This window comes from Pseudomonas silensiensis (assembly GCF_050434865.1).
Taxonomy (GTDB): domain Bacteria; phylum Pseudomonadota; class Gammaproteobacteria; order Pseudomonadales; family Pseudomonadaceae; genus Aquipseudomonas; species Aquipseudomonas fluorescens_W.
In genome coordinates, this window is the sequence record NZ_JBNDJH010000038.1 from 1 (window position 1) to 49,695 (window position 49,695).

54 protein-coding genes are annotated in these 49,695 nt (G+C 57.7%); 11 read left to right on the plus strand and 43 right to left on the minus strand.

The window, feature by feature from the left end:
* Window positions 1–119: 119 nt before the first annotated feature.
* Window positions 120–899 (minus strand): ferredoxin-NADP reductase, encoded by a 780-nt coding sequence (gene fpr, locus QF010_RS32430; RefSeq protein ID WP_003443014.1) that lies wholly within the window; start codon window positions 897–899, stop codon window positions 120–122.
* Window positions 900–1,049: 150 nt separating this feature from the next.
* On the opposite strand from fpr, the gene QF010_RS32435 reads away from it, so the two are divergent.
* On the plus strand, window positions 1,050–1,976 hold the full coding sequence (locus QF010_RS32435) for a LysR family transcriptional regulator (protein WP_008153977.1): 927 nt from the start codon (window positions 1,050–1,052) through the stop codon (window positions 1,974–1,976).
* On the opposite strand, the gene QF010_RS32440 is transcribed toward QF010_RS32435, so the two are convergent.
* The 3 genes from QF010_RS32440 to QF010_RS32450 form a co-directional block, all read right to left on the minus strand.
* Window positions 1,973–2,335, minus strand: a complete 363-nt coding sequence (locus tag QF010_RS32440) for a diacylglycerol kinase (RefSeq protein ID WP_033053925.1) — start codon at window positions 2,333–2,335, stop codon at window positions 1,973–1,975. The genes QF010_RS32435 and QF010_RS32440 overlap by 4 nt on opposite strands.
* 79 nt (window positions 2,336–2,414) lie before the next feature.
* Complete coding sequence (gene erdR, locus QF010_RS32445; protein ID WP_033053926.1) at window positions 2,415–3,062, minus strand: response regulator transcription factor ErdR; 648 nt, start codon at window positions 3,060–3,062, stop codon at window positions 2,415–2,417.
* A 263-nt stretch (window positions 3,063–3,325) separates the two neighbouring features.
* Window positions 3,326–4,060, minus strand: a complete 735-nt coding sequence (locus tag QF010_RS32450) for a tRNA-uridine aminocarboxypropyltransferase (RefSeq protein ID WP_429512015.1) — start codon at window positions 4,058–4,060, stop codon at window positions 3,326–3,328.
* 189 nt (window positions 4,061–4,249) lie between these two features.
* On the opposite strand from QF010_RS32450, the gene QF010_RS32455 reads away from it, so the two are divergent.
* Window positions 4,250–4,675 carry a PA3611 family quorum-sensing-regulated virulence factor gene (locus QF010_RS32455; protein ID WP_033053929.1) on the plus strand — a complete coding sequence of 142 codons (426 nt, stop codon included), beginning with the start codon at window positions 4,250–4,252 and terminating at the stop codon, window positions 4,673–4,675.
* Here QF010_RS32455 and QF010_RS32460 read toward each other — a convergent pair whose 3' ends face one another.
* The gene (locus QF010_RS32460; protein ID WP_033053930.1) at window positions 4,676–4,870 is read right to left on the minus strand and encodes a hypothetical protein; all 195 of its coding nucleotides are present in this window, start codon (window positions 4,868–4,870) and stop codon (window positions 4,676–4,678) included.
* A gap of 364 nt (window positions 4,871–5,234) precedes the next feature.
* On the opposite strand from QF010_RS32460, the gene QF010_RS32465 reads away from it, so the two are divergent.
* Window positions 5,235–6,353, plus strand: a complete 1,119-nt coding sequence (locus QF010_RS32465) for an LOG family protein (RefSeq protein WP_033053931.1) — start codon at window positions 5,235–5,237, stop codon at window positions 6,351–6,353.
* 42 nt (window positions 6,354–6,395) lie between these two features.
* Here QF010_RS32465 and recX read toward each other — a convergent pair whose 3' ends face one another.
* The 22 genes from recX to QF010_RS32575 all read right to left on the minus strand — a co-directional run bounded on the left by recX (window position 6,396) and on the right by QF010_RS32575 (window position 23,435).
* Window positions 6,396–6,863, minus strand: a complete 468-nt coding sequence (gene recX / locus QF010_RS32470) for a recombination regulator RecX (RefSeq protein WP_429534708.1) — start codon at window positions 6,861–6,863, stop codon at window positions 6,396–6,398.
* Window positions 6,864–6,871: 8 nt separating this feature from the next.
* Window positions 6,872–7,924 (minus strand): recombinase RecA, encoded by a 1,053-nt coding sequence (gene recA / locus QF010_RS32475; protein WP_007907270.1) that lies wholly within the window; start codon window positions 7,922–7,924, stop codon window positions 6,872–6,874.
* A gap of 83 nt (window positions 7,925–8,007) precedes the next feature.
* Window positions 8,008–8,508: a CinA family protein gene (locus QF010_RS32480; RefSeq protein WP_033053937.1), complete on the minus strand. Its 501-nt coding sequence runs from the start codon at window positions 8,506–8,508 to the stop codon at window positions 8,008–8,010.
* Window positions 8,509–8,588: 80 nt separating this feature from the next.
* On the minus strand, window positions 8,589–9,125 hold the full coding sequence (locus QF010_RS32485) for a lysis system i-spanin subunit Rz (protein ID WP_429534709.1): 537 nt from the start codon (window positions 9,123–9,125) through the stop codon (window positions 8,589–8,591).
* Window positions 9,107–9,670, minus strand: a complete 564-nt coding sequence (locus QF010_RS32490; protein WP_429534710.1) for a glycoside hydrolase family 19 protein — start codon at window positions 9,668–9,670, stop codon at window positions 9,107–9,109. The genes QF010_RS32485 and QF010_RS32490 overlap by 19 nt, the downstream gene beginning before the upstream one ends.
* A 46-nt stretch (window positions 9,671–9,716) precedes the next feature.
* On the minus strand, window positions 9,717–10,733 hold the full coding sequence (locus QF010_RS32495) for a phage late control D family protein (RefSeq protein ID WP_429534711.1): 1,017 nt from the start codon (window positions 10,731–10,733) through the stop codon (window positions 9,717–9,719).
* A 9-nt stretch (window positions 10,734–10,742) separates the two neighbouring features.
* A complete protein-coding gene (locus QF010_RS32500) occupies window positions 10,743–10,955 on the minus strand; it encodes a tail protein X (protein ID WP_429534712.1) in 213 nt (70 codons plus the stop codon).
* The gene (locus QF010_RS32505; RefSeq protein WP_429534713.1) at window positions 10,948–11,331 is read right to left on the minus strand and encodes a phage tail protein; all 384 of its coding nucleotides are present in this window, start codon (window positions 11,329–11,331) and stop codon (window positions 10,948–10,950) included. Before QF010_RS32505 ends, QF010_RS32500 begins: the two co-directional genes overlap by 8 nt.
* Complete coding sequence (locus tag QF010_RS32510; protein WP_429534714.1) at window positions 11,331–13,490, minus strand: phage tail tape measure protein; 2,160 nt, start codon at window positions 13,488–13,490, stop codon at window positions 11,331–11,333. Before QF010_RS32510 ends, QF010_RS32505 begins: the two co-directional genes overlap by 1 nt.
* Before the next feature lie 128 nt (window positions 13,491–13,618).
* A complete protein-coding gene (locus QF010_RS32515; RefSeq protein WP_429534715.1) occupies window positions 13,619–14,191 on the minus strand; it encodes a phage tail assembly protein in 573 nt (190 codons plus the stop codon).
* A gap of 171 nt (window positions 14,192–14,362) precedes the next feature.
* Complete coding sequence (locus tag QF010_RS32520; protein ID WP_429534716.1) at window positions 14,363–14,869, minus strand: phage major tail tube protein; 507 nt, start codon at window positions 14,867–14,869, stop codon at window positions 14,363–14,365.
* The gene (locus QF010_RS32525) at window positions 14,869–16,035 is read right to left on the minus strand and encodes a phage tail sheath protein (RefSeq protein WP_429534717.1); all 1,167 of its coding nucleotides are present in this window, start codon (window positions 16,033–16,035) and stop codon (window positions 14,869–14,871) included. The genes QF010_RS32520 and QF010_RS32525 overlap by 1 nt, the downstream gene beginning before the upstream one ends.
* A gap of 1 nt (window position 16,036) precedes the next feature.
* Window positions 16,037–16,246 carry a hypothetical protein gene (locus tag QF010_RS32530; RefSeq protein WP_429534718.1) on the minus strand — a complete coding sequence of 70 codons (210 nt, stop codon included), beginning with the start codon at window positions 16,244–16,246 and terminating at the stop codon, window positions 16,037–16,039.
* 99 nt (window positions 16,247–16,345) lie between these two features.
* On the minus strand, window positions 16,346–16,768 hold the full coding sequence (locus QF010_RS32535) for a phage tail assembly chaperone (protein WP_429534719.1): 423 nt from the start codon (window positions 16,766–16,768) through the stop codon (window positions 16,346–16,348).
* A gap of 2 nt (window positions 16,769–16,770) precedes the next feature.
* Window positions 16,771–18,699: a phage tail-collar fiber domain-containing protein gene (locus tag QF010_RS32540; RefSeq protein WP_429534720.1), complete on the minus strand. Its 1,929-nt coding sequence runs from the start codon at window positions 18,697–18,699 to the stop codon at window positions 16,771–16,773.
* Window positions 18,700–19,335 (minus strand): phage tail protein I, encoded by a 636-nt coding sequence (locus QF010_RS32545; protein WP_429534721.1) that lies wholly within the window; start codon window positions 19,333–19,335, stop codon window positions 18,700–18,702.
* Window positions 19,332–20,327, minus strand: a complete 996-nt coding sequence (locus tag QF010_RS32550; protein WP_429534722.1) for a baseplate J/gp47 family protein — start codon at window positions 20,325–20,327, stop codon at window positions 19,332–19,334. Before QF010_RS32550 ends, QF010_RS32545 begins: the two co-directional genes overlap by 4 nt.
* On the minus strand, window positions 20,324–20,656 hold the full coding sequence (locus QF010_RS32555) for a phage baseplate protein (RefSeq protein WP_429534723.1): 333 nt from the start codon (window positions 20,654–20,656) through the stop codon (window positions 20,324–20,326). The genes QF010_RS32550 and QF010_RS32555 overlap by 4 nt, the downstream gene beginning before the upstream one ends.
* A gap of 10 nt (window positions 20,657–20,666) precedes the next feature.
* The gene (locus tag QF010_RS32560) at window positions 20,667–21,278 is read right to left on the minus strand and encodes a phage baseplate assembly protein V (RefSeq protein ID WP_429534724.1); all 612 of its coding nucleotides are present in this window, start codon (window positions 21,276–21,278) and stop codon (window positions 20,667–20,669) included.
* Window positions 21,279–21,281: 3 nt separating this feature from the next.
* Window positions 21,282–21,794: a hypothetical protein gene (locus tag QF010_RS32565; protein ID WP_429534725.1), complete on the minus strand. Its 513-nt coding sequence runs from the start codon at window positions 21,792–21,794 to the stop codon at window positions 21,282–21,284.
* 47 nt (window positions 21,795–21,841) lie between these two features.
* Window positions 21,842–22,192: a phage holin family protein gene (locus QF010_RS32570; RefSeq protein ID WP_429534726.1), complete on the minus strand. Its 351-nt coding sequence runs from the start codon at window positions 22,190–22,192 to the stop codon at window positions 21,842–21,844.
* Between the two features lie 508 nt (window positions 22,193–22,700).
* Window positions 22,701–23,435, minus strand: coding sequence for a LexA family transcriptional regulator (locus QF010_RS32575; RefSeq protein WP_033053938.1), 735 nt, complete (start codon window positions 23,433–23,435; stop codon window positions 22,701–22,703).
* A gap of 252 nt (window positions 23,436–23,687) precedes the next feature.
* Here QF010_RS32575 and QF010_RS32580 point away from each other — a divergent pair, with 252 nt between their 5' ends.
* The 4 genes from QF010_RS32580 to rffA are packed head-to-tail and all read left to right on the plus strand — an operon-like array spanning window position 23,688 to window position 26,945.
* Complete coding sequence (locus tag QF010_RS32580; RefSeq protein ID WP_429534727.1) at window positions 23,688–24,374, plus strand: WbqC family protein; 687 nt, start codon at window positions 23,688–23,690, stop codon at window positions 24,372–24,374.
* A complete protein-coding gene (locus QF010_RS32585) occupies window positions 24,371–25,294 on the plus strand; it encodes a glycosyltransferase family 2 protein (RefSeq protein WP_429534728.1) in 924 nt (307 codons plus the stop codon). The genes QF010_RS32580 and QF010_RS32585 overlap by 4 nt, the downstream gene beginning before the upstream one ends.
* A gap of 51 nt (window positions 25,295–25,345) precedes the next feature.
* Window positions 25,346–25,756 (plus strand): GtrA family protein, encoded by a 411-nt coding sequence (locus QF010_RS32590; RefSeq protein ID WP_429534729.1) that lies wholly within the window; start codon window positions 25,346–25,348, stop codon window positions 25,754–25,756.
* Window positions 25,757–25,805: 49 nt separating this feature from the next.
* Window positions 25,806–26,945 carry a dTDP-4-amino-4,6-dideoxygalactose transaminase gene (gene rffA / locus QF010_RS32595; protein ID WP_429534730.1) on the plus strand — a complete coding sequence of 380 codons (1,140 nt, stop codon included), beginning with the start codon at window positions 25,806–25,808 and terminating at the stop codon, window positions 26,943–26,945.
* Between the two features lie 56 nt (window positions 26,946–27,001).
* On the opposite strand, the gene QF010_RS32600 is transcribed toward rffA, so the two are convergent.
* Window positions 27,002–28,648 (minus strand): hypothetical protein, encoded by a 1,647-nt coding sequence (locus QF010_RS32600; RefSeq protein WP_429534731.1) that lies wholly within the window; start codon window positions 28,646–28,648, stop codon window positions 27,002–27,004.
* Window positions 28,649–28,798: 150 nt separating this feature from the next.
* Window positions 28,799–29,377, minus strand: a complete 579-nt coding sequence (locus QF010_RS32605) for a PglD-related sugar-binding protein (RefSeq protein WP_429534732.1) — start codon at window positions 29,375–29,377, stop codon at window positions 28,799–28,801.
* A gap of 487 nt (window positions 29,378–29,864) precedes the next feature.
* Between QF010_RS32605 and QF010_RS32610 the strand changes: the two genes are divergently transcribed.
* The 3 genes from QF010_RS32610 (at window position 29,865) to fdxA (ending at window position 34,145) form a co-directional block, all read left to right on the plus strand.
* Window positions 29,865–30,884, plus strand: coding sequence for an acyltransferase family protein (locus QF010_RS32610; RefSeq protein ID WP_429534733.1), 1,020 nt, complete (start codon window positions 29,865–29,867; stop codon window positions 30,882–30,884).
* A 227-nt stretch (window positions 30,885–31,111) separates the two neighbouring features.
* Complete coding sequence (gene mutS, locus QF010_RS32615) at window positions 31,112–33,679, plus strand: DNA mismatch repair protein MutS (RefSeq protein ID WP_429534737.1); 2,568 nt, start codon at window positions 31,112–31,114, stop codon at window positions 33,677–33,679.
* A gap of 142 nt (window positions 33,680–33,821) precedes the next feature.
* On the plus strand, window positions 33,822–34,145 hold the full coding sequence (gene fdxA, locus QF010_RS32620) for a ferredoxin FdxA (RefSeq protein ID WP_003222178.1): 324 nt from the start codon (window positions 33,822–33,824) through the stop codon (window positions 34,143–34,145).
* A gap of 484 nt (window positions 34,146–34,629) precedes the next feature.
* Here fdxA and rpoS read toward each other — a convergent pair whose 3' ends face one another.
* The 8 genes from rpoS to QF010_RS32660 all read right to left on the minus strand — a co-directional run bounded on the left by rpoS (window position 34,630) and on the right by QF010_RS32660 (window position 41,764).
* Window positions 34,630–35,637 carry an RNA polymerase sigma factor RpoS gene (gene rpoS, locus QF010_RS32625; protein ID WP_033059902.1) on the minus strand — a complete coding sequence of 336 codons (1,008 nt, stop codon included), beginning with the start codon at window positions 35,635–35,637 and terminating at the stop codon, window positions 34,630–34,632.
* 105 nt (window positions 35,638–35,742) lie between these two features.
* Window positions 35,743–36,600 (minus strand): peptidoglycan DD-metalloendopeptidase family protein, encoded by an 858-nt coding sequence (locus QF010_RS32630; protein WP_033059904.1) that lies wholly within the window; start codon window positions 36,598–36,600, stop codon window positions 35,743–35,745.
* Window positions 36,601–36,811: 211 nt separating this feature from the next.
* Window positions 36,812–37,447, minus strand: coding sequence for a protein-L-isoaspartate(D-aspartate) O-methyltransferase (locus QF010_RS32635; protein WP_177327881.1), 636 nt, complete (start codon window positions 37,445–37,447; stop codon window positions 36,812–36,814).
* 41 nt (window positions 37,448–37,488) lie between these two features.
* Window positions 37,489–38,238, minus strand: a complete 750-nt coding sequence (gene surE / locus QF010_RS32640; protein ID WP_033059906.1) for a 5'/3'-nucleotidase SurE — start codon at window positions 38,236–38,238, stop codon at window positions 37,489–37,491.
* Entirely contained in the window at window positions 38,226–39,284 is a 1,059-nt protein-coding gene (truD, locus tag QF010_RS32645) for a tRNA pseudouridine(13) synthase TruD (RefSeq protein WP_033059908.1), read from the minus strand. Before truD ends, surE begins: the two co-directional genes overlap by 13 nt.
* On the minus strand, window positions 39,281–39,754 hold the full coding sequence (gene ispF / locus QF010_RS32650) for a 2-C-methyl-D-erythritol 2,4-cyclodiphosphate synthase (protein WP_010462780.1): 474 nt from the start codon (window positions 39,752–39,754) through the stop codon (window positions 39,281–39,283). The genes truD and ispF overlap by 4 nt, the downstream gene beginning before the upstream one ends.
* Before the next feature lie 43 nt (window positions 39,755–39,797).
* On the minus strand, window positions 39,798–40,643 hold the full coding sequence (fghA, locus tag QF010_RS32655) for an S-formylglutathione hydrolase (RefSeq protein ID WP_429534734.1): 846 nt from the start codon (window positions 40,641–40,643) through the stop codon (window positions 39,798–39,800).
* An 8-nt stretch (window positions 40,644–40,651) separates the two neighbouring features.
* Window positions 40,652–41,764, minus strand: coding sequence for an S-(hydroxymethyl)glutathione dehydrogenase/class III alcohol dehydrogenase (locus QF010_RS32660; RefSeq protein ID WP_033059912.1), 1,113 nt, complete (start codon window positions 41,762–41,764; stop codon window positions 40,652–40,654).
* 107 nt (window positions 41,765–41,871) lie between these two features.
* On the opposite strand from QF010_RS32660, the gene QF010_RS32665 reads away from it, so the two are divergent.
* Window positions 41,872–42,768 carry a LysR family transcriptional regulator gene (locus QF010_RS32665; RefSeq protein ID WP_033059914.1) on the plus strand — a complete coding sequence of 299 codons (897 nt, stop codon included), beginning with the start codon at window positions 41,872–41,874 and terminating at the stop codon, window positions 42,766–42,768.
* Between the two features lie 121 nt (window positions 42,769–42,889).
* Here QF010_RS32665 and ispD read toward each other — a convergent pair whose 3' ends face one another.
* From ispD to tilS, 6 genes are all read right to left on the minus strand, one after another.
* The gene (gene ispD, locus QF010_RS32670; RefSeq protein WP_429534735.1) at window positions 42,890–43,597 is read right to left on the minus strand and encodes a 2-C-methyl-D-erythritol 4-phosphate cytidylyltransferase; all 708 of its coding nucleotides are present in this window, start codon (window positions 43,595–43,597) and stop codon (window positions 42,890–42,892) included.
* Entirely contained in the window at window positions 43,594–43,872 is a 279-nt protein-coding gene (ftsB, locus tag QF010_RS32675; RefSeq protein WP_008028992.1) for a cell division protein FtsB, read from the minus strand. Before ftsB ends, ispD begins: the two co-directional genes overlap by 4 nt.
* 172 nt (window positions 43,873–44,044) lie before the next feature.
* The gene (gene eno / locus QF010_RS32680) at window positions 44,045–45,334 is read right to left on the minus strand and encodes a phosphopyruvate hydratase (RefSeq protein ID WP_033059918.1); all 1,290 of its coding nucleotides are present in this window, start codon (window positions 45,332–45,334) and stop codon (window positions 44,045–44,047) included.
* 156 nt (window positions 45,335–45,490) lie between these two features.
* Window positions 45,491–46,336: a 3-deoxy-8-phosphooctulonate synthase gene (kdsA, locus tag QF010_RS32685; RefSeq protein ID WP_033059920.1), complete on the minus strand. Its 846-nt coding sequence runs from the start codon at window positions 46,334–46,336 to the stop codon at window positions 45,491–45,493.
* A 5-nt stretch (window positions 46,337–46,341) separates the two neighbouring features.
* Complete coding sequence (pyrG, locus tag QF010_RS32690) at window positions 46,342–47,973, minus strand: CTP synthase (protein ID WP_429534736.1); 1,632 nt, start codon at window positions 47,971–47,973, stop codon at window positions 46,342–46,344.
* A 274-nt stretch (window positions 47,974–48,247) separates the two neighbouring features.
* A complete protein-coding gene (tilS, locus tag QF010_RS32695; protein ID WP_033059925.1) occupies window positions 48,248–49,576 on the minus strand; it encodes a tRNA lysidine(34) synthetase TilS in 1,329 nt (442 codons plus the stop codon).
* Window positions 49,577–49,695 lie beyond the last annotated feature (119 nt).

Sequence of the window (49,695 nt, forward strand, 5' to 3'; positions counted from 1 at the left end):
TGTCGGGTGGCATTCGCCCTGATGAAAAATCAGAGCGAATACTTGTCAGCCTGAGAATTCAGGGTTGCGGGGCAACATAGAATCTCCCACAGGGAAAGCAAAGCCGTTAGGTGATTTGCTTACTTCTCGACGAACGCTCGTTCGATCAGGTAATCACCCGGCTCACGCATCCGCGGCGACACTTTCAGGCCGAAGCTGTTCAACACTTCGCTGGTCTCGTCGAGCATGCTCGGGCTGCCGCACAGCATCGCGCGGTCGTCCTGCGGGTTGATTGGCGGCAGACCGATGTCGCTGAACAGCTTGCCGCTGCGCATCAGGTCGGTCAGGCGACCTTCGTTCTCGAACGGCTCACGGGTCACGGTCGGGTAGTAGATCAACTTGTCACGCAGGGCCTCGCCGAAGAACTCGTTCTGCGGCAAGTGCTCGGTGATGAACTCGCGGTAAGCGACTTCGTTGACGTACCGTACGCCGTGGCACAGGATCACTTTTTCGAAACGCTCGTAGGTTTCCGGGTCCTGGATGACGCTCATGAACGGCGCCAGACCGGTACCGGTGCTGAGCAGGTACAAATGTTTGCCAGGCTTCAAGTCATCCAGCACCAGCGTGCCGGTAGGCTTCTTGCTGATGATGATCTCGTCGCCTTCCTTCAGATGCTGCAGCTGGGAAGTCAGCGGGCCATCAGGCACCTTGATGCTGAAGAACTCGAGATGCTCTTCCCAGTTCGGGCTGGCAATCGAGTAAGCGCGCATGAGCGGCCGGCCGTTGGGCTGTTGCAGGCCGATCATCACGAACTGACCGTTCTCGAAGCGCAGGCCCGGGTCGCGGGTGCACTTGAAGCTGAACAGAGTGTCGTTCCAGTGATGAACACTGAGGACACGCTCGTGGTTCATGTTGCTCATGTACGTGGGACTCCTGGAGATTTTGTCTGCGCGTGCTCTGCGCCTGCTCTGCAAAAAATGAGCTGCTGTGCGCAATTGCATCGCATTCTAATGGCAGCGACAATATCTGTTAACTGGATTATTAAGATAAGGGTTATCGGTTATATCGATATGCGATTTACTCTCCGTCAACTTCAAGTATTCGTCGCCGTCGCCCAGCAGGAAAGCGTATCCCGTGCTGCGGGTCTGCTCAACCTCTCGCAATCGGCGGCGAGCACCTCGATCACCGAGCTAGAGCGTCAGTCCAGCTGCCAGCTGTTCGACCGCGCCGGCAAACGGCTGAGCCTCAACGCCCTCGGCAAACAGCTGCTGCCGCAAGCGGTGGCGCTGCTCGACCAGTCCAAGGAAATCGAAGACTTGCTCAATGGCAAGTCGGGATTCGGCTCTCTGGCGGTCGGCGCGACCCTGACCATCGGCAATTACCTGGCCACCTTGCTGATCGGCAGCTTCATGCAGCGCCATCCGGAAAGCCAGGTGAAGCTGCACGTGCAGAACACTGCCAACATTGTGCAGCAAGTCGCCCACTATGAAATTGATCTGGGTCTAATCGAAGGCGACTGCAGTCATCCGGACATCGAAGTGCAGAGCTGGGTCGAGGATGAATTGGTGGTGTTCTGCGCGCCCCAGCATCCACTGGCCAAGCGCGGCACGGCGACCATGGAAGAGTTGACTCATGAGGCCTGGATTCTGCGTGAACAGGGTTCTGGCACGCGACTGACCTTTGACCAGGCCATGCGTCACCATCGCAGCTCGCTGAATATCCGACTGGAACTGGAACACACCGAAGCGATCAAGCGTGCGGTGGAGTCCGGGTTGGGGATTGGCTGCATTTCTCGCCTGGCACTGCGCGATGCCTTCCGCCGCGGCAGCCTGGTGCCCGTGGAGACGCCGGATCTGGATCTGGCGCGGCAGTTCTATTTCATCTGGCACAAACAGAAATATCAGACGTCGGCGATGCGTGAATTCCTCGACCTGTGCCGCGCTTTCACCGCAGGGGTTCAGCGCAGCGACGAGATCGTTCTGCCCACCATTGCTTAGAGCAGGATGATCGCCCAGACCAGCGCGATCATGCTCAAGGCTACGAACTGAGCGGCGCTGCCCATGTCCTTGGCGTTCTTGGACAACGGATGCAACTCAAGGGAGATGCGGTCGATGGCCGCTTCCACTGCCGAATTGAGCAGTTCGACAATCAACGCCAACAGGCAGACGGCAATCAGCAACGCCTGCTCGACGCGGCTGACGTTCAGGAAGAACGACAGCGGAATCAAAATGACGTTGAGCAACACCAGTTGCCGAAAAGCCGCTTCGCCGGTGAAGGCTGCGCGCAGACCGTCCAGCGAATAACCGGAGGCGTTGAGGATGCGTTTTAGGCCGGTTTGGCCTTTGAAAGGTGACATAAAGTGGGCAACTGACCAAAAAAGAAGTGGGAAAGCTAGATTAAGCAAAGTCAAAAAAGCGTGAACGCGCCGCGCCTGATTAGTTCGAAATTGACTCAAGTTGTTGCAGAAGCAAGGCTGCCTGGGTCCGGGTCCGCACATTCAGCTTGCGAAAAATCGCCGTCACATGCGCTTTGATCGTCGCTTCGGAAACGCTCAGCTCGTAGGCAATCTGCTTATTCAACAAGCCTTCACAGACCATGGTCAGCACACGAAACTGCTGAGGCGTCAGGCTCGCAAGGCCTTCGCTGGCGGCCTTGGCTTCGGCGGAAACGCTGACTGCCTCGAACGCCTGGGGCGGCCAGAACACATCACCGTCGAGCACCGCGCGTACAGCTTTCTGGATGACGCTCAGATCACTGGACTTGGGGATGAAACCGCTGGCGCCGAATTCACGGGACTTGACCATGATCGAGGCTTCTTCCTGGGCCGACACCATGACCACCGGAATCTGCGGATACTGACCGCGCAACAGCACCAGCCCTGAAAAGCCGTAGGCCCCCGGCATATTCAGGTCCAGCAGCACCAGATCCCAGTCGGACTTCTCGTCCAGACGGGTTTCCAGCTCGGCAATGCTTGCCACTTCCACCAGACGGACTTCCGGGCCCAGGCCCAGGGTCAACGCTTGATGCAGGGCGCTACGAAAAAGAGGGTGGTCATCGGCAATCAGGATTTCGTATGTGGCCATTTTTCAAATGATCCTGTTTTTTATGGGACGCCCGATGCATTCAGGCTTCGCCAAAACAACTCGAGGTACAGCCACGGAGCTGCACCAACAGGGCACGTTCAACGCCAATCACGTGGCAATCCACGTAAAGAATACGGCGTATCAAACTTGGCCGCGCCCCAATCGGCGCCAAGCATGCCCAGCGAAGTCGGGGTGGTCAAGGTGCATGGCCGGTACAGTTCTTTGCAGTATGGGCGACAATCAACGCGTGACAGGGGCGCCGTTTACACAAAAGGCATCAGCTCGGCGTGTGCCGGTGTTGCAACATTCATTTCAAGCTGATGTTTGGCATCAAGGTAATGTTGGCTGAACACGTCGAAATAGGCGTCCAGTGCCGACGCTGCCTCGGTATCACCGGCCAGATCGAGACACAACGCCGCCACTTCGGCTGTGCATAAATGCTCGCTGCGGGTCGATCGGCGCAACCGATACCGCGACAACTTCTCGGGCAACAGGCTCAGGATCGGAAGCCGATCAAAGTAGGGACTTTTGCGGAAAATCTTCCGGGCTTCTGTCCAGGTGGCATCCAGCAAAATGAACAGGGGACGCTTCGAACTATCGGCATCGACGCTGTTTGTGACACGCTCGGGTTCGACATACTCACCCGGAAACACCAGATAGGGCTGCCATTGCGGGTCGGCCAGCAGCGCCAGCAGTTGCTCATCAACTTCCGTACGCGACCAGATGAACGCATGGTTGTCGCGCACCACATCGGCGATCAGCCAACCGGTGTTGCTCGGTTTGAACACTTCCTTGTTGGTCATGATCAGGCACACGCCAGAACGGGCCTCGACTTGCGGGCGCCAGGCGCACAGGCAGTGGCTCTCGATCACGCGGCAGGCTCGGCAACGCGGTGCCCTCCAGCCGCGGGCCTGAATCGGCTTGATGCCCTCTTCCTCTCGCTCATCGCGCAAGCGGGCTACTGCGTTTGCAGCAAAGCGTGGGGGTGCAGGGTTCATCGCAGGCAACGCCGGCAGGGGAAGAAAATCGACACGAAAAACACTCGGCAGGGCAGAAAGTGGCGGCAGTTTATCAGAGCAGCCGGCGCAAGCCTGTACCGTCCAGGCCTCGTCCCCTATAATTCGCCGCCACTGAACGCACAGTCATGTGACGGGTCGAACCACCAGTCACTGAACCAGGAGAGTTTCATGCTGCGCCTTATCGTTCCCACCGCTGCCATTTTGCTGGCGTCGTCCTTCAGCGCTCAGGCTGCATCCTTGAGTGAGCAGAATCTCAACCGAGAGCTGCGAAACGTCGCCACACAAAGCAGTGTTGGTACTCCACGGGCGATCAACGAAGACATTCTTGATCAGGGCTACACCGTCGAAGGCAACACGCTGATCAACCATCTAAGCGTACAAAGCAGCCACGCCAACAAGATGCGTGCCGACCCCAAAGCCGTGTATTTCCAGCTTGGCGCTTCCGTATGCAACAACCCATCGTTCCGCAAACTGATGGCCAAGGGCGCGGTCATGCGTTACGACTTCACTGAGGTGAAGACCAACCGCTCGGTCGGCTCCGCCAGCTATCAGGAATCGGATTGCCCGAAAGCGGCTCCGACCAAGAAGAAGTAATCATTGGGAATTGGCGCGCCGCTGTTCATCCTCGGCGCGCAGTTCTGCCAACAACGCCTGCAAATAACGTGAACGTCGTTCGGCGCCCTCCAGACGTCGGCAACACTCCTCTTCGAGACTCAAATGATTGGTCTCGGCCGATGACTTCAGTAATCGATACAGTTGCGTATCGATCTCCAGAATGACTCTGGCCATCGCTTCCCGCCTCCCTGCACCTCGCCCTTGCTTGAGCGATAAAATCCTTGAACCGCTTGTACCGTGCGCCCTGCCTTTGACGCAAAGATGTTGTCGTGCCTGTCATATTAGTAAATCAGACTGTCGGACACTCGCCTGGCGTTCAGACGAGCGGTGAAAGCACCTTGCAAATCGCCAATAAGCGGTTGCCAGGAAAGACTTTGCGGCGCAATGATCAAGTCAGCGGAAACCTCCGCGAGGGTCTAGATTCATAGTGTTCACGTTCAATTTTAAGGGCAGGAAAGGGCTGCCCATTGCACGTCTTGTCGTGCGAATGTTTCCTTCATCCAAGGGAAAAACAGAGCCTGTATGGAAGGAGAAGTTGATGCCTTACCAACCGAATGACCTCCTGAGCCGTCATTTTGAAGAAAGCGGCCACGACCTCATCAGCAAGGTCGAAGAGCAACTCAACCTTGTTTCACCCAACAGCCCGAACATCCCGATCTACCGCGACATGATCCTGACCGTGCTGCGCATGGCCCAGGAAGATCACAACCGCTGGAATGCCAAGATCACCCTGCAAGCCCTACGCGAACTGGAACACGCTTTTCGTGTTCTGGAGCAATTCAGGGGGCGCCGAAAGGTCACCGTTTTTGGCTCGGCCCGAACGCCGATAGAACATCCGCTGTACGGTCTGGCCCGAGAGCTCGGCGCCGCGCTGGCGCGCTCAGACCTGATGGTCATTACCGGTGCCGGTGGCGGCATCATGGCAGCGGCTCACGAAGGTGCCGGCCTGGCACACAGCCTGGGATTCAATATCACCCTGCCCTTCGAGCAGCATGCCAATCCCACCGTGAATGGCACTACCAACCTGTTGCCCTTCCACTTCTTCTTCACCCGCAAGCTGTTCTTCGTCAAGGAAGCCGATGCGCTGGTCCTGTGCCCTGGCGGTTTCGGTACCCTGGATGAAGCGCTGGAAGTGCTGACACTGATCCAGACTGGCAAAAGCCCGCTGGTGCCCGTGATATTGCTGGACGCTCCCGGCGGCAAGTTCTGGCAAGGCGCATTGGACTTCATTCACCATCAACTGGAGGAAAATCGCTACATCCTGCCGACCGATATGAAACTCGTCAGCCTGGTCTATAGCGCGGAAGAGGCTGTGGAGCAGATCAACCAGTTCTACAGCAACTTCCACTCCAGTCGCTGGCTCAAGCATCAATTCGTGATCCGCATGAATCACAAGCTCAGCGACCAGGCGCTCGAACATATGCAAGAGGCATTTGCCGACCTGTGTCTGAGTGATCATTTCCATCAACATGCTTACAGCGGAGAGGAACACGACGAACCGCAGTTCAGCCACCTGGCTCGACTCGCCTTCACCTTCAACGCCCGTGATCATGGACGCTTGCGGGAACTGGTGGACTACATCAACTTGCCGGAAAACTGGGCGCAACCCCAACCCCAGGCGCAACAGCGCTCGCGGGAACCGTCCAAGGTTACGTAAGCAAAAAAAACGGCCCGCTATCGAAATAGCGAGCCGTTTCAGTCAATCGTCCATCCCTCGGCCGCTGAACAAGCGGCTGATCATTTCCATGGAATATCCCCGATAACTCAGGAACCTGCCTTGTTTGGCACGTTCCCGGGCGTCTATCGGTAAATGTCCGGAAAACTTTCGCCGCCAGGTGTCTTCCAGTTGTTCCTGCCAGTTGATACCGCTCTCGCGCAAAGCAAGTTCGATGTCGGCACGTTGCAGGCCGCGCTGGCTCAACTCTTCACGAATACGCAAAGGGCCATAACCGGAACGGGCACGGTAGGAAACAAAGCTGTCGAGGTAGCGGGATTCGGACAGCAGGCCTTCTTCCGTCAAACGGTCGAGTGCCGTGTCGATCATTTCTGGGAGGGCGCCGCGTTGACGCAGTTTACGCGTCAACTCGACTCGACCGTGCTCGCGTCGCGCGAGCAGGTCCATTGCGGTTCGCCGCACCGCGACGAGTGTATCGAGTACGGCGGTCATCGGATCAATCAGATATCTGCGTCAGCCAGGTCATCAGCAGTCTCTTTGACTGGCGATGCTTTGACGTCCGGCGCTGGAGTCAGCAACTTGTCACGCAGTTGCTTCTCGAGCTTGGCGGCGATTTCCGGATTGTCTGCCAGGAACTTGGCCGAGTTGGCCTTGCCCTGACCGATCTTGGTGCCTTCATAGGCATACCAGGCGCCGGACTTTTCAACAAAACCGTGCAGCACGCCCAGGTCGATCATCTCGCCATTGAGGTAGATGCCTTTGCCGTAAAGAATCTGGAACTCGGCCTGACGGAACGGCGAAGCCACTTTGTTCTTCACAACCTTGACGCGGGTTTCGCTACCGACAACCTCGTCACCTTCTTTCACCGCGCCAGTACGGCGGATGTCCAGACGAACCGAAGCGTAGAACTTCAGCGCGTTACCACCGGTGGTGGTTTCCGGGCTGCCGAACATCACGCCGATTTTCATACGGATCTGGTTGATGAAGATAACCAGGCAGTTGGCGTTCTTGATGTTACCGGTGATTTTACGCAGCGCCTGGGACATCAGACGGGCTTGCAGGCCCACGTGCATGTCACCCATTTCGCCTTCGATTTCAGCCTTTGGAACCAGAGCCGCCACGGAGTCGACGATGATCACGTCAACCGCATTGGAACGCACCAGCATGTCGGTGATTTCCAGGGCTTGCTCGCCGGTGTCCGGCTGCGAAACCAGCAGGTCGTCGACGTTGACGCCCAGTTTGCCGGCATACTCAGGGTCAAGGGCGTGTTCAGCATCGACGAATGCGCAGGTCGCGCCGGCTTTTTGAGCCTGGGCGATCACCGACAGTGTCAGCGTGGTTTTACCGGAGGATTCAGGACCGTAGATTTCAACGATACGACCTTTTGGCAGACCGCCAATGCCGAGCGCGATGTCCAGACCCAGAGAGCCAGTGGAGATAGCCGGGATCGCCTGACGGTCCTGATCGCCCATACGCATTACGGCACCCTTGCCGAATTGACGTTCGATCTGACCCAGGGCCGCAGCCAAGGCTTTCTTCTTGTTGTCGTCCATTAAAGTCCTCACGTAATCAATAAGGCCTGACGGCCAACACCTGTATAAGTAGCCAGTATTATTCCACAGCGTTTCAGGATCGCCTACCCCTGATTTGAGATTTCTCCAGCGGCATGGCGCAGCAGCCCCTCTAGCGCGGCCTTCACCGTTTGTCGGCGGACCTCTTCACGGTTGCCGGGAAAGTACTGCACCTCGCTGAACACCTGTTCACCAACGCCCCAGGCCAGCCACACCGTGCCCACCGGCTTGCTCGGCGAACCGCCATCCGGCCCCGCCACACCGCTGACCGCCACGGCAAATCGCGCCCGGCTTTTTTCCTGCGCGCCCCGAACCATGGCCTCGACCACCTCGCGACTGACCGCCCCCACCGTCGAAAACAACTCGACCGGGACATTCAACTGCTCGGTTTTCTGGCGATTTGAATAGGTGACATAACCCGCCTCGAACCATGCCGAACTCCCCGGAATCCGGGTGATCGCCTCGCTGATCCCGCCGCCGGTACAGGACTCGGCGGCGGCGACGTGAGCATTGAGAACCTGCAAGCGCCTGCCCAGTTCAGCGGCCAGTTGGGTGATTTCTTTCACGGTCATCTCCTGAGGATGCGGAATGAGAACTACCGTACACGAGCGTAACGCGCTTGCAAGGCACAGAATCGATCAAAATGTTAGCGAGCGAGGGCTCTGATATAAGCCTGACAGGCCTGCAAGGCAATCAGTCCGCGGTCCCCGTCGTCGGTGATGGCGATAATTCGCTGAGCATGCGCCGGGTCAAGTCGGGCGCGCGCGGCTCCATGACCCACGCGGCTGGCTCCGGAGGCGGTTGGCACTCCACAGACAGAGGCAGTGTCATGGGCATCGAGGAGGACTGACAGGCGCACATCAGCAGTGGCAAGACGATCGCGCAGGCGACCTTGATCACGTTGGGCATCGCTAAGCACTCGGTAATGGGTTTGTTCGCTGGTCGAAAGACGCTGCTCCAGTGCCAGGCGCTTGTCCTGCTCGGTCTGTTGCTGCGTTGCGGCTGCCAGAGCCAGCTGATTCAGTGCCTCGGCGTGCTGCTTGGCCTGTTCCGCCAGTTGCCCGCCATAACGCCAATCCTGAAACTGCCAGGCCAGCGCCGCTGAACCACCGGCCAACACAGCCAGAAACACAACAATGCCAATGACGCGGTAAGACATCGGGATCAAACCGAAGGCTGGCATAACACCGCCCTCGCCCGTGCCCAGAGTTGCAAACGATCTTGCAGCCCGTTCAGACCGCCGTTGATGCGGCGGGTGATGCTGTTGAACTGGTCGCGGTCGGCCAGTTCGTTGAAGCCATTTTGCTCCCAGAACCAGGCGGCTGACTCGGCGGCCCATTGCGGCTTTTCCAGCAGTTCAGGCAAAAACAACAAGCGATCATCGCCGAACAGTCCGAGACTGCACTGACGGTAATTGTCGCGACCGGTGATCTGAATCAGGCCTCGGCCACGGTATTTTTGACCGTCTCCGTCGGGTTCTGGAGTATTGCCCAAACGGGCGGCCAAGGCGCCGGTGTCGTATTTGCTCAGGTATTGGGTGCTGCCCAGTTCACGTACGTACTGCAACTGTCCCGATTCGTGACCGACTTGCGCAAGGAAAGCGGCGATGCGTTTTGGGGTGTTGATGCTGAAACGAAGCATGGCGGTGTTGAGAGCGGAAATGAAAACGTCCGCTTGGGAGCGGGCGTTGGGGAAAATGTTCAGTAACTGTTGATCTGTGACGCGCATCACTCGCTCCTGTGGTTAATGGATGACCTCCCAAAAATCAATGGTGTCAGGCCTTCGCGTCCAGGCAGGTCGCGTCAATCGTGCATCGATAGCTTTTTTCTCGGTCGCCGGTGGCGGTGACCTTGTCGATCGACCAACGACCGCGCATGAAATCCGGCCAGGTGGGGTCCAGCAGCACGACTCCTTCGGCGGACAATCCCGGATTGCCAGGGCATGCGATTGTCACCTTGAGTGCTTCGCGCATCATCCGGCGAACCTCACCTTCGCCGGCGGCCCGGGCATCGCCTGCGCTCTGAAAGCGCTGGCGAAGGTTCTTGAACGGCGCGATACCGCTCTCCTCCACACGCACACTGCCGGCCGCCGCGTCCCACCAACTGGTCTTGCAACCCTGGTATTTCGCTCGCGCAGTTTCATCCAGGATGGCGGAGATAAAGGCGTGATCGCCTGGGCGATTGTTCGTCGTCACCGACAGCTTTATGGTCGGCAGGATTTTGCCCGATAACGATTTCGCCTGACCGCGCCGCGCCAGCACGTACAGCTCGTTGATCGGCTTGGCGACGGCGTCATGAAGGTAGGCCAGTCGCGTCAGAAACCCCATGTCTGTTTCGTTGGACTGGTCGATGTGCTCGATTTTTATCAGCGACAGGTCCGGGGCCACACGAGGGGAAAATCCGTGCCTGGACGTCAACTGGCGAAACAGCGCACCCAAGGTCGTCGGGCCATGGCTGACCGATCGGCGCTGCTTGAATCCGGTCTGATCAGCCGCACTGAACGGCGCTGCCGTCGCCACCAGCGTCAGACGCAGGGGAAACAGGGTCGGCGTGCGCCGGGTAATGACGAACTCGCCTTTATCCACCAGCCCCGACTCCAGATAACCGACCCGCAGACCGATTTTTCCGCCAAGGCTGGGCAACCCTTCAAGCCCATCCAGACTGATCGTGAGCGTCAGTTGATCGGACTCGATCCCTGCCGCGTCGATGTGCGTCCAACTGAGCAATCGTTCGTTGAGCAGCGCAGCGTTCGCGCCGTAAATTTCCATCGTAGGGGTGAAACCCAGTGACATGTTGCCTCCTTAATCCCAGGCCGAAACCGGTGTGGGTGCGACAGGTTTCGAATCCACTTCCGGCAGCACAACCCACACGCCCGCCGGCAATATCGGCCCCCATTCGGCAAGCTCCGGATTAAGACGCCAGAGCGCTTCCTCGGCAGCATCGTCACAACGCTCAAGCTCGCGGTACAGCAACAGATTCACCGAATCACCGGCAATACTTCGAGCCCTACGCATTGGCGAACTCCGTCAATTCGACCACCCAGCCGACCACCATCGCGGTGCCGTCATCAATGACCTCACTCTGGGTCTCCGATACCTTGTTGATCTGCCACAGCCCCCAGTTGCGGCCAATGCCATCAACCAAAGGCAAAGGGATGCGCAGCGCCTGCAAGGCACGCAACTCATCGAGCCGATCCATGGCGGTCGCGTACATCGACTTGCCCGTTATCGTCAGCCCTTGCAGGCCTTGGCCGATCTGACTGGATTTGGGTTTGCTGGTGAGGATGTCGATGCTCTTCCAGCCGCCGTCCGAGGTGCGCACCAGGCTGTGGTAAGCGAATTTTCTGGACAGGCCGAAAATGAAACTGCCGAGTGCCATTTGCTGACGCATCATGTACCTCCGTCGGTCAGGGCCGCATCACTTCGCATGGCGAGTGAGTTGGGCATTGTCATAAGTCCTAATTGGCCCGTGATCTGTTGCACAACCAGGTTCGCCAATTGACTGGCGCTGGCCTGATCCTGGCCGTTGATGTAGATGTTCGCGTTAACCGTGTTCTGTTGATTACTCGTCTGGGCGTTGGTCAGGTCTTTGCTGACCTGATCTGGAGCGGCGAGCTTGTCGGCGGGTTTAGCGAGTTTCTCACCCAGCCATTCCCCTCCCCAACTGCCCGCCACACCACCCAGCAAACCACCAATCACGCCACCAACTGCGGTCCCCAGAATAGGCACCACGCTGCCAATCATGGCGCCGGCAGCAGCGCCCGCATAAGTACCGGCGAGCCCACCACCGGCAGAGCCCAGCGCACCGCCGACCGCTTTGGTATCACCCGCCTGCAGGCCTTTGACAGCATCGTAACCAGCGCTGAGCAGCATCAGCGGCGCAACCCGTTGGGTGACTGCCGAGCCCATTCTGGCGGCACCCAGCAAGCGACTCCCGGTCGACATACGTGGCACCTTGGTAGTGCTTTTGGGGATGGGCTTGATCGCGGCTTTTCCAGGAGCGGTGCTTTTTCCGGCCCTTGCGCCTCGGGGTTGCTTTTTGCCCTTACGGCCACGCTCTTTGGCATCGGCTGTCAGATCACCCGCTTCGGGAATCGGTCGCGCACCGGCCAGGACCAGAAGTTTTGTCGCTGCAGCTGTGATCGCGGACGCCATCGCGACCTTGATTTCAGCACCACGCGCCAACGCAATGGCCCCCGCGAGCACCAGTAATCCTGCAGTAGTTTTCGGTTGTGCTTCAGCGACCCCGCTCAAGCCATCGGCCAATGCGCCAAGCGACACCATCAAACCATCAGTCAACGGTGCCAGGGCATTGCCGCCCGCCGTGAACATCCGGTTCTTACTCGCATCCAGCGCATTCCAGCGCCCTTGCGAGGTTTCCCCAAGCGCCTCGGCGGATTTCGCTACGGAACCGTTGTATTTCGGCAACACCCCGTCGGAGGTCCGTTCGGACACCAGCAAAAAAGCCTTTTGAACGTCTTCCGGCTTTTTCAGCAGTTCAAGAATCGCCGCGTTATCACCGAACAATGTCTTGGTCAGTGACTGCTGTTCTTCTGCAGGTTTTTTCTTCAGTGCTTCAAGCACCAAGTTGATCGTTCCCGGCGCGTCCTTGCGCAGGCCATCAGCCAACATCCCGGGATTAAATTTGCCGTCCAGGTCAGACCAGGCCTTGCGCTGTGCCGGTGAAGCCGCGTCCCCCTTGGCCAAAACCATGGTGAAACCTTTCAAAGCCTCACCGGCACCGGCCTTATCCGCGCCGCTGTTCAAGAACGCCGCCGCGAGGCCCGCCATCTGTTCCAGCGTCATTCCCGCGGCGATGCCCGCCTCGCCACTGCGTTGCACGACAGAACCGATGTCTGCTGCTTTGACATTCAGGCCGCTGTTGCCGAGATGGTTGGTCGCATCCGCCAGACTCAGGCTTTGTCCCCGATCCAGTTTCATCGAGTTGCGCCAGCCCAACAGCATCTCGCTGGCGGCCTTGACGTCGAGATTGAACGCCGACGCCGTCACCGCGCTATCTCGGGTGAAGTTCAGCAGTTCGTCCTGCTTTTTGGCCGGGTCGAGCCCGTCCCCGATACCTGCCTTCGCCGCCGCCAACTCGACCTGGGCCAGTTGAACCGCAGTTGCCCCGCTCGGAGCAACCTGCTTGTCAGTGGCCATTTTCTGGTTGGCCTCCGACAGTTTCTGCAACTGGACATTGTCCAGCTTCAGCACCTGGTTGAGCTCAACCATCGCCAGCTCAGCCGCCATCGCAGACTTGAGCAAATCAGGCGGTGCACGCTGGTCAACCTCAGCCTTGAGTTTTGACTTTGGCTCACTGCCTGCCGCCGACACCGAAGCGTTCGCCTTGAGCAGCGACTGCTGCGACGACAGGGCAATGTTCAGCAACGCCAAGGTTTCACGGAGCTTCATCTGCTCCGACACCAGCAGACGGATGTCGAGGCTGGCCGTGGTCAGTGCCAGGTTCAGCCCCGACATTTCAGATGCGCTGCCGAGTTGCGGCAACTCGATGCTCGCCGCATCGGACAGCGAATACTTACTCTCTGCCATCCCGCTCTACTCCTGTTTCACGCCAAGGCGAGTGATCGCGATGTCGTAACGGCGCAATGCCTTGCCGGCGTCCCATTCCAGAATGTCCGCTTCACTTACCGGGTAAATGAGCGGCACCACATCAAGGATTACTTCGATGTCGCGTTCCGAAAGTAGTCCGCCGGTTTGTTTAAAAAATCGTCGATGCGTACCTGAAGCTGTGTCCAGTCGGGCACGGTCAGCAGGTCCAGATCGGGAAGCATCAACCCGGTGCAATGGGCGGTGATGAACTCGGCGCGTTCCTTGGCCGTTTTCAGCTTTTTCATCGCCTTGGTGGCGCGCAGCACCGGCATTTCCAGGGTCAGCGAGGTCAGGCTGCGGCCCGCTGCGTCGAGCGGTTGCAGCAGTTGCACCTGATCGGGATCGTCCGATGCGGTGTCCCGCTGTAAAAAATACGACGACGGGCGAGTCGACATCTCATGTACGTACTGCGCGATGCTCACGTAGTCCGGGCGTTTGAGCTGGTCGAGCTCCTTGACCGACAGGCCGGTTGCCAATTTCGCCAGTTCGAAGAATTGATCGTCCTCATCATCGCCGGCACGGAACAGGGCTTCTTTCTGTGCGGCGTAAAACAACGGTTTGAGCTGAATCTGCTCGAGTGTCGATTGGTCGTCGGCGGTGATCGGCGACAACAAGGGGTGAACGGGAGGCGTCCAGGACATGAAATGAATTCCTTGGGTGTGCAACCTGTGGGAGCCAGCCGGCTCCGGGCGGCGTTCCGACGATGGCAGCGACAAACCCGACATCAATGTGTCAGGCACGCCGCATTCGCGAAAAGGCTCGCTCCCACAGGGACTGCGTTTAACCGAGTTGCATGGGGGTAGTGCGAGGGGTTACGGAATCAATACCGCGCGACGGGCATCACCGAGAATGTCCACGCCGTTGAGCACGAACTTTTGCGTGCGCACGTCGATGTCGATCACTGGGATGCCGTTTTCGAGGCGGTTGTAGGTGCGGCAGGAGAGCTCGAGCGTGGTGGTGGGTTTGTCACCCATTTTGAGTGCTGTTTCGACCAGGGACTTCAGCTTGCCGCCGACGGTGTGGTAGGTAAACCAAGTGTTGCCATCCTGATCCTGACCGGCCTCGCGCACGTTCAGCAGAATGTCTTCCCCCAGCTTCACACCCAAGGCCAGCATCACTTCCGGCCCCATGCCTTGCAGGACCAGATTAGCCGTCAGCACGGTGCCGTTCTTGATCATTTCCTCGCCGATGAAGCGCCCGCCTGTCATGGTTTCCATGCCGAACTCAATTTTCGGCGGAGTAAAACTTTCGACGGTCGCCGACAACGGCAGGCCTTGCAGGGTGGCCGCGATGGCCTGTCTTACACGGTTGGTAAACATTAGAGAACATCCTCCAGGAACTGCTCGATGATTTCATCGCGGGCGTTGAGTTGATAAACCATGTGTTCGTTCGGTGCGTAGCGGCCGTAGTCGATCACCACGTACCAGGTACCGTTTTTGTACTTCTCGACGCTGTTCAACTCAGGGTGCAGGTACACGCTGCCGCCCGGGATGGTTTCGTCGGCGACCAGGGTTTGCAGCCAGTCGTTGATGCGCTTGACCTCCTGATCCATGAACGACTTGGTCAGGTTCTTGGCCATGGCCTTCTGACCGGCCTTGACCAGCTTGCGGCTGATCGCATCCTCAAGGCCGACGTAGCTGATGAACTTGCCGGTGATGGAGCGGTTACCCAGCAGCGAGAAACCGCCGAGGATGGTCCGGGCGTAATAGCTGACGCCGTAGCGGTTGAGCAGATCGCCTTCGGTGGAGGTGTCGAGGATGTTGTATTCCACGACTCGCGAAACGTCTTCGGCGTAGGTCACCTGGTTGCCCGGGCTTTCCCATTGCTTGACCTTGGCGAGCGCGGCGATGGCCAGGCTCGAAGGCGCCAGGAACACGTTTTTCTTCGCCGCTTTGGAGTAAACGGCCGGCATGTTGTGCACCACCAGGCAGCGGTCGAAACCGAGGTCCGCACCGCCCAGTTCCTGGCTGTAAGTCACTTGATCGGCCACCGCGGCGTCCTTGCCGTCGAGTACCACCCGCGCCTTGATGCGTTTGCCAAACGAGGCGAACTCACTCGCCACGGCTTTGGTGCCGGTGAAGCCTGGCGCACCAATGATGGTCAGGTCTTCCGCTACGCCGCTCAGTGCAGCCAGGCCCAGTTTGCGACCGGTCAGAGGCTCAACGCCGCCGATCACGTTGTTCTGCGTGTCCGCCGGGGTGGCGCCCTCTTCGACGATAACAACATAGACCGGCACCTTGGCCACTTTCAGGATCTGGAACACTGCGTGGAACAGCGTGCCCGACTCAGTGCCGGTCGGATCGAGCAGCGCCTGGGTGGTGAAGCTGTTGATGCGAAACGGAGCATTGCGCGGAATCAGCGGATCGGCTTTCGGCGCAGTGCCGATCAGACCGATGACGTTGTCACCGAGGCCACCCATGGCCTCGGGGGATTCGGTGGCATTGACGGTAATGCCGTTGTGCTCGAAGTTCAGAACCTCAGCCATGTTATTCAGCCTTCTTGGCAACGGCCTTCAAGGCCTTGGTGGATGTAGAGGCTGATTCGGCAGCCTCGGTTTTTTTCAGTTCCAGACGACCAGCGCTGCGCAATGCACTGGCCTCCACATCGAGTAGGTCGAGTTCTTGATCGACGCTCGACCAGTGGCCCCCCCCGGTGGGGAATGGAACAAGCACGGTGTAGGTTTGGCGTTCTGCCATTTGGGTTTCTCCAGAAACGAAAAAGCCCCAGGTGAGTGGGGCTGTCAGGTGTTGTGTGATGTGAAGCGGATAAGAAAACGCCCCGTCAGTGCGGGGCGTTTACTGGGTTTGCTCGGAGATCCAGGCGGGCTGTACCGGACGGAACTGCTCGGCGGGAAACTCCTGCTGTTCCGGCCAATCGCGCAGCGTCTGCATGTAATCCAGCAAGCCCGAAAATTGTTCCAATGTGATCGAGGGCGGCCGGCTCAGCTCCTGCTCGTCCCGGTGCCGGTCACGAATCCATTGCACCCGCAGAATTTCGAAGTTGCGCCAGGCTCTCTCCGTCGCGGCCAGATCTTCAGGTGGCGGATCTATCAGGATCGGCAACCCGTCAGCATCATGACCGCGAACCTTGCCCGGCATCGGATTTGCCAAAACAGCTTGATAGTGTTCCTCGGCAATGGGTTTAGCGTCCTTGGGCATTTGCGTGTGAAAGCCCTCGAGATAAGTGCACCCAGTAGATTGGCTGTAAAATCGTTGCATGTTCAAACTCCAAACGCCCATGCCCGGGAAGGCGCGGTAATCACCCCCCAGTTATGTAAATTGACACCCGTGTTTGAAACGGCACCGGGCACGATATTTCCCGCCGAATTGTTAGCGGTGACCCCAACAGGACAAGCCCCCCCAAAAAGACACGCGGCTCGGAAAGCAACAGGCCAGGCAACAGATCCTGATGCACCCGCTGGAATACTACCGACAGTGGTCCACTGGATAATGAAGCTGAACATCCACGTCGGGAAGATGATGTAGCCGTTAACGTTAAGGCTGGCTGTAATCCCCCAACGCATTTTTTTTGGCGTGATAAACGTAGTGTCATCGGCCCCGACATCCGCCTGATTCTGTGTAGCGACCTTGGCTGTACCCTGATTGGTTTCAGTAGCGTAAGCAGCCAACGCAGCAAGCGCGGTGATATCAATGTTTCCCTGATTGATCGGCGCGTTCCAGGCCTTGATGCACCACATGACGGCCAGGTTTCGCGGTCGTGTTTCTGCCGCCGTCCTGGTAGCTCGGGACGAATCGAAGGTTGTCGTATCTGCGTTGCCACCGCCCGCGTCGAGAGTGACGTATGAAACGCCTGTTGGCCCGTTTTTCAGGGACGTCCCTGTAAACGGGTTCGTAGCTCCTACTGCTCCCGTGACGGGACCAATAGCGGCAGACGCCGACCGGGAGTAAAAGCTACCAACAATGGGCTGCATGGCATCAAGCTGATAACTGCCAATCGCCCGGCTAGCATCCACACCACGCCCATGGTCCCAGCCACGCAGAAACTCGCCACGCGACTCAGGCAGACGGAAATTGCCCGCGCCTTCGCCGCCTGTGTTGAACGTAGTCCCCAGGTAGGCGGCCAGGTCCGGATAGACCGCAATGCTCTTAACACTGCCGTCGATCTCCAGAAACCCGGGCGCAATCTTGTTCACTGGGAACGCCACCATCGCGCCGACCGGCAGCGCCGAAGCCTCGGCAATCATCGCCCCGATTTCAGCCTTGGTGTACACGTCCTTGATACCAAACCCGGCCAGCGTTTCAGGATTCGAACCACCGGTTGCCCGACCGTACTTATCCACGGTCAGACTCTTATAAGTCCCCGGCTGAATCCCCGTCCGGCCAGCCAACTTTTCAAACGTCAGCGCCGTCGTGCCCAGGGCAATCGACCCGTTGGAAGTCAGATGCCACAGCGAATCACCGTTCACCACACCCTCTTCGACCATCACAGTCAGGCTAGGCGTAACTTTCGCACTGGTGTTGGCATCGCTTGCCCGCCCCCAGTCGCCATTGGCAACCACCCACAGGCCGTTGTCCTTGGCCTGCGTCTGGTTCGACAGCAACACCCGATCACCTACAACTGCCGCGACGCCATCGATTTGCTGCGCGCCGCTCAACACCACGTTAGCGGTGGCGGCAACCCGCACCGATTGCTTGCCATCGAGTTTGCCGAGTTCTTCAGCGAGGTAACTCATCACCCACGCACGCGTCGCCTTGACCACCGTGTCGTCAATCAACAACGTCACCAACGCCGCATTACTGGTCTCGAAAATCGAGCGAATGTAGAACTCTTTCCCCGAACCCGACGTCGCCAATACCGGCTTGAACGACTCCGGATATTTGACGATCGCATACAGTATGCCGGTATCAGTCCACAATCCGGCCTCACGCACATACCAGCCGCCTACTTCAGGCGGGATAGTCACTTCGGCCAGCAGCCAGTTTGGGTTTTTCTCATCCTGGAACAGCGCATTGAGCGGCCCGCGCCACACTTCGCGTTTCAGTGCGGTGGCCGTTGCGGCCGGGTTGTAAACCGTGCCGCCACCATCACCGACGGAGATCTGCGACAGTTTGATCGGCACGCCCGCCGCCTTGCAGGCGGTTTCGTAGGCGATCCCCGCATTGGTGAGCAGGGTGTAATAGTCGGCCATTTAGGACCCCTGTGGATAAATAGTGGAGGTTTCGACGGTATAGAGCCCGGCGGCCATGAAGGCCTGACCCGAGGCTTCAAGCCCTTCGATGACAATCGGATAAACCGTGGTCAGCTCGCCGCATACGGTGGCGGCGCCGATGACGTGACTGCCGAATGCGCTCAAGCCGACGGAAACCTTCAAGGTGTCGCGTTCGCTTTTGGCATCGGCCAGGCGTCGGTCGAGACGTGCGTCAATTGCTTCGCTGTAGGGCTGTTCGGAAAAAGCCCGAACGGAAAAGCTGTAAGGCGGACCGGGCGGCGTTTGCTCGTACCAGGCACGAATTTCCGGTATCAGTTGCAATCCCTTGATCGCGTTTGCCAGCGCTTTTCGAGTCCCGGCCTGCCGTGCTGTGGGCCAGGCGAGTTCGACCGTCAGGCGTTTTTCCGCCTCGGGCGCTTCGGCGCTCCATTCGCTGACCCCGCGATCCGCGCCCAGATACGGCAGGAATGCCAGCGGTGTTTCGGCAGGATTCATCAGGTCGGGGAACGGCGGATCGATGCGTTCGAGCAACCGGGCGAAACCGAGATCAAGTGCCTTTTCCAGCGGTGAGCTGTTGGCCGGCAACAGGCTCGCGCGAGGTGTGTCGTCACTCATAACGTATCCACCTCGACCTCGACGCCCGTGCAATACGGCGCTTGAAAAGCACTCGTCACAATCGGCGCTACCGGCTCAAGGATTTGCAGCTGAACCGCGCCGGCGCTGTGCAGCGTGTAGTCGATCCAGCTCGGGTCCACCCGCCCTTCCAGGCGATGACAGGCATCGGCATACGCCTGCAGCTGCTGTTGCGCGGCGACTTTGGTGAGCCCTGAATCGGGCCCCGGGTTGATCTTCGCATTCACCCGGATTTTGTAGTTCTTGATTTGCGCGGCCTGCACGGTGACCCGATCCGTTTCCGGTCGTACATCAGGCCGGGCGAAATGCTGGCGAACACCGTCGAGCAGCGCTTGGGATGGCGTGCCATCGCTCTCCCGGGAAAGCACCGTGACCGTGACTTCGCCTGGCGCGGTACGGCGTCCATTGCCGTCCTTGACCTGCGCTGCATAGCCGTCCGGGTCGAAGGTGTAAGTGACCGTCACCACACCCGCCGCGGCGCTTTCCACCTTCACGGCGGGCCGTTCGCCAAGGGTGAAGATCTCGCGTCGATACTGCATGCGAGAGCCAGCCGCCGGGGCATGCGGCGCCAGGTAATAACGCAACCGGGCGTCGTCATCGCTCTCGAAAACCGGATCGATCGGCGGGAACGCCGCCGGGTCGCCCGGATCAAGCATCTGACGTTCTAGCCCCATGTCCGCGAGGCGCGCATCGAGATTGGTCCCGGTGGCCCACCACGCCAGCATCTGCTTGATGCGGGCGTTGTATTTACGTTCATGGATTTGCAGCCGAACACAAAAGGCCTCAAGGGCCAGGGTGAGCAACTCGCTTTCGTTTTCAAGACTGACCAAAAGCTTGGCCGCGCTCTCGGGCGAACGGGCGCCGACGTACTCGACGACAAAGGTTTTGAACTCTGCGAGCAAATCCTCGAACGCTTCGATCGTGACGATTGCCGGTTCGGCCAACTGATTCTGGCCGGGGATCAACATGCTCATGCCATTACCTCAAAAGTCTGTTGGCGATTTTTCCAGGTGCCGGCGAAACGCAGCAGCAGCCCCGCACCGCGGCGACTGGCGACAATGACTTGCGGCTCGAAATCGTCGATGCCGTTGTGCTTGTTGTAAAACGCATGGGCCGCATGGCTCTGGGCAAGAATCAGCAGGTCGTCGCCGAGGTTCCGCCCCAGCAACTCAGTGAGTGCGCAGCCATACAAAGGACGCTTCTGACGCGTGCCCAAAGGCGTGGTCAGTGCACGGGTGGCGCGCTGCACAAACTGCAGCCAGTCATCGACCGTTGCGCCGGTGTTTCTATCGATTCCGATCATGGGAAGCTCTTTATGCGGTACTGATGACGCGACCCTGGTGATCCACCAACGGGCCGCTCAGATGCACACCGGAAGCATCGAGCCGCATGCCGACGGCGCCCAGTTGCAATTCGATGATCTCAGGCGTCATCGCCAGCCTTGCCGGGCCGATGCTCAACTCGAGGGATTCACGAGAGCCGATGAACGCCACCGGGCCGTTTTTCCAGTGCAGAACATGACTGGCGTTGTCGTAACCGCTTTCCGTTCCGTCCTGATAGAGGCGACGCGTCAACGATGCCTGTGTCGAGACGGGCGGGAACTGACCGCCGTTAAGGCCGAACAACGCCACCGATTGTCCACCGCCATCGCCGCCGCCATGGTTCAGCAACAGGCACTGCTCGCCCACGGAGGGGATCCGCGACTCGCTCTGTGCGCCGGCACTCGGATTGAAAAACCTGATTGCAGGGGTAAGCAGCTCGCCATGACGGACCTTGCAGGTGTTGCTGGCCGCATCGACCTGCTGACAAACGCCTATGCGACAGAAGCTGTCGGCACGCCGGTGCAGATCTTCGAGCTCGGTCTCCATCTCGGCCAGACGCTCGATGATCGGGCCCAGTTGCATACGTAGAAGCGCATCAAACATGGGTCAGTCCTCTAGTGCGGTGTATTGATCCGGGTCGTCGATGTTCGACACCTCCCAGGTGCGGGCGAATTTCGGAATACCCAACGGGTCCTCGAGTCGCGTCGGGCCGAGGTACAGGGTTTGGGTAAATGAAACGGTCCAGGCGGTGTAGTCCCGCGTCTCGCTGATGAACGCGGACGGGATGCCATCAATGTTCATGGGCATATCGCATTGATCACCCGGCAGATTCCAGCGGTTATCGGCGACCAGGTTTTTCAACTCACTGGCCAGATCGCAAGCCGCCAACCCTGCGCCAGGCAATACGACTTGCAAGAAAATCGTCAGGACATGAGCGATACGTCCGTCGTTGGCACGGTTGCCCGGCGCATTACGTTCGATGGTGATCAGCACCCAGGGCTGATCGCCGGTGCCGTCAAAGTCTTGATGACTCCCGACGTTCAAGCCGGGAATGGTGGTGCGTAACGTTTCGGCAACGGCGGAAAACAGCTGCGACGGTTTTTCGATGACGGCGGGCATTAATGGCCTCCTGTTCTTATAGCAACGCGAAGATCAGCGACACCGGTTCACTGTTGATCCGGACGAGAATCTCGCGGCGGCACTTCGCAAACGCCAATCCGCTTGGCCGCCCAACGTTCATAAAGGCCAATGGCAACGTCTGCCCCGGCCATCGCCGTCAGGCAACCGAACGCGCAAGCCGTCCAGATCGACACGCCGGCGGCATACAGCAGCATGATGGCCGAGACCCCGCAGACCATGCAGGCCCCGGATCGCAGGGCTAGGCGCCGCAGCAATGACCAGCCGCGGGCGCCCTCCTTGTCGGCGCGCCACATTTCGCCGGACACCCCGCCCACCAGGGCGAGGACGATGACGAGCCAGATCGGCATGTCCAGCAACGCTTGTTGCTCGTTTGTCATGTCACGCCTCCGGGGGGTGATTGATGAGAGATATGTGTATCTTTCAAACGGTGACTCTTGGTGTGCCTGACGGTAGGTAGGCATTCCAAAAAGCCCGGCGCTTGCCGGGCTTTTCAGTAATGCGGTCCTTCGCGCTGATCTTTCGGCGCTACTGGCGCGGTACGGATCGATTCAGATTGTTTTTCCGACCGCGGTCCCTGCCCGCCGGATAACTGCTTGTGGTGCTTTACGCTGCACACCCGGGTCAGTTGCCAACCCTCTGAACCGTTGAGGCCGGTTCATCGCTGCCTTTTTGGTGGAACTAAAGAGCTTCGTTTCGAGCTGCTTTGTTGAGCTGCTTGAGACAAAGAATATGCATGGATGCATATACAGTCAATGCACAAATGCATTTATTTATGCACTTGAAATGCATAGGCGCATGAAAGACCCGCAGGCAAAGGCACTGACAGCTTTTCGGTAGGCGAAAAAAAACCCACTCAGTGGCGGGCTTTATCTGACAGCGGTGAGGTTAACGGGCGTACATGCCCCACCAGAAGACGTGACCGAGGATGACAATCTGCTCTTCCTGGATTTCCTGGAAGGTGTAGTCCTCGTCCGGATGTTCATCGCGATTGAAGCTGCGCAGGCGGATCCCGGTAGGCAGGCGATAAAGCTGTTTCACCCGCAGTTGGCCGTTATGGTTGATGGCATAAAGGTCGCCATCCACGATATCGCCGATTCCGCACTTGCCGGCATTAACGCCGACGGTGGCGCCGTCGCGCAGTACCGGCAACATACTGTTGCCGCGCACCGTCACGCATTTCGCCTGGTCGAACTGCACGCCATTGTGGCGCAAACTTCGCTTGCCGAAGCGCAGGCTAGAGCGCTCGCTCTCTTCGATGACGAATCTTCCTGATCCAGCAGCCAATTCAACCTCGCGAAGAAAGGGGACCGATACCTCGTCATCGTCGACGGGCGTATCGTCGTCCCACAGACTTATGTCCTTGAGTTCCGAATGCAATTGATCGCGCCCGGTGCTGGCTGCCGGCGCGACATCCACACGGCCCCGCAACTGGTCGGTGCTCACGGCGAAGTACTCGGCGATCTTCGAGATGTGTTTATCCGAGGGATCAACGATCTTCCCGCTGAGGATCCGCGAGAGAGTGGATTGAGGCACGCCAGTGCGACGGTGAAGCTCCGTGGGGGAGATCCCGTGCTGATCGAGCAGCGCTCTTAAGACGGTAGAAACATTGCGTTTTTGCATAAAGCGCATAGTGCTTGATCTTTTCGCGAAAAACAAATGCTGATTCGCATAGATCGTGCATGAGTATCATATACATACTGCCGAGCATTCATATCTGCGCCAGGCACACTCTATGGTTCAAGAAACTAGCAGATGCCCTGGGTAACCCGCTGCGCTTATTGCTGTTAGCATATGGAACAGCCTCAGAATATACACAGGCAGCAGCACTGATTCCAAAATAGGCAGTGCGCTTGCTCGCGAACGGATTTCAATGTGAAGAAAGTTGCCATCCTGCAGTCCAACTATATCCCCTGGAAAGGTTACTTTGACCTCATCGCGGCGGTGGATGAATTCATCCTTTACGATGATATGCAATTCACTAAAAACGACTGGCGCAATCGTAATCAGATCAAGACACCTCAAGGTGTGCAGTGGCTGACAGTGCCGGTGGGCCAGGATATTCGTCGGCGCATCCGTGATGTGCCTCTGGTCGACGGCTGGCAGGTGAAGCATTGGAAGACCCTGGAAAGCAACTATCGACGAGCGGCACACTTCGATGCTATCGCTAGTTGGCTTCGCCCTCTGTACCTAGAAACGTCCTACAGCCATCTCACCCTATTGAACAGTAGCCTGATAAGGGCGATATGTGCCTACCTTGGCATCAATACACGAATATCTTGCTCGTGGGACTACCAACTGGGCGAAGGCAAGACTGAGCGTCTGGTCGACTTGTGTCGACAGTCGGGTGCCAGTGACTATATTTCTGGACCGTCAGCCAAGGATTACTTGCAGCCCGAACAGTTCCAGGCGCAAGGCATCAAACTGCACTGGTTCGATTACAGTGATTACCTCGAATACCCACAACTGTGGGGCCCGTTCGTTCACGGGGTCAGCATTCTTGACCTGCTCTTCAACTGCGGCACTGGATCTCACACTTACATGAAGCACGCCACCTTATGAGACTGTCCATCGTCGCCACCCTGTACCAATCCGCAAACCATCTCCAGGAGTTTCATGCACGCTGCAGCAGTGTTGCGCAAGCACATGCAGGTGATGACTATGAAATCGTTCTGGTCAACGACGGCTCGCCTGATGATAGCTTGGGACGAGCAATTCGCCTGACGGAAACTGACCCACATGTGGTGTTGGTCGACCTTTCAAGGAACTTCGGTCATCACAAGGCCATGATGACCGGACTCGCCCATGCCCGGGGCGACGAGGTGTTCTTGATCGACAGCGACCTGGAGGAGCCGCCGGAGTGTCTGCTGACTTTTTCCGAGCAGATGCACGGCGAGAACTGTGACGTGGTCTACGGAGTGCAAGAGCAGCGTAAGGGCAGCTGGTTCGAACGCTTGAGTGGTGGTCTCTTCTGGACGTTGATCAACCGGTTGTCCGGTTTGTCACTCCCAGCCAACGTTGTCACGGCTCGCTTGATGACTCGGCGCTATGTAGATGCGCTCCTGTGCCACGAGGAACGAGAGGTGTTCATGGCCGGTTTGTTTCACATCACCGGCTTCGTACAAAAGGCTGTCACCATTCAAAAACTCAGCTCAAGTCAATCGACCTACACCTTCAGGCGCAAATTGTCGTTGGTGGTGAATTCCGTGACCTCTTTCAGCGTGCTACCGCTGATCGCCATTTTCTACATCGGCCTTATCATTTTCTCATTCGCCTGCTGCTATTCCGCTTACCTGCTGATCAACTGGCTGTTCTTCTCATATATCATGGCGGGCTGGACTTCAGTGATGGTCTCGATCTGGTTGCTTGGCGGCCTGATCCTCTCTTGCATGGGCATCATCGGCATCTACCTTTCCAAAGTATTCTCCGAAAGCAAGCGCCGCCCCTACACCATTGTCAGGAACATTTATGGCCGCTCATGACGGAAAACACGCCTGGCTAGAGGTACGACAATTGCTGGACGTAGAAACTGAATGAACAGCCTGACCGCTCGACTTAAACGACGGATACCTGCTGCGCAATTGATCAAGTATGGCTTGATCGGTTTGCTCAGCAATGCCTGCGGACTTGCCGTTTACCTTTTGTTGACCGAACTGGGAAGCCCACCGAAGCAAACCATGACAGCTCTCTATGTAGCCGGCGCACTTATCAGTTTCTTCGGAAACCGGCGCCTGACCTTTTCATACGAGGGAGGGACTTTAGGTTCAGGTGTTCGCTTTGTCATTGCCCACATGGGTGGTTATGCCATCAATCTCTGCCTGCTGGCGTTATTCGTCGATCACTTCGGATACGCCCACCAGTGGATACAGGCAGCGGCGATCTTTGTGGTAGCTGGCTATCTGTTTGTAACTCTCAAACTCTTCGTATTCAAAACAGCTCAATGACGCGGTTCACTGTTGCTGATTGCCACTAAACCCTATTCGGAACACTGCGATGACTAGCGAAAAAATTCAATTTAATCGCCCTCACATGACCGGCAAGGAATTGTATTACATCGCCGAAGCCAAGTTCGGCAATATGCTGGCGGGCGATGGGCCGTTCACCAAGCGCTGTCACCAGTGGCTGGAAAACGCCAGTGGCTGCAACAAGGCCTTGCTGACTCACTCTTGCACCGCAGCGCTGGAAATGGCGGCCTTGTTGCTGGATATTCAGCCCGGCGATGAGATCATCATGCCGTCCTACACCTTTGTCTCCACCGCCAACGCGTTCGTGCTGCGTGGCGGCGTGCCGGTGTTTGTGGACATTCGAGAAGACACGCTCAACCTCGACGAGCGCTTGATCGAGGCCGCCATCACCTCGCGCACCCGGGCTATCGTTCCCGTGCACTATGCGGGCGTGGCTTGTGAGATGGACAGCATTCTGGCAATCGCACAGCGACATGACCTGCACGTTGTAGAAGATGCCGCGCAAGGCATCATGGCCTGCTACAAGGGTCGCCCACTGGGGAGTTTGGGCAGCCTTGGCGCATTGAGCTTCCATGAAACCAAGAACGTCATATCTGGCGAAGGGGGCGCGCTGCTGGTCAACGATCCGGCGCTGGTCCGCCGCGCCGAGATCATTCGCGAAAAAGGCACGGACCGCAGCAGCTTCTTCCGGGGTGAAGTGGACAAGTACACCTGGCAAGAAGTGGGTTCGTCATTCCTGCCTGGGGAGTTGATCGCGGCATTCCTGTGGGCACAACTGGAGGAGGCCACAGGCATTACCGAGCAACGGTTGGCATGCTGGCAGCACTACCATGATGCCTTGGCCCCCCTTGAGCAGAAAGGTTTGCTTAGACGACCGATCATACCCGCCTACTGCACCCACAATGCCCACATGTACTACGTACTTCTGGACTCGCAGATTGACCGCCAGACAGTACTCGAAGCACTGAAAGGCGCGGGCGTTAATTCAGTGTTCCACTATGTTCCACTTCACTCATCGCCAGCCGGTCAACGCTATGGCAGGGTCCATGGCTCAATGGCCGTGACCGACCGGCAGTCAGAACGGCTGATCCGGCTGCCGCTGTGGGTCGGGTTGACGCATGAACAACAAGATCGCGTCATCGCCGTACTCGAGGCAGCATTGCGCTAAACCCTCTCAGCAGTCCCGCTCACTAGGCGCCTTCGCGGTAGGAGCGGGCGTCCTCCCTACCTGCTACCAAAATCGACGCAGCAATAACCACGGTCATTCTGTCGCTGAATGTCGCGAAACTCGCTCGGCACCCACTCGCATCGGGTAATCAGGCCAGGGCTATTTCTTTCCTTCAGAAAAGGCAGCAACTTGCCGTTGAGCAGATCCCCGCCGTAACCGAACTCCGAAACATACAGGACATGTACAGGACTGCGATCTCTCAGATAGGCGAAGTAGGTCATGTGATCGACCACTACATGCTCAGCGTTGTCCGCCGGAATATGACAGGACTCGCCCAGCTCCCGGATCGAATTCAGGTGCGCCTGGACGTCCAGTACCGGTACGGACAGCGGCTGACCAGGAATACTGGCGTTTGCATAATCAGCATTGTGCAGCAGATTCGGCGTTATCAGATAAAACAGTGTAAATAACGACATGAGTGCCAGACCGGCCACAAACGCTAGAGCCAGGCGCCCCGCAATCCTGGCCGCAAACCATGGCCGGACAACCGGCAGGCACTGGAACAGCAAGACGACGATAATAATGGACAGGGGCACGTACTGGATGCCGGCGTAAAAGTTCTGGAGGTTATACAGCGCGACATTGATCAAATCGCCTGCGGCCAGCAGTGACGCCAGGAAGAGTGCCGCCGGCATCCGCCGTCTTGCCAGGGAGACGATTGCCAGGCCTACCGCCAACAAATGGCTTCCCACCACCAAAACTAGCAGGGTGTAATGAATAAGCGGGTTTAACCAGAGCAACAGACCCGGATTGTCCGTCAAGGGCGGCAACCAACCCGATTGAAAGGTTGGATTGAAGGTCAGGTGAGCAAGCATCCGTTCGGGAAATAGGCCAATGTTTTGCCAGGCCGCTCCAAAGAACGCAAGGGGGTCGCTCAACAACATTCCGGGCATGAGGCTGTTCGCAGCCAGTAAGCTTTGGATAGCAGGTGCATCCAGACAGCCGCCGAGGAAACTAGCATCGCGCAACACTTGCGCACTTAACGCAAGTACATACATCAATAGGCCGGCGCGAATCAGCAACCTGAAACCTCGGGTGGCGATCCATACGGCGGCAAGAAAGAACGGCGTAAAAAAAAGACTCTTGGGATGAGCGTAAAAAAATACCGAAAGCAGTAGCACTAACCCGCCCATTAAGATCATTTGACGTCTGCTGCTGCTCGATATGGGGGCGAACAGTGCCAAAATGCAAATGAGCAGAACCGGCAATAACATGAACTGCTCGGGGCGCGAAAGTACCCAGAGATATGGCATGACGCCAAGGGATGCAAAGGCAGCCAGTAAGGTGAAACGCCCCACCCACCCCTCTGCTGTTTGCCGGTAGCACCAGTAAGCCAACAGCCCGAACCAAGCCAACGCTAGTACAACGCCACTCACCCGCAATCCGAAAGGTTCCAGATAAGCATAAACCGAGGAAACCAATATCGCAGCTGGATAAAAAACCCAAGCTACCCAATGGCCGACAGAGGTGGTGCATTGCGGATAAAAAGAGAGCATCTGCCCGCTTTCCATGAAAAAGCGTGCATTGTTGAACTTCGTCACAACCTCATCAGAGTAGACAGGAAGAAACACTCCGCTGAGCAGTGCACAGATCAACACCATGGGAATCAGCAGTAGAATTTTTTTTGGTAAAGCGTTACTCATGGTAAAAAACCAAGTCGACAGACAAAAGAGGTGCGCAAGCTAACATCAGCTGACCGGTGGGTGAAGCACGTCGTTGCAGCGACCCTCTTCGCACTGCAGCTAAATCCTTCCGCCGGCAACATTATTTTTTGCCTGGATGCCCCGGGATGCCTAGTTGCTGGCCTGCTTTCGAACAAAGACCGATCCCGCCTTTATGAATGAGCCACTTGGCACAGACGTATGATCTACCACCACCGCACCGGCACCAATGAAAGTATCGATGCCGACCCTGGAGTGTCCGCAGAGAGTGGCATTCGGGGAAATGAAGGTGTTTCCATCGACCACGCAGTCGTGATTGATCACAGCCCCAGGCCATACAACGGCAAGATCCCCGACCTGCGTTCTGATGTCCAGAACAGCACGCGCCATAACCAAGGCGCCAGCACCAATCGTGGTGCTGTCACTCACGTACGCCTGTGGATGAATGAAAGAGGGCAGGCTGTACCCATGAGCTAGCAGCTCGTCGAACTTGCATCGACGCGCCTCAAGGTGTTTGTACCCGATGGCAATGGCAAAGTCATACTCATTAGGCGGACTCGTCCGGATAACGTCCTCCAGCGTTCCAATAACACCCTCGCCGGCGTGCCAGTCATCGACGAAACCGGCGAAATGCGCCCCGCTGTGTCGTACCAACTCACGCACGACGACTCCAAACTCCGTTGACCCATAAACCAGAATTTTCTTCTTCATTGATCACTGCCACTCCCTCTATATTGACTAAACGCCAAGAAAACCAGCGTCTAGTATCCGCGCTCTAAGATATCAGAGTCCCTAATGTTAAAAATCAAATCAGCACCGCGGGAACATTCTGCGCGCACGGTGTCTGGTTCCGCGCATAGCCATGCAGATTCTGCGGCTGTCACTTCAATTTCCCCAGGCGCCCCCCTCTCCTCCTGCCTTATTCCGTCACAGCCCACACCGCTGCCAGGCCACGGAGGCCTGACTGGTGAAATCTTCACCGCGAGCCTCACCCCAAACCGTACGAGCAAGATGTCACCCGGCTTTGCGGTGGCGGTCATCATGTCCTCCAGACAAAAAAACCAATCGATGGAGGGAAGAGATGAGAATCGTTGAAGGCGGGTTTCATACTGAGCAGTTTCATACCTCTTGAAGCCTAATAAAAGGCTACAAGTCCCGATCAACACTGGTACACTTGTACATTTCAAGACGTAACTAAATGCTGAACTCCATACAGTTTCTCAGGGCCTTCGCCGCATGGATCGTGGTACTGCATCACTACGTACAACTTTCTGGAAATAAAGAAAGCAACATAGTTACCGCATTTCTCTACAACTATGGATCGATAGGCGTAGATATTTTCTTTATTATCAGCGGCTTTGTTATTTATGCATCGACCTCTAATAAAACAATCTCCCCAAAAGAATTTGCCATTCACCGAATAGCTCGAATAGTGCCAGCCTACTGGCTATACACCCTGATCACCGCGCTCACAATAATTATGGCACCAAGCATAATGCCAGCCCTTGGAATCAGCTTGGAGTTCTTGTTAAAAAGCATGTTGTTTTTGCCAGCACAGAATCCCTCAGGGCTTGGGCTATTCCCAGTATTATCTGTAGGGTGGACGTTAAATTTCGAAGCTGTTTTCTATTTGATTTTTGCTTTATCCCTGCTCACTCCGAAGTATCTACTTTCCGCAGGGCTTTTTATTGGAATCGTGCTCATACAAACGTTCGCACCCAAGCTAGGAGGCTCATTCGCATTCTACGGAACACCGATAATTTACAATTTTTTGTTTGGCGTTTTTATTGCGGAAATTTATAAACGCGGCTATCACCACTCGATATCCACAAGCATTGCAATATTGATTTTCGCAATATCGATCATCGTAATCGCTATGTCGAGTTTCGTCGACCACAACCCCCTACGCATCGGATTGCCCTGCACTGCCATAATGCTGGCACTGATCTCTCAAGAGCCCCGCTTTTCCGAGAAACGCAAAATAAACAAGCTCGGGGATTGGTCTTACTCAACTTACTTATCACACCCGATAATTATATTTTATGTACTCGCCCTCCAAAAAAAAACCAATTTAGACCCAACGATGGCATTACTAACGATTTGCGCTGCCGTCCTGCTTTGTTCTTATGTGAGTTACAAGTACATTGAACTACCGTCCTCCGGACTCCTAAAGCATATCCTTCAACCTAAGATCAAGAAGCTTTCAGTACCCAATTAGAAGTTGATTTACGAGAACGAATCTTTAGATCTAGATGGTGAGTTCATAGCGCGGAGCATGGCCGCTGCCAATGGTGGTGCAGCCTGTACAGTAAGCCAGGGGCCAAGCATGTTAACCTTGGCATGTGCTGATCAAGCGAGGCTATAGGTTCGGAATTTTCGAATCGAAATGCCTCATTTCACCCAAAGACTTTGATATTTATCCATAAGCCACTGATGAATAAAGCTATTTCCGATCTCTCCTCTCACACGCCAATGATGCAGCAGTACTGGCGCCTGAAAAACCAGCACCCTGACCAGCTGATGTTCTACCGCATGGGCGACTTCTACGAAATCTTCTATGAAGACGCGAAGAAGGCCGCCAAATTGCTGGACATCACCCTGACCGCCCGTGGGCAGTCGGCGGGTCAGGCGATTCCGATGTGTGGGATTCCTTACCACGCAGCGGAAGGTTACCTGGCGAAACTGGTCAAGCTCGGCGAGTCGGTGGTGATCTGTGAGCAGGTCGGCGACCCGGCTACCAGCAAAGGACCGGTGGATCGTCAGGTGGTGCGGATCATCACGCCGGGCACGGTCAGCGATGAAGCGCTGCTGGATGAGCGTCGGGACAACCTGATCGCGGCAGTGCTGGGTGACGAGCGTCTGTTCGGCCTGGCGGTGCTGGATATCACCAGCGGCAACTTCACCGTGCTGGAGATCAAGGGCTGGGAAAACCTGCTGGCAGAACTGGAGCGGGTCAATCCGGTAGAGCTGATGATCCCGGATGACTGGCCGAAGGATCTGCCGGCGGAGAAACGTCGTGGGGTTCGTCGCCGTGCGCCGTGGGATTTCGAACGTGATTCGGCGCTGAAAAGTCTTTGCCAGCAGTTTTCCACCCAGGACTTGAAAGGTTTCGGCTGCGAGAACCTGACCCTGGCCATCGGCGCCGCCGGTTGCCTGCTCAGCTACGCCAAGGAAACCCAGCGCACTGCCCTGCCCCATTTGCGCAGCCTGCGTCATGAACGCCTGGACGACACCGTGGTGCTGGACGGCGCGAGCCGTCGCAACCTGGAACTGGATACCAACCTGGCTGGCGGTCGCGACAACACGTTGCAATCGGTGGTCGACCGCTGCCAGACCGCCATGGGCAGCCGCCTGCTGACCCGCTGGCTGAACCGTCCGCTGCGGGATCTGACCGTATTGCAGGCGCGCCAGACCTCGATTACCTGCCTGCTCGACGGTTACCGCTTCGAGAAACTGCAACCGCAGCTCAAGGAGATCGGCGACATCGAGCGGATCCTGGCGCGGATCGGCCTGCGCAATGCCCGTCCTCGCGACCTGGCGCGTCTGCGCGATGCCCTCGGCGCGCTGCCAGAGTTGCAGGTGGCAATGGCCGAGCTTGAAGCTCCGCACATCATTCAACTGGCAACGACCACCAGCACCTATCCGGAACTGGCGGCGCTGCTGGAGAAAGCCATCATCGACAACCCGCCAGCGGTGATCCGTGACGGCGGCGTGTTGAAAACCGGTTACGACAGCGAACTCGACGAGCTGCAATCGCTCAGCGAAAACGCCGGGCAGTTCCTGATCGATCTGGAAGCCCGGGAGAAGGCCCGCACCGGCCTGGCCAACCTGAAAGTCGGTTACAACCGCATTCACGGTTACTTCATTGAGTTGCCGAGCAAGCAGGCCGAATCGGCACCCGCCGACTATATCCGTCGCCAGACCCTCAAGGGTGCCGAGCGTTTCATTACCCCGGAACTGAAGGCGTTCGAAGACAAGGCGCTGTCAGCCAAGAGCCGCGCCCTGGCGCGCGAGAAGATGCTCTACGAAGCGCTGCTCGAAGATTTGATCGCCCAGTTGCCACCGTTGCAAGACACCGCCGCGGCACTGGCCGAACTGGACGTGCTGAGCAACCTCGCCGAGCGTGCACTGAATCTGGACCTGAACTGCCCGCGTTTCGTCAGCGAGCCGTGCATGCGCATCAGCCAGGGTCGTCACCCGGTGGTCGAGCAAGTACTCACCACGCCGTTCGTGGCCAACGATCTGAGCCTCGATGACAGCACCCGCATGCTGGTAATCACCGGTCCGAACATGGGCGGTAAATCCACCTACATGCGCCAGACCGCGTTGATCGTGCTGCTGGCGCACATCGGTAGCTTCGTGCCGGCGGCCAGTTGCGAATTGTCCCTGGTCGACCGGATCTTCACCCGGATCGGTTCCAGCGACGACCTGGCGGGCGGGCGTTCGACCTTCATGGTCGAAATGAGCGAAACCGCGAACATCCTGCACAACGCCACCGAGCGCAGCCTGGTGCTGATGGACGAAGTCGGTCGCGGCACCAGCACCTTCGACGGTCTGTCCCTGGCATGGGCTGCGGCCGAACGCCTGGCGCATCTGCGGGCGTATACGCTGTTCGCCACCCACTACTTCGAGCTGACGGTACTACCGGAAGCGCAACCGCTGGTGGCCAACGTTCACCTCAATGCCACCGAGCACAACGAACGCATCGTGTTCCTGCACCACGTGCTACCAGGGCCCGCCAGCCAGAGCTACGGCCTTGCGGTTGCGCAGTTGGCCGGTGTGCCGAGCGAAGTTATCGTGCGCGCCCGCGAACACCTGGGCCGGCTGGAAGCGACCGCCCTGCCTCATGAAGTTCCCAAGACCGCCAAAGGCAAACCGGCCGCGCCGCAGCAGAGCGACATGTTCGCCAGCCTGCCGCATCCGGTGCTGGATGATCTGGCCAAACTTGATCTTGACGACATGACACCGCGTCGCGCGCTCGAAATGCTCTATACACTAAAGACACGGATCTAACGCACTTGCCTGCAAGCTGTTAGAATCTCGCGCGGTTTGGGATGCTGCTGGCTTATAGCCTGACCAGCAGACTATCGCTCCCAAACCTGGCGACCCCAACGTGAAGGGGCTCCGCTGCCGCCGCCTGAGGAGAAAATTAGAAATGACCTTCGTCGTCACCGACAACTGCATCAAGTGCAAGTACACCGACTGCGTAGAAGTCTGTCCGGTGGACTGCTTTTACGAAGGCCCGAATTTCCTGGTGATTCACCCGGATGAGTGCATCGACTGCGCACTGTGCGAACCAGAGTGCCCTGCCGTGGCCATCTTCTCCGAAGATGAAGTCCCGGAAGACATGCAGGAATTTATTCAGCTGAACGTTGAGCTGGCGGAAATCTGGCCCAACATCACCGAGAAGAAAGAATCGTTGCCCGACGCCGAAGAGTGGGATGGCGTCAAAGGCAAGATCAAAGACCTCGAACGCTGATTACCCCGCGTTCTCGAAAAGGCCCCTTGTGGGCCTTTTTGCTTTTCTGCAGGCAAAAAAAAGGGGCGGTCTGACCCGCCCACATTTTTTCCCTATTCCCTGTGTTCCTTTTCATCGTCCTGATGAATCGCTTCCTGCGATGTCCTTTCCCCTCGTCCTTGAAGGGCGTGTCTGTCCGTCGACACAGTTCAGATACTAGAGAATTCCCCACCAAGAGCAAACGCCCCGGTTAGCTGAAACTGGCTGTCACAAGCTATTAATATTAAAAAATAAGCATATAAATCAATCAGTTAAACATGTCTCACATAGGAATATGTACGGCTGCTACCCATGAAATTAGCGAATACTTACGAAAGAGTAAGCAAACACTTACAGCGAGAGACTACAAAGCAGATGTGATTACGGAGGGAACTTCCAGCCCGCCTCCCAGGAAATAAAAAACCCCGAACCAGTCGGGGTTTTTAGGGCTTACTCAGCAAATTGCTTATTGAAACAGTGACTCGCTCGACAGGCCATTCTTCTCGAGAATCTCCCGAAGACGCTTCAGGCCTTCAACCTGAATCTGTCTGACCCGCTCCCGGGTCAGGCCAATCTCCAGGCCTACATCTTCAAGCGTGCTGCTCTCGTGACCGCGCAGGCCGAAGCGGCGTATCACCACTTCGCGTTGCTTGTCAGTCAGCTCCGAGAGCCATTGATCGATGCTCTGGGACAGGTCGTCATCCTGCAACAGTTCACATGGATCGGTTGGACGGTCATCGGTTAGGGTGTCCAGCAGGGTTTTATCCGAATCCGGACCCAGCGAGACGTCGACCGAAGAAACCCGCTCGTTCAGGCCGAGCATGCGCTTGACCTCTCCCACTGGTTTTTCCAGCAGGTTGGCAATTTCTTCGGGCGAGGGTTCGTGATCGAGTTTTTGCGTCAGCTCCCGTGCAGCCCGCAGGTACACGTTGAGCTCTTTGACCACATGAATCGGCAACCGGATGGTCCGGGTCTGATTCATGATCGCGCGCTCGATGGTCTGACGAATCCACCAGGTTGCGTAGGTCGAAAAGCGGAAGCCGCGTTCGGGGTCGAACTTCTCTACTGCCCGGATAAGCCCGAGGTTGCCCTCTTCGATCAAGTCCAGCAGCGACAGGCCACGATTGACGTAACGCCGGGCGATTTTCACCACCAGCCGCAGGTTACTTTCAATCATGCGTTTGCGCCCAGCCGGATCTCCACTTTGCGACAAGCGCGCAAAATGAACTTCTTCTTCGGGGGACAGCAGAGGGGAAAAGCCAATCTCATTGAGGTACAGCTGCGTGGCATCGAGTGCACGCGTGTAGTCAATGTACTTGTGTTGCTTTAGCGTGGCGGAGTGTTTGGATTTGGCACGAACGGAAGGTGGAGCAGCCCCTTCATCATTCGACATCGAATCCGTACCGATGCCGGTCTCCATCAGGAGAACCTCATCGTCGATGTCAAACTCCGGCACTTCTTTACTGAGAGCCATTGTTATAGTCCTTTGGTGAGTTCGACCTCAGGCTCAAGCGGCGCCTTTATCCTTGGCAACGCTGGAGCCTGTTCCCTCTACGCGACGGAACAGGCTGGAAAGCGATCAACGACGTGGCAGGAATTGCAGCGGATCTACTGGTTTACCTTGTCGGCGAATCTCAAAATGCAGCTTCACCCGGTCTGTTCCCGTTGACCCCATTTCGGCAATTGTCTGTCCGACCTTGACCTGCTGCCCCTCCCGAACCAACAGCCTGCGGTTATGTCCGTAGGCACTGACGTAGGTATCGCTGTGTTTGATGATGACTAATTCGCCGTAGCCCCTTAAGCCACTCCCGGCGTACACCACCGTCCCATCAGACGCAGCTAAAACAGGCTGTCCCAAATCCCCTGCGATATCAATTCCTTTATTCAAACTGCCGTTTGAAGAGAATTTACCAATGAGAATGCCATTAGATGGCCATCCCCAGCCGGTCGGGGCCGGACCGGCAGGAGGCATCGGAGCAGGGGTCGACTTGCTGGCGACGGACGGTACAACCACTGCTGTGCTGGTGGTTGCGCCATTCGCCTGGCGCCGGATAACCGTGGTTTTCAGCGACGAAGAAGGCGTTGAATCTATGGAGCTGGCCACCGGCGTCGGCGTTGAACCGGTGCGACCGTCAAAGCGAATCGTCTGACCCGGATGAATCGTATACGGCGTAGGAATGTTGTTGCGGGCCGCGAGGGCTTTGTAGTCCCAGCCGTAGCGAAAGGCAATGGAGAACAAGGTGTCTTTAGGTCGAACGACGTATTGACCCGTGGTCACTGCCGGACGCTGGGCGACCGCGTTGTTGCGATCGACGACGCGTACTTCACTCGACTTGTTACTGGAACAACCGACCAGCAAGGTGCTCAAAACAAGGCCAGTCACCAGGCGCTGAAAGCTCGTTTTACCCATTCGCTGCGCAATGACTGTGAGACTCACCCGCCGCTCCCTTTGTGGTGGCTGAAAATGTGGATTGCCGTGTTCCGGCATGAAATGTCGCAAGTATAACGGGCCGTGCAGGCTTTACCTTTAATGAAACGAAATGGCTTCTCGCACACGTTTGCTGCCTGACGATGAATCCCGTTTAACTGATCGATGCCGCTGTAAGACAGGGGCAATCGAAGAGAATTCAGCGCGCTGAAACAAATGCTCAGGCGAGCGGCCCATTGAGTAACGGGACGAAGCGAACGGCCCCCAGAACACGCCTGGAAAAGCCCTGCTCTTCCCGGATGATCAGCATCAATTGTTGAACCTCACCCGATCCGACCGGGATCACCAGCCGCCCTCCCGGAGCCAATTGATCAAGCAACGCCTGAGGTACATCGGTCGCCACCGCGGTCACGATAATGCCGTTGTACGGCGCCAGCGCCGGCCAGCCTTCCCAACCATCGCCCCAGCGGAACACCACGTTGCGCAGGTTCAGTTCCACCAGGCGTTCCTTGGCCCGGTCCTGCAGAACCTTGATGCGCTCGACGGAAAATACCCGCTCGACCAGTTGCGACAGCACCGCCGTCTGGTAGCCCGAGCCGGTGCCGATTTCCATCACCTTGTCGAGAGGACCTGCCTCGAGCAGCAACTCGCTCATGCGAGCCACCATATAAGGCTGCGAGATGGTCTGGTTATTGCCGATCGGCAGCGCCGTGTCTTCGTAGGCACGGTGGGCCAACGCCTCGTCAACGAACAGGTGACGCGGTGTACGGCGAATGACTTCCAGCACCTTGGCGTTGCAAATTCCCTCTTCATACAGGCGCTGAATAAGGCGCTCACGGGTCCGTTGTGAGGTCATCCCGATGCCGCGACGCAGAATATCGTCTTGTTCACGAGCCATTAGTTCAGCCCCTCCAGCCAGCCATCGAGACTTCTGAAGGCATCATTAAAGGTGCGATCCAGTTGCAGTGGGGTGATTGAAACATAGCCTTGCATCACCGCATGAAAATCGGTGCCCGGGCCGCCATCTTCGGCATCCCCCGCCGCCGCAATCCAGTAACCGGATTTACCGCGCGGGTCGACCACTTTCATCGGCGCTGCAGCACGTGCGCGATGTCCGAGGCGGGTCAGCTGAATACCGCGGATGTGGTCCAGCGGCAAATTGGGAATGTTCACGTTCAGTACCGTACGCGGTGGCAGTTCAAGATCCGCGTGAGCCTCGACCAGTTTGCGCGCAAAGTACGCAGCTGTGGGAAGGTTCTCCACTTGCCGTGAGGCCAACGAAAAGGCAAACGAAGGAAGAGCCAGGAAACGTCCCTCAAGGGCCGCCGCCACGGTGCCGGAATACAACACGTCATCACCCAGGTTGGCGCCCAGGTTGATGCCCGAAACCACCATGTCCGGCTCGCGTTCCAGCAAGCCATTGAGGCCCAGGTGCACGCAATCGGTAGGTGTGCCATTGAGGCTGATAAAGCCGTTGGCCAGGGTTTGCGGGTGTAACGGACGGTCGAGCGTCAGCGAGCTGCTGGCGCCGCTTTTGTCTTGGTCCGGGGCGATAACCACGCATTCGGTGTAATCCGCCAGCGCAGCATAAAGCGCGGCAAGACCGGGTGCGGTTACCCCATCGTCGTTAGAAATCAGAATACGCATGGGCTGTCCGTCTGCCCCACCGGCACCAGATCAACGAGCTCGCGCACCAATACGGTGGCGAAGCATCCGGCCGGGAGGACGAATTCCAGTTGCAGAATGTCAGGCTCGGGATAATGCCACGTCAACCCACCAATGGGCAGTCGCAGGATGCGACGTTCGTGGCTCATACCGGCGTTAATCAACCAATCGCGCAAGTCCGCTTCGCGATCGGCGATTGCCTGCTCCAGTTCATGGACAGCGCCCGTGGCCGGCGAGTCACCTTCGCCCCACTGCGGACCGGTCGGGTGCAGATCGAGAATCGCCAGACGCGGGTCACTGCACTCGGCAACACCTGCCGGAAAGAAACTGCGGCTGTCGGTGAAGGCCAGCAGATCGCCAACCTGGGCACGCTGCCAGCTGCCATCGGCAACACGCGCCGCCAACACCTGATTAAACAGAAAACTGCGCGCCGTAGAGAGCAGACGCGAACGCACATTGCGCTGCTCCGGCAACGCTTTACGCGCCGCCCAGGCACGGGCATCGACCACGTTGCCGCCGTCAAACCCGAAACGCTGGGCGCCGAAATAATTGGGAATACCTTGCTTGGCGATCAGTTGCAGACGCTCCTCGATCGCCGCTTTGTCGCCAGCGAATTGCGTCAGTCGCAACGTGAAGCCATTGGCCGAGTGAGCACCGCGCTGCAGCTTGCGTTTGTGCCGGCCGATCTTGAGGATCTTCAGCGTATCGTTTTCCGCCGCCGACAGATCAGGATCAGCCTTGCCCGGCAGCTGCACGCTGAACCACTGGCGAGTCAGCGCCTGACGATCCTTGAGGCCCGCGTAACTGACGGTGCGCAATGGCACGCCCGCCGCCTTGGCGATCCGCCGTGCTGCTTCTTCGGTATTCAGACCGCGCTTTTCCACCCAGATCCACAAGTGTTCGCCGTCGCCACTGAGGGGGATATTGAGGACTTCATCGACCTGAAAATCTTCCGCCGTGGCTTTCAATACTGCGGTGCCGAGGGCTTGGCCATAGGCCCGCGGGCCGAGCAATTGCAGTTCGTTCATGCGCGCAGCAACAAGGCGACGGAGTGCACGGCAATGCCTTCTTCGCGACCGACAAAGCCGAGCTTTTCGGTGGTGGTAGCTTTCACGTTCACTTGATCCAACTCAACTTGAAGATCCGCGGCAATCAGCGCGCGCATCGATTCGATATGCGGGGCCATTTTCGGCGCCTGGGCGACGATGGTGTTATCGACGTTGCCGACTTTCCAGCCCTTGGCATGGATCAGTGCGACGACATGACGCAACAGCACACGGCTGTCGGCGCCCTTGAATGTCGGGTCGGTGTCCGGGAAATGCTTGCCGATATCACCCAGCGCAGCGGCGCCGAGCAAGGCATCGCTCAAGGCGTGCAGCAGGACGTCACCGTCGGAGTGAGCGAGCAGCCCGAAGCCGTGTGCAATGCGCACGCCGCCCAGAGTAATGAAATCGCCTTCAGCGAAACGGTGCACATCATAGCCGTGGCCAATACGCATAAAAAAACGCCCCGATTTTTGTCAGGGCGTGATTCTACCTGCATTAGACGCCTAGGGCGCGCCCATGATGTTGCAAGTGGTCGTCGATAAAACTGGCGATGAAGAAATAGCTGTGGTCGTAGCCGGGTTGCAAGCGCAACGTCAGCGGATGACCGGCCAGTTTGGCAGCCTGCTGCAAGGCTTCAGGCTTGAGCTGGGCGGCCAGGAAATCGTCGCGATCACCTTGGTCGACCAACAACGGCAACTTCTCGTTCGCTTCGGCAATCAGGACGCAGGCATCCCACTCACGCCATTTCGATCGGTCTTCCCCCAGGTAGCGGGAAAAGGCCTTCTGCCCCCAAGGGCAATCCATCGGGTTGTTGATCGGCGAGAACGCCGACACCGACTGATAACGCCCCGGATTACGCAACGCGCAGACCAGCGCGCCGTGGCCGCCCATGGAGTGACCGCTGATGCCGCGTTTGTCCGAGGCCGGGAAATGGGCTTCGACCAATGCGGGCAATTCCTGCACGACATAGTCATGCATCCGATAGTGCCGGGACCAGGGTTCCTGCGTGGCATTCAGATAAAACCCGGCGCCGAGACCGAAGTCCCAGGCGCCATCCGGATCACCCGGCACATCAGGGCCACGAGGGCTGGTGTCCGGTGCAACGATGATCAGCCCAAGCTCGGCGGCCATGCGCATGGCGCCGGCCTTTTGCATGAAGTTTTCGTCGGTGCAGGTCAGGCCGGACAACCAATACAGCACCGGCAACTTGCCGCCCTGCTCCGCTTGCGGCGGCAGGTACACGGCAAACACCATGTCGCAGCCGAGCACATCGGAGCGGTGCCGATAGCGCTTGTGCCAGCCGCCGAAGCTCTTCTGGCAGGAGATATTTTCCAGGCTCATGACCGACCTCAGAAATGGATGACAGAACGGATGCTCTTGCCTTCATGCATCAGGTCGAACGCCTTGTTGATATCTTCAAGGCCCATGGTGTGGGTGATGAACGTATCCAGCGGGATTTCGCCGGTTTCAGCCATCTCGACATAGCTTGGCAACTCGGTACGGCCACGCACGCCACCGAACGCCGAACCGCGCCAGACGCGACCGGTCACCAGCTGGAATGGACGGGTGGAGATTTCCTGGCCGGCACCGGCAACACCGATGATCACCGACTCGCCCCAACCTTTGTGGCAGCACTCAAGAGCAGCACGCATCAATTGGACGTTACCGATGCACTCGAAGGAAAAGTCGACGCCGCCATCGGTCATGTCGACGATGACTTCCTGGATCGGACGATCGAAATCTTTCGGGTTCACACAATCGGTTGCACCCAACTGCTTGGCGATCTCGAATTTGGCCGGGTTGATGTCGATGGCGATGATCCGCGCAGCCTTGGCTTTGACGGCGCCGATCACGGCCGACAGGCCGATGCCGCCGAGGCCGAAAATGGCGACGGTATCACCTGGTTTTACCTTGGCGGTATTGAGGACTGCACCGATGCCGGTGGTGACACCGCAGCCCAGCAGGCAGACTTTTTCCAGTGGCGCTTCTTTGGGGATTTTGGCGACAGAGATTTCCGGAAGTACGGTGTACTCGGAGAACGTCGAGGTCCCCATGTAGTGGAAAATAGGTTGGCCCTTGTAGGAAAAGCGCGAAGTGCCATCCGGCATCAGGCCTTTGCCCTGCGTCGCGCGAATCGCCTGACACAAGTTGGTTTTGCCCGACAGACAGAATTTGCACTGGCGGCATTCCGGGGTGTACAGCGGGATCACATGATCGCCGACTGCGACGGAGGTCACGCCCTCACCAATCGCCTCAACCACCGCGCCACCTTCGTGACCGAGGATCGAGGGGAAGATGCCTTCCGGGTCCGCGCCCGACAGCGTGTAGGCATCGGTATGGCAGACACCGGAGGCAACCACACGCAGCAGGACTTCACCGGCCTTGGGCATGGCGACATCGACTTCAACGATCTCGAGGGGTTTCTTGGCCTCGAAGGCAACGGCAGCGCGCGACTTGATCATGTGGATTCTCCAGTGAATAAAAACGAGACAGTGAGTGTAATACACCGCCACACGGTGAATAATCGGGACAAATGCAAAATATTATTGCCGTACAGGGATAATCCTAAATGTCGGAAAACCGCTGGGAAGGGATCGACGAGTTCGTCGCCGTGGCCGAGTGCAGTCAGTTCACGGCTGCCGCCGAACGCCTCGGGGTTTCGTCCTCCCACATCAGTCGACAAATTGTACGCCTCGAAGAGCGGCTTCAGACCCGACTGCTGTATCGCAGCACCCGCCGGGTCACGCTGACCGAAGCCGGGCAAACCTTTCTGCAACATTGCCAGCGCTTGCAGGATGGCCGCGAAGAAGCCTTGCGCGCAGTCGGCGATCTGACCAGTGAACCCAAAGGCATGCTGCGCATGACCTGCGCCGTGGCGTATGGCGAACGATTCATCGTGCCGCTGGTGACGCGATTCATGGGGTTGTATCCGCAACTGCGCATCGACATTGAACTGAGCAATCGTCAACTTGACCTGGTCCATGAAGGCCTGGACCTGGCAATCCGCCTCGGTCGCCTGCAAGACTCGCGGCTGGTGGCGACACGTCTGGCGCCACGGCGAATGTACCTGTGCGCATCGCCGTCCTACCTGGAACGGTATGGTCGCCCACACAGTCTGTCGGAACTCAGCCGCCACAACTGCCTCATCGGTAGCTCGGATATCTGGCAACTGGAACAGAACGGGCGGGAATTTTCCCAGCGGGTACAGGGAAACTGGCGCTGCAACAGTGGGCAAGCGGTGCTGGATGCCGCGTTACAGGGCGTTGGTTTATGTCAGTTGCCGGACTATTACGTGCTGGAGCATCTGAAAAACGGTGAATTGATTTCGCTGCTGGAAGCTCACCAACCACCGAACACCGCCGTGTGGGCGCTTTATCCACAGCAGCGGCATTTGTCGCCGAAGGTGCGCAAGTTGGTGGATTATTTGAAGGAGGGGTTGGCGTTAAGGCCGGAGTATCGAAGCTAGGCGTTCACCGGCGTGCCAGCAAGAGATCGAGTGCCTGGACAGCAGGCTCACTCCTACAGTGGACGTAACCTTGTAGGAGTGAGCCTGCTCGCGATTGGGGATAACACTGAACCCGAGTCAATCAGTGACGATTGGACCAACGCTGGCGCAACCACTCGAGGTCTTCGGGGCGAGTTACTTTGAGGTTGTCGGACCGGCCTTCGATCAGGCGCGGCGCCAGGCCCGCCCACTCCATGGCCGAAGCTTCGTCAGTGATGACCGCATCGGCCACCAGACTGTCGGCCAACGCCCGATGCAATGCACCAAGGCGAAACATCTGCGGCGTATAGGCTTGCCAGATCACACTGCGATCCACGGTTTCGACCACACGACCGTGTTTGTCTACCCGTTTGAGGGTATCGCGTGCCGGAACCGCCAGCAGTCCACCGACCGGATCCTCGGCGAGTTCACCCAGCAACTTGTCCAGATCATCACGGCTCAGATTCGGCCGCGCGGCATCGTGAACAAGCACCCAATCCTCATCGTCAGCGCCTTGCGCATGCAAATGCAGCAACGCATTGAGTACCGACCCGGAACGCTCGGAACCCCCTTCAACCCGCTGAATTCGCGGATCGCTGGCACACGCCAGGTTCGGCCAATAAGGATCATCAACAGCAAGACTGACCACCAACCCTTTCAGGCAAGGATGATCAAGGAAACAGCCGAGGCTGTGTTCGAGAATAGTGCGCCCGCCCAGTTGCAAGTATTGCTTGGGACGGTCCGCGGCCATACGGGCACCGACGCCCGCGGCAGGAATTACAGCCCAGAAGGCCGGTAACGAGGGGTTCATTGAGCCAACTGGTAAAGGGTTTCACCGTCCTTGACCATGCCCAACTCATGACGAGCCCGCTCTTCAACGGTCTCCATGCCCTTTTTCAGTTCACTGACTTCAGCGTCCATCACCCGATTGCGCTCAAGCAGCCCCTCGTTCTCAGCGTGTTGATCTGCGATCTGCTGAGTCAGTTCGGCCACTTGCGCCAGACTGCCATTACCCACCCACAGGCGGTATTGCAGGCCAGCCAGCAGCAGGAGCAAGACGAGGAACAACCAATTGGGACTGCGCATCGAATATCAGGTATCCAGTGAAAAAAGACAGCCATGCCAAAACTTTGAAGCTTCTGATAGCACGAAGCCTGGAAGAACCAGGCTTGTGCTTATAAGGCATCAGATTAGTGGCAAATCCATCGCTGTAGCGATTTTTCCGACACAATCCGGTGTCTTTTTTACCCGTTAACGATTAACCGCGGAATTCGCTGCGACCGTTGTACTTGGCTTTGCCATTCAACTGCTCTTCGATACGCAGCAGTTGGTTGTACTTGGAAACGCGGTCGGAACGGCACAGGGAACCGGTCTTGATCTGGCCAGCCGAGGTGCCCACTGCCAGGTCGGCAATGGTCGAATCTTCGGTTTCGCCGGAGCGGTGCGAGATCACGGCGGTGTAACCAGCGGCCTTGGCCATCTGGATGGCTTCCAGGGTTTCGGTCAGGGTGCCGATCTGGTTGAACTTGATCAGGATCGAGTTGGCGATCTTTTTATCGATGCCTTCTTTCAGGATCTTGGTGTTGGTCACGAACAGGTCGTCGCCTACCAGTTGGACTTTCTCGCCGATCTTGTCGGTGAGGATTTTCCAGCCAGCCCAGTCGGACTCGTCCAGACCGTCTTCGATCGAGATGATCGGATAACGCTCGGTCAGGCCTTTCAGGTAGTCAGCGAAACCTTCAGCGGTGAACACCTGGCCTTCGCCGGACAGGTTGTATTTACCGTCTTCGTAGAATTCGCTGGCCGCGCAGTCCAGTGCCAGGGTCACGTCGGTGCCCAGCTTGTAACCGGCGTTGGCCACGGCTTCGGAGATCACTTTCAAAGCGTCTTCGTTGGAAGCCAGGTTCGGTGCGAAACCACCTTCGTCACCCACAGCAGTGCTCAGGCCACGGGCCTTCAGAACAGCTTTCAGGTGATGGAAAATCTCGGTACCCATGCGCAGACCTTCCGAGAAAGACTTGGCGCCTACTGGCTGGACCATGAATTCCTGGATGTCGACGTTGTTATCGGCGTGCTCGCCACCGTTGATGATGTTCATCATCGGAACCGGCATCGAGTAAACACCCGGGGTGCCGTTCAGGTTGGCGATGTGAGCGTACAGCGGCAGGTCCTGGTCCTGTGCGGCGGCCTTGGCGGCTGCCAGGGAAACGGCGAGGATCGCGTTGGCGCCCAGGGAGCCTTTGTTTTCAGTGCCGTCGAGCTTGATCATCGCGTGATCCAGCGCTTTCTGGTCGCTAGGATCTGCACCTTTCAACAGGTCGCGGATCGGACCGTTGATGTTGGCGACGGCTTTGAGAACGCCTTTGCCCAGGTAACGGCTCTTGTCGCCATCACGCAGCTCGAGCGCTTCACGCGAGCCAGTGGAAGCACCGGACGGCGCGCAAGCACTGCCGATGATGCCGTTATCGAGAAGCACATCCGCTTCCACGGTGGGGTTGCCACGGGAGTCGAGAACTTCACGACCTTTGATGTCGACGATTTTTGCCATTGTTGTAAACACTCCAAAGTTGACGAAAACGACGCAGCTGAAGGAAATCTTGTATCGCCGGCAAGTGACGTGCAGCGGGCAGACTTGCGGACGATAAGGCCCAAGCCCGAGGGCCTGAGCATTAATTCGTGCGGTACTTTACCGGAGAAATGAGGATTACGCGGTTTCTACCGTCGGAAAACTCTTCACCAGTTCGTCCAAAGCTTTGAGCTGGGCCAGGAATGGCTCCAGTTTGTCCAGACGCAAGGCGCAAGGGCCGTCGCATTTGGCGTTGTCCGGGTCCGGGTGAGCCTCAAGGAACAGGCCGGCCAACGACTGGCTCATGCCAGCTTTGGCCAGATCGAGGACCTGAGCGCGGCGACCACCAGCGGAATCGGAGCGACCGCCGGGCATTTGCAGCGCGTGGGTCACGTCGAAGAACACCGGGTATTCGAACTGCTTCATGATGCCGAAGCCGAGCATGTCGACGACCAGGTTGTTGTAACCGAAGCTCGATCCGCGTTCGCAGAGGATCAACTGATCGTTACCCGCTTCCACGCATTTGCTCAGGATGTGTTTCATTTCCTGAGGCGCGAGGAACTGGGCTTTCTTGATGTTGATTACCGCACCGGTCTTGGCCATCGCGACCACAAGGTCGGTCTGGCGCGACAAGAAGGCCGGCAACTGGATGATATCGCAGACTTCAGCGACGACCGCGGCCTGATCAGGCTCGTGGACGTCGGTGATGATCGGCACGCCGAACGCTTGCTTGATGTCCTGGAAAATCCGCATGCCCTCTTCCAGGCCGGGGCCACGGTAAGAGGTCACGGAGGAACGGTTGGCCTTGTCGAAACTGGCCTTGAACACATAAGGGATACCGAGTTTCTCGGTGACCTTTACGTATTCTTCGCAGACCTGCATCGCCATGTCGCGGCTTTCCAGCACGTTCATGCCACCGAAAAGCACCATTGGCTTGTCGTTGGCAATCTCGATATCGCCTACACGGATGATCTTCTGCGCCATAGGAATTACGCCTTCTTCTGGTGTTGAACCAATGCTGCTTTAACGAAACCGCTGAACAACGGGTGACCGTCGCGTGGTGTCGAGGTGAATTCAGGGTGGAACTGGCAAGCGACGAACCATGGATGATCCGGGGCTTCAACCACTTCTACCAGGGCGCCATCACCGGAGCGACCGGTGATTTTCAGACCGGCTTCCATGATTTGCGGCAGCAGGTTGTTGTTCACTTCGTAGCGGTGACGGTGACGTTCGACGATCACGTCCTTGGCATAGCAATCGTGCACCAGGGAACCTGATTCCAGCAGGCAATCCTGAGCGCCAAGGCGCATGGTGCCGCCCAGGTCGGACGATTCGGTACGGGTTTCGACGGCGCCGGTGGCATCTTCCCACTCTGTGATCAGACCCACGACCGGATGACCGCTGGCACGATCGAACTCGGTGGAGTTGGCGTCTTTCCAGCCCAGCACGTTACGAGCGAACTCGATCACGGCCACTTGCATGCCCAGGCAGATGCCCAGGTACGGAACCTTGTTTTCACGAGCGTATTGAACGGCAGTGATCTTGCCTTCCACGCCACGCAGACCGAAGCCGCCTGGTACCAGAATCGCGTCGACACCTTCGAGCAGCGCAGTGCCCTGGTTTTCGATGTCTTCGGAATCGATGTAGCGCAGGTTGACCTTGGTGCGGTTGCTGATGCCGGCGTGACTCATCGCTTCGATCAGCGACTTGTAGGCGTCCAGCAGTTCCATGTACTTGCCGACCATGGCGATGGTGACTTCATGCTCAGGGTTGAGCTTGGCGTCGACCACGGCTTCCCACTCGGACAGATCGGCGCCGCCACATTGCAGGCCGAAACGCTCGACAACGAAATCATCCAGGCCCTGGGAGTGCAGAATGCCCGGGATCTTGTAGATGGTGTCGGCGTCTTCCAGCGCAATCACCGCACGTTCTTCAACGTTGGTGAACTGCGCGATCTTGCGACGCGAGGAGATGTCGATCGGGTGATCGGAACGGCAGACCAGCACGTCTGGCTGCAGGCCGATGGAACGCAGTTCCTTGACCGAGTGCTGGGTTGGCTTGGTTTTGGTTTCGCCGGCAGTGGCGATGTACGGCACCAGTGTCAGGTGCATCAGCATCGCGCGCTTGGCGCCGACTTCGAAACGCAATTGACGGATCGCTTCGAGGAACGGCTGGGACTCGATGTCACCCACGGTGCCACCGATCTCGACCATGGCCACGTCGGCATCGCCGGCGCCCTTGATGATCCGGCGCTTGATTTCGTCGGTGATGTGCGGGATCACCTGAATGGTCGCGCCCAGGTAATCACCACGGCGCTCTTTGCGCAGGACGTGTTCGTAGACACGGCCGGTGGTGAAGTTGTTGTTCTGGGTCATGGTCGTGCGGATGAACCGCTCGTAGTGGCCCAGGTCCAGGTCGGTCTCGGCGCCGTCGTGGGTGACGAACACTTCACCGTGCTGGAACGGGCTCATGGTGCCCGGGTCAACGTTGATGTACGGGTCCAGCTTCAGCATGGTGACCTTAAGTCCCCGCGCCTCCAGGATGGCCGCCAATGAAGCCGATGCGATGCCTTTCCCCAATGAAGAAACAACACCGCCCGTGACGAATATGTAGCGCGTCATGAAAAACCCTAGAAGTCTGCGTTAAAGCGGTCCGAGCCGCCGGGGAAAGCGAAGGAAGGCCGAAGCCCCCGATCACCTGCATTAATCACAGTGCACCTTTCAAAAAAACCGCCGCGTTGGGACAGACCGGAAGATGAAACACCGGTACGTTGCTCGCTACACATTTTTTGGAATCGCCCAGCAAAGACTGCTTGGTAATCGGCAACTCCTGCAATTCATGCGAATCCACAGAAGTTGTATCAAGAAGGGAGCGTAGTCTACCGGAAAGCCCCTTTCAGCTCAAACCTTGATCTTCGGTCGGTGGCTGCCAATGCAAATTCCAACGGTCCTTTGCGCTGCCATCCAAGCCCCGCAGGTTGGCCACCGCCAGCAATTGCTCGTCTCGGTAGAGCAGCGGCAATCTGCCACGGGCGAACGCCGGCACACCACGTTCATTGAGCAAACGCTTTAGATCGCGATGGCCGCGACCGGGCAGATTCATCACCTCACCTCCCTCACGATAGCGGATATGCAGCAGGCCATCGGGGATTTGACCGGTGAGTGTGAGCACGCCGTTGTCCGGCAACACCAGCGATAGCGAGGGGTCGGGCCAGTTTCCGACGGCGGGCGACGGGCGCAACCAACTGCCGGACAACCACCAGATACGCCCACCTGCCCGATGCAGTTCGCCATCCGCCAGCTGCCAGATCGGGCAGGCATCGCTGGTGGCATCACGCAAACTCTCCCAACCCGACCAATGGTCACTGTCCGGCAGTCGCGTCAGCGGTTCGAGCCAATGACTTAACGCATTACGCTGACGAGCAGCGGACAGCGTTTCCAATGCCACCAGCTCCAGGGATGGCAATCCCAGCCAATCAAAATCATTGGCAGTGCTGGCGCCAGCCAGGTCGATTTGTGCAAGCTCATCGAGCAATCCCTGCGCTTCACTCAGGTGCGCAGCGCAGCGGGCCATGGTCGTTACCGCTTGTGGCCAGCGCTGAGTCAATACCGGGAATACTTGATGGCGCAGGTAGTTTCGCGAGAATTGCCGATCCTGGTTCGATGGGTCTTCGATCCAGCTCAGCCGATGCTCCGCCGCATAGGCTTCAAGTTCAGCCCGCGTGATGTCGAGCAATGGCCGAAGCAGCTGACCTTTACCGAGCGGGCGCTGGCGAGGCATCCCCGACAACCCCTTCACCCCTGCCCCGCGCAACATCCGAAACAACAGGGTTTCTGCCTGATCGTCACGGTGCTGGGCGGTCATCAACACTTCATTGGCCTGAGTCGCCTCGATGAACGCGGCATATCGCGCATCCCGGGCTGCACGCTCAAGACTGGCGCCGGGCTGAATCTGCGCGCGAACAACCTGCAGCGGCACACCTAGCGCATCACAGACCGACTGACAATGATCCGGCCACGCATCAGCCACAGCCTGAAGACCATGATGGACGTGGATGGCGTTTAGCGCCGGCAGGGATTGGGTTTTGGCGAGATCGGCGAGCAGGTGCAGCAGGACTGTGGAGTCGAGGCCGCCGGAGAAGGCGATGCGCCAGGCCCTAGCGTTTAGCCAGGGTTTCAGACTCCGGAGTAGCCTGGCTGACAGATCAATCTTGGGCTGACTCATATCAATCACTTCATGCAAATCAAATGTGGGAGATTCTATGTTGCCCCGCAACCCTGAATTCTCAGGCTGACAAGTATTCGCTCTGATTTTTCATCAGGGCGAATGCCACCCGACAGAGC

What these genes read in the sequence shown, in the direction of transcription:
- fpr (WP_003443014.1), bottom strand. Translation starts at nt 899, where the DNA reads ATGAGCAACATGAACCACGAGCGTGTCCTCAGTGTTCATCACTGGAAC.
- QF010_RS32435 (WP_008153977.1), top strand. Translation starts at nt 1,050, where the DNA reads ATGCGATTTACTCTCCGTCAACTTCAAGTATTCGTCGCCGTCGCCCAG.
- QF010_RS32440 (WP_033053925.1), bottom strand. Translation starts at nt 2,335, where the DNA reads ATGTCACCTTTCAAAGGCCAAACCGGCCTAAAACGCATCCTCAACGCC.
- erdR (WP_033053926.1), bottom strand. Translation starts at nt 3,062, where the DNA reads ATGGCCACATACGAAATCCTGATTGCCGATGACCACCCTCTTTTTCGT.
- QF010_RS32450 (WP_429512015.1), bottom strand. Translation starts at nt 4,060, where the DNA reads ATGAACCCTGCACCCCCACGCTTTGCTGCAAACGCAGTAGCCCGCTTG.
- QF010_RS32455 (WP_033053929.1), top strand. Translation starts at nt 4,250, where the DNA reads ATGCTGCGCCTTATCGTTCCCACCGCTGCCATTTTGCTGGCGTCGTCC.
- QF010_RS32460 (WP_033053930.1), bottom strand. Translation starts at nt 4,870, where the DNA reads ATGGCCAGAGTCATTCTGGAGATCGATACGCAACTGTATCGATTACTG.
- QF010_RS32465 (WP_033053931.1), top strand. Translation starts at nt 5,235, where the DNA reads ATGCCTTACCAACCGAATGACCTCCTGAGCCGTCATTTTGAAGAAAGC.
- recX (WP_429534708.1), bottom strand. Translation starts at nt 6,863, where the DNA reads ATGACCGCCGTACTCGATACACTCGTCGCGGTGCGGCGAACCGCAATG.
- recA (WP_007907270.1), bottom strand. Translation starts at nt 7,924, where the DNA reads ATGGACGACAACAAGAAGAAAGCCTTGGCTGCGGCCCTGGGTCAGATC.
- QF010_RS32485 (WP_429534709.1), bottom strand. Translation starts at nt 9,125, where the DNA reads ATGCCAGCCTTCGGTTTGATCCCGATGTCTTACCGCGTCATTGGCATT.
- QF010_RS32490 (WP_429534710.1), bottom strand. Translation starts at nt 9,670, where the DNA reads ATGCGCGTCACAGATCAACAGTTACTGAACATTTTCCCCAACGCCCGC.
- QF010_RS32495 (WP_429534711.1), bottom strand. Translation starts at nt 10,733, where the DNA reads ATGTCACTGGGTTTCACCCCTACGATGGAAATTTACGGCGCGAACGCT.
- QF010_RS32500 (WP_429534712.1), bottom strand. Translation starts at nt 10,955, where the DNA reads ATGCGTAGGGCTCGAAGTATTGCCGGTGATTCGGTGAATCTGTTGCTG.
- QF010_RS32505 (WP_429534713.1), bottom strand. Translation starts at nt 11,331, where the DNA reads ATGCGTCAGCAAATGGCACTCGGCAGTTTCATTTTCGGCCTGTCCAGA.
- QF010_RS32510 (WP_429534714.1), bottom strand. Translation starts at nt 13,490, where the DNA reads ATGGCAGAGAGTAAGTATTCGCTGTCCGATGCGGCGAGCATCGAGTTG.
- QF010_RS32515 (WP_429534715.1), bottom strand. Translation starts at nt 14,191, where the DNA reads ATGTCCTGGACGCCTCCCGTTCACCCCTTGTTGTCGCCGATCACCGCC.
- QF010_RS32520 (WP_429534716.1), bottom strand. Translation starts at nt 14,869, where the DNA reads ATGTTTACCAACCGTGTAAGACAGGCCATCGCGGCCACCCTGCAAGGC.
- QF010_RS32525 (WP_429534717.1), bottom strand. Translation starts at nt 16,035, where the DNA reads ATGGCTGAGGTTCTGAACTTCGAGCACAACGGCATTACCGTCAATGCC.
- QF010_RS32530 (WP_429534718.1), bottom strand. Translation starts at nt 16,246, where the DNA reads ATGGCAGAACGCCAAACCTACACCGTGCTTGTTCCATTCCCCACCGGG.
- QF010_RS32535 (WP_429534719.1), bottom strand. Translation starts at nt 16,768, where the DNA reads ATGCAACGATTTTACAGCCAATCTACTGGGTGCACTTATCTCGAGGGC.
- QF010_RS32540 (WP_429534720.1), bottom strand. Translation starts at nt 18,699, where the DNA reads ATGGCCGACTATTACACCCTGCTCACCAATGCGGGGATCGCCTACGAA.
- QF010_RS32545 (WP_429534721.1), bottom strand. Translation starts at nt 19,335, where the DNA reads ATGAGTGACGACACACCTCGCGCGAGCCTGTTGCCGGCCAACAGCTCA.
- QF010_RS32550 (WP_429534722.1), bottom strand. Translation starts at nt 20,327, where the DNA reads ATGAGCATGTTGATCCCCGGCCAGAATCAGTTGGCCGAACCGGCAATC.
- QF010_RS32555 (WP_429534723.1), bottom strand. Translation starts at nt 20,656, where the DNA reads ATGATCGGAATCGATAGAAACACCGGCGCAACGGTCGATGACTGGCTG.
- QF010_RS32560 (WP_429534724.1), bottom strand. Translation starts at nt 21,278, where the DNA reads ATGTTTGATGCGCTTCTACGTATGCAACTGGGCCCGATCATCGAGCGT.
- QF010_RS32565 (WP_429534725.1), bottom strand. Translation starts at nt 21,794, where the DNA reads ATGCCCGCCGTCATCGAAAAACCGTCGCAGCTGTTTTCCGCCGTTGCC.
- QF010_RS32570 (WP_429534726.1), bottom strand. Translation starts at nt 22,192, where the DNA reads ATGACAAACGAGCAACAAGCGTTGCTGGACATGCCGATCTGGCTCGTC.
- QF010_RS32575 (WP_033053938.1), bottom strand. Translation starts at nt 23,435, where the DNA reads ATGCAAAAACGCAATGTTTCTACCGTCTTAAGAGCGCTGCTCGATCAG.
- QF010_RS32585 (WP_429534728.1), top strand. Translation starts at nt 24,371, where the DNA reads ATGAGACTGTCCATCGTCGCCACCCTGTACCAATCCGCAAACCATCTC.
- QF010_RS32590 (WP_429534729.1), top strand. Translation starts at nt 25,346, where the DNA reads ATGAACAGCCTGACCGCTCGACTTAAACGACGGATACCTGCTGCGCAA.
- rffA (WP_429534730.1), top strand. Translation starts at nt 25,806, where the DNA reads ATGACTAGCGAAAAAATTCAATTTAATCGCCCTCACATGACCGGCAAG.
- QF010_RS32600 (WP_429534731.1), bottom strand. Translation starts at nt 28,648, where the DNA reads ATGAGTAACGCTTTACCAAAAAAAATTCTACTGCTGATTCCCATGGTG.
- QF010_RS32605 (WP_429534732.1), bottom strand. Translation starts at nt 29,377, where the DNA reads ATGAAGAAGAAAATTCTGGTTTATGGGTCAACGGAGTTTGGAGTCGTC.
- QF010_RS32610 (WP_429534733.1), top strand. Translation starts at nt 29,865, where the DNA reads ATGCTGAACTCCATACAGTTTCTCAGGGCCTTCGCCGCATGGATCGTG.
- fdxA (WP_003222178.1), top strand. Translation starts at nt 33,822, where the DNA reads ATGACCTTCGTCGTCACCGACAACTGCATCAAGTGCAAGTACACCGAC.
- rpoS (WP_033059902.1), bottom strand. Translation starts at nt 35,637, where the DNA reads ATGGCTCTCAGTAAAGAAGTGCCGGAGTTTGACATCGACGATGAGGTT.
- QF010_RS32635 (WP_177327881.1), bottom strand. Translation starts at nt 37,447, where the DNA reads ATGACCTCACAACGGACCCGTGAGCGCCTTATTCAGCGCCTGTATGAA.
- surE (WP_033059906.1), bottom strand. Translation starts at nt 38,238, where the DNA reads ATGCGTATTCTGATTTCTAACGACGATGGGGTAACCGCACCCGGTCTT.
- truD (WP_033059908.1), bottom strand. Translation starts at nt 39,284, where the DNA reads ATGAACGAACTGCAATTGCTCGGCCCGCGGGCCTATGGCCAAGCCCTC.
- ispF (WP_010462780.1), bottom strand. Translation starts at nt 39,754, where the DNA reads ATGCGTATTGGCCACGGCTATGATGTGCACCGTTTCGCTGAAGGCGAT.
- fghA (WP_429534734.1), bottom strand. Translation starts at nt 40,643, where the DNA reads ATGAGCCTGGAAAATATCTCCTGCCAGAAGAGCTTCGGCGGCTGGCAC.
- QF010_RS32660 (WP_033059912.1), bottom strand. Translation starts at nt 41,764, where the DNA reads ATGATCAAGTCGCGCGCTGCCGTTGCCTTCGAGGCCAAGAAACCCCTC.
- QF010_RS32665 (WP_033059914.1), top strand. Translation starts at nt 41,872, where the DNA reads ATGTCGGAAAACCGCTGGGAAGGGATCGACGAGTTCGTCGCCGTGGCC.
- ispD (WP_429534735.1), bottom strand. Translation starts at nt 43,597, where the DNA reads ATGAACCCCTCGTTACCGGCCTTCTGGGCTGTAATTCCTGCCGCGGGC.
- ftsB (WP_008028992.1), bottom strand. Translation starts at nt 43,872, where the DNA reads ATGCGCAGTCCCAATTGGTTGTTCCTCGTCTTGCTCCTGCTGCTGGCT.
- eno (WP_033059918.1), bottom strand. Translation starts at nt 45,334, where the DNA reads ATGGCAAAAATCGTCGACATCAAAGGTCGTGAAGTTCTCGACTCCCGT.
- kdsA (WP_033059920.1), bottom strand. Translation starts at nt 46,336, where the DNA reads ATGGCGCAGAAGATCATCCGTGTAGGCGATATCGAGATTGCCAACGAC.
- pyrG (WP_429534736.1), bottom strand. Translation starts at nt 47,973, where the DNA reads ATGACGCGCTACATATTCGTCACGGGCGGTGTTGTTTCTTCATTGGGG.
- tilS (WP_033059925.1), bottom strand. Translation starts at nt 49,576, where the DNA reads ATGAGTCAGCCCAAGATTGATCTGTCAGCCAGGCTACTCCGGAGTCTG.